This is a genomic window from Sphingobacterium sp. 1.A.4 (genome assembly GCF_002734245.1).
Taxonomy (GTDB): domain Bacteria; phylum Bacteroidota; class Bacteroidia; order Sphingobacteriales; family Sphingobacteriaceae; genus Sphingobacterium; species Sphingobacterium tenebrionis.
On the sequence record NZ_PEAZ01000052.1, the window covers coordinates 115,343 to 173,013 of the forward strand.

Below are 57,671 nucleotides of genomic sequence, written 5' to 3' on the forward strand. Positions count from 1 at the left end.
ATATTTGGGGAATATTCCGTAATAAATCAGGTTCAAAATCGTTGTAATAGATGGATTTCTGAGCATGTATTTGTTTATGGAATGCTAAAAAAACTTATATCTACAAACACTTAAAAAAAGTTCAATCAAAATTGACATTATGAGTAAGAAAAAAGACAATTCAAGATGGTTGCATGTTGCCATTTCTTGGGGAGCGAGTATTGTAATTATTGGTGTAATGTTCAAGATCCTTCATATCGGTGGATCATTGGCGAATTACATCATCGGTATCGGCCTAACGGTTGAGGCCTTATTATTCTTTTTAATGGGTTTCAACCCACCGCCAGCAGAACCAGATTGGGCTAAGGTTTATCCAGAATTGGATGACAACTTCCAAGGTGAATTGCCAAACAGATCCGTTCAGGTTGTAAACCAACAATCAGGAGCATCTGCTACTGCAGCATTGGACAAAATGTTCTCGGACGCACAGATCGAACCAGCAACAATCGAAAACCTGGGCAGGGGATTGCGTGATTTTGGCGAAAAAGTTTCCGCCATCAACCGTATTTCTGATGTGTCTTTGGCAACTGATGAATTTGCACAGAAATTACGCTTAGCTACTTCCAAATTTGATGGTCTAAGTGTTGCTTTTGAAAAAGCATCGGCTAATTTGGTGGCCTTGTCCAATACCAATTCTGATACCAGCAATTATCAAGAACAGGTAACTCAATTAACCAGTAACCTGCGTCAATTGAACAGTATGTATGAAAAAGAACTGCGCGAATCGTCTTCGCACTTGCAGTCCATGAATAGTTTCTATGAGAATTTAAGCTTTACGATGAAAAACTTCAACGAGTCTATTGATGATTCCAAAGCATTCAAAGATGAAGTGAACAAGTTGGCGAAAAACCTGAATGCATTAAATGCTATCTATGGCAATATGTTGACAGCCATGAACCAACCTAGAGTATAATTCATCCACGTAAAACTTAAAACCTACAAAATGGCATTAGGAAGAGAGACGCCAAGGCAGCGGATGATCAATATCTTGTATTTGGTCTTGCTAGCCCTGCTTGCATTAAATGTACCGGATTCCATATTGGATGCATTCAAGAACATCAACAACAGTTTAGAAACATCCAAATCGAATGTTAACAATTCGGTTCAGCAATTATTTACCGCTTTTGAAAGCACCAAATTAAAAGATGAGCCTGGACGTGCAAAGCCAATCTATGATAAGGCAAAAAGCGCATCCGCCATCATCAACGACCTTAATCAGTACATCAACAGTATTAAAGAAGAATTCGTCAATCAAGGCGGAGGATATGACGAGAATACGGGAGATCTGAAAATGCGCGAGAATGAAGATATCGCTGTAAATATGATGATCAACCAAAAGAAGGGTACAGAACTAAAGGATAAAATAAACCAAACAAGAGCAAAACTATTGGCCTTATTAACACCAGAAGAACAGAAATCTGTTTCGTTCTCCTTAGAGGCAAATGACCCAGAAAAACCGGTGAACGGGAAACGTAAATGGGAGGAAATCAATTTTGGAAGCGGAACGCCTTTGACAGCTGCGATGACCATCTTGACAAAGATTCAAACAGATGCCCAAAATGCAGAATCTGACATGGTAAAACTGATCTTGGGCAAAATGGACCAAGCGGTAGTGAACTTGGATAAGTTTGCAGCGGTTGCTGTTGCTCCAACCTCCTACTTGGTACAAGGTCAACCTTATACAGCAGAAGTATTCTTGACGGCATCCGATTCCAAATCACAGCCGAGCATCAGTGTCAATGGTGCTAATCTGGACGTGCAGGATGGAAAAGGTATCTACCGAGTAAACACCAGCCAAGAAGGGATCTTTACCTGGTCGGGTATCATTAAAGTGAAGCAAACCGATGGTTCGATTAAGGAATACCGTACGCCAGCACAGACCTACCAAGTTTCGAGACCTTCGGCAGTAGTATCTCCGGATAAGATGAACGTATTGTATATTGGCGTTAACAACCCTATTTCGGTTTCGGCACCAGGAACACCAACCAATAAAATCAAGGTGAGCATGAGTGGTGGAAGCCTTTCAGGAAGCGGCGGGAAGTATAATGTCCGTGTAAGTTCTCCTGGAACAGCGAAGATCACGGTATCGGCAGAAGTAGCTCCGGGTAAGAATCAGATATTAAGTTCTACGGATTTCCGTGTGAAACGTATCCCTGATCCTATCGCTCAGTTTGCCGGTAAAACGGGTGGATCCATGCCAACCGTATCGATCAAGGCTCAGAATGCCATTTTTGCTAAATTGGATAACTTTGATTTTGACGCATCCTTCAAGGTGACCAAATTCTCCTTGATCATTGCGAAACCAAGGGCGGATGCGATTGTGTTGTCCACCTCCGGAAACCAATTGAGTTCTTCCATGCGCTCGGCCATCAATGGTATTGGACCTGGAACAAGGGTTATCTTCGATAATATTATCGCAGTAGGACCTGATGGAACACCAAGACAATTGAATGCAGTTGCACTGACTGCTAATTAATAGCAGATAAAACATAAAAAAACGCCAACCATAATTGAATGGTTGGCGTTTTTTTTATATGTATTTTTTAATAGGTTCCTTCCTGTAATTGTTGCTGTTGCTCTTGGAGCTGTTGTTGCAATTGCTGTTCTCTCTGCTCTCTTCTTAAACGCTGTTGCTGCTCTTCCTGCTGCAATTGTTCTTTCAGCCGTTTCTCTTCCTCCTCCAGTTTAAGATCCTGCTCATGCCCTTCTAAATTCTCTGACTTTACCCCTTTTGGATTCTTCCAAAGTTTCTTTTTATAGGCTTCCAATTTATCCTCGATGGCTTGTGAACCATCCATCATGGTACTATCTGCACTAGCCAATTCAGCCTGTTGCAACATACCTGGTGAGGATTCGCGGATGATCTTACTTGCAAATTTACGCTGAACAAACAAGTCATCCATCGTCATATCATACAGCCCCTTATCCGGATCGGAAACATCGACCTTTACCAGGGCATAACGTAACTGTGGGAAATACAACCAGAATGCTGGAGTGGAACCTACAGAAGTCGCCAATTCTGCAGAGGTGGTAATATCCATCAGTGGCGCCACGCCAATAATACGTGTTTCCAATCTTCCTCTTTGCTTATCAAAGAAAATATCCTCTTTGATACGGAATTTGGTCACGCGCTCAGGATTGAACTCATTCAGGGTCATCCTGGAGTCGATCTGATTACCTTCATCATCAAAAATCGGAACGAGAACACTGTCTGCAAATCTTGCCATACCTTCTCTGGCGGAAAGCTTTCCTTTGAAGGAATCATCCTCAGGACTATATGGTGTTAATTTACCTTGCTCAATAGATTTCATGATCACTTCCATTAAGGAATTGCCTGGAACCGCATATATAAAATTACGATCATCTTTCAGATCAATATCACGCCATACCCGTTTGTAAAAACGGATATTCTTTACGTTCACTTCCGGAAAAGCAAAAGGAACCGCATCCTCCAGGTTATTCACTTGGAAGAAACCATCCGTAGTCGGAATGGTATCCATTAGCGGTTCTCCCTGAACCACCGTTTGGGTCTGAATAGTCTGCAATGCCGTACTATCAGGTATGGTATCAATCGTTTGGGCGATCAATGGGCTAACTCCCATTGTAACTACCACTAACATAAGCCATTTTTTCATCTTACAAATCATTTTAATCATCAACAGGCCTTATTAATATTTTCTGGTCTTACTTTGCGAAGTAGGCATTTCAAATGCCGACATCACACAACGGAATCCAATATAGGAATGTGGTTCGTAATCCACGGAATAGTTACGGGTTTCGCTGTTCAGCTGCTCACCGTTATCTTTCCATGATCCGCCGCGTACCACTTTACGTTTAAGAGCATCTGCATCATCCTCATCTGCATCATATAATAATACCGGGTTCAGGTCGTTCACAAACGCTACAGCCGACGGACTGAAGGCATCCAATGTCCATTCTGAAACATTACCTGCCATATTATAAATGCCAAAAGCATTCGGTTGGTAGGATTTTACCGGCAATGTAAAGGTTGCTCCATCCCTGGAATAAGTACCCTCGCCTTGCTTATAGTTGACGGCCAATTTCTCTTTTCCATTATCGCCATCAATGGTCATTCTTTTACCCACGATAGTATCTCTAGGATCGATCTTACCTTCAGCAGCATATTGCCATTGTGCTTCGGTAGGCAAACTGAATGTCAATTGATAACCGCTCAAATACGAATTCTTCATCACATTGGCCATCATTTCCTTTCCTCTCCAATCGGTAAAGGCGCGGGCTTGGCGCCAGGTAACCCCGATTACCGGATAGTAATCAAATGATTGGTGCGTGAAGTAATTTGCATCCAAAGAGGTAAGCTGCGCATTCGGGAAATCTTTTGACCAGATATCTTCTGCTGGCATAATGGAAACGGTTTCCGTAACATATTCCTTTTTAAGATTCCCTTTTGTTTTCAGGTAGGAAAATCGGTATTGCACGATTTCTGGATTCAGGGCTCTGTTCGAACCTTTCAATTCCAACATAGGCGCCAATTTCTCCGCAATTACGGGATCCTTACTTTTCCAAAGTGGAGAAATACGTTTCACCTTTTTCCAATCGATACGTTTGCTTGTACCATCTTCACTTGCGATATCCAAAAAGTATTGATCATCCTGTAGATAATCGGTAACAGCGATGGAATCGGCTACCCAATTCACGAACTCACGGTATTGTTTGTTGGTCACCTCCGTTTCGTCAATAAAGAATGCACTAAGACTCACATTCTTACCAACATTTCCGCTATCTAATGACCCTTTGAACAGAATTGTACCGGACGGAACATACACCATACCCGGAGGCGCTGGTAGTTTCCCTCCCTTAAAGGCAGATACCTTAGGTGCATTGTATAGGTTTCCAGATGAGGAACATCCGACGACACCTACCAATATAGCCAAGCAAAATGTGCTATAAAGCTGACTTAGGAACAGTCTTTTCATATTATCTATTTATTGTTGTTGTTTTGTTATTTATATATCTGATCAGCAAATTATCCTATTATTTTCTGTGGAATAGCGCGTATTTCAATCCTAGGGAAATGTATGAATATTGATCGTTCCTTTTATTAACAACCGCATCTAAGTTATCCTTTGTCGTGATGGTATGTTGATAATTGATATTCACCGCCCACTGTGGTCCATATAAGGTTCTTCCAATAGGAATATCGATTCCGACATTTACCGGAACAACAAAATGAAATCCGGTAAGATCATCGGAGATATGACCTCCTTGAGAAATAACTCCAGCTTCATATTCTGGAGTGATGCTGGCTTCAATTTTATTTTTCATGAATCCTGCTCCGGCCCCTAGGTATACATTGGCTAAAATTTTATTAAAAGTACTGGCTTGAAGGTTATAATAGCTGTAATTGTCGGACAGATTCATGAATTGACCAGCTCTTACTTTTGCATTTGCATTAAATGCCCAATAATCATTTTTGAATTCACTTAAATATCCATGACCTTTTAGTACTCCTCTTTCAGCATGTACACCGACCGACACAAAAGGGGTAATCAACCCATCAACATCAATATGGCCTGCGAATTGTGCTTCTACGTTTGCTAGATCTGTTAGGTTGATGGTAGGACCTCCGCCAATTCCCACGCTGATTGGGCGCGTAAATTGTGCTTGAGCGGATTTAAAGCTACATGCAGCTAGGACAAGTAACGAAAAAATGGTTTTTTTCATATTTCGGAATTATTTATTATTAAAAAACTTACTTTATTAAAGGAGATGCAATTTACACCCATTTATTGTAAGTTCTATAAATTAGCGATACAATTTTATACAGTAAAAAAATTATCGCCAATTCTTGCAACAAGAATCTTACCAAAAAAGATTATTTTAACAGTTGTTAAATAATAGTTAAAAACTATTTGGTTTTTTTTGTAAAAAAATCAACAATTAATAGTTGGCTACAACGGGAATGGCCTGCGTATTTGGGTGTAAAAAAATGATTAGAACTTATTTTTTGAAGTTAAATTTATTTTTCAAGACTGTTCGATATAGCAATCTCAGACACAGGTGGAAAAGGTCGATTTGGCTCCAGGTTCAATCCTGAATATGAAGGTTTCATTTACACGGTAGTGGCAAATTCTTGCGAACATAAAATAACCTCAGGTTCTCATTTAAGGGCAATGAAGACCTAACCATAATATTAAACCGTGAAAACTATGAGCTTTCAATATGGACAGTCCCGAAACCAAAGCCCTGAACCAGTGGCATATGGCCTCTTCAATTAGGGGGATGTCCACCTATGTGGAATTCTTCCCCCATTTGGAGGAGATGATTAAAAATTTAAGCTTTTTCTAAAAAGATCCGAAAACCGGAAATAAGGTGTTCGAGAAATTATCCCCAAGGATCGTCGAAAATGAATTCGCTTATAATACCATAAGTTATAACTACATGCCTAGACAAGCACATCCGGATAAGGAAGAGTTTACCAGTTATTACCAGAATTTCAATACCGGTAAACATCTGACCTGTCAACAGCTAATTTTACCATTTGGAGATCGTTTTTTGACTATATTGCTGATGGAAAAAAAAAAGAGGAAAAGGGATATTAGATGAAGAAAACCGACTCAATTCAATTCTTTCGGATGTTCTGAAATGGTAATTTATTGCATCAAAAATAGAAAAGGCTCGATCGATGTAAGAATTCCATTAAGTAAAACAGCTAACCAAAAGTACTTGACACTGCCGGAACAATTCAAACTGACTGAAACCATGGTAACAAAACTTGCCAAAACAAAAACTGGCATTACTGTGGAAAGTTTCAGTTATTCCGATGTAAATGGTAAAAATGTAGCACCAAAGGATTTAAAAGGGAAAGTTGTGTTAATAGATCTTTTGGCGACATGGTGTGGTCCATGTCTTGCACAAGAACCCCATTGGAAAAAAATTTATGAAGAATACAAAGATAAAGGCGTTGCATTTGTTGGCATATCAATCGACAAAAATAATAGCAAATGAAAAACCCATGGGAAGGAAAAAAAAACACAAAGGTAATCCAACTGCATTCAGGAGTTGAAAATGTATTATCAGTTGCTTATAAAGTAGATGGCATCCCCTGTTACATCCTTATCGACAAAGCTGGAAACTTGATCGCTGCAGATAGCCCACGTCCATCAGATCCTAAACTTAAGGAAACTATTGGAAATCTGGATAAAGAAATAAGTTTGTTGTTTGTTACATAATAGTTGTGGAGGTGTCTTAGGGTGACTCCTTTTTTATTATCTTTATACAAAACAACATCCTATGAACCTAAGAGAAGAAATTGTCAGGAATTATATACAGGCATACAATAATTTTGACGTAGAAGGAATGGTACAGCATTTTTCAGAAGATGTCGTATTTGAAAATATCCAGAATGGGGTAACCACCGACTCTCTGGAAGGGATTGAGGCTTTTAAAGAGCAGGCAGAATCCGCTAAATCTTTCTTCGAAGACCGCGAACAGGTCATATCCGAATTGCATGAATCCTCTAACCTGATTGAAGTCCGCATCCTATATACCGCAAGCCTAGCTATGGATATTTCCGATACCATGAAACAAGGCGATAAGATTGAATTGGCCGGAAAGTCCTATTTCTATTTCAATGATCAGAATCAAGTGGTAAAATTACAGGACCTTAGTTGATTGTAAGATCTTGTAATTATAAAAAGTATCTTTTGATTAGAAAGCATCCACCACTGCATTCACAAATTCGATTTCATCATCCGTAAGGTTGATGTTCATGCTCTTCGCGTTTTCAACAGCTTGCTGTGCATTCCTTGCTCCTGCTAAGGCGATGGTTATTCCGGGACGTTCTACTGTCCATCGTAGTACCAATTGACTCAATGTTACCCCCTTATCATCTGCCAAAGGTTTGATTCTTTCCAAAAGGATATTGGTCCTATCGATGAAATCTGGTTGGAAGTGCGGCAGATTAGCCCGATGATCTCCTGACTTAAAGCTATATCCCGGATGTATCTTTCCCGTCAAAAGACCACGCTCTAAAGGGCTATAAGCCAAAACAGCTTTATTCTGTTTGATGCAGTAAGGAATGGTTTCTTCTTCCACCCCACGGTTAACCATACTAAAAGGAATCTGGTTGGAAACAAGGTTGAGGGTTCTGCCTGCCTCTTCCATCAATTTCGCATCATAATTACATACCCCGGCATATCGTACCTTTCCTTGTTCGATCAATCTTCCTACTGCCTCAAAAGTCTCATCCAAGGGCGTGATAGAATCCGGCCAGTGGATCTGATAAAGATCGATATAGTCCGTTCCTAAGCGTTTTAAACTCTGTTCACACTCATAGATCACACTATCCTTTCCAGCGAACTTATAGATTTCGATCGCTTCCTCCTGATTGTTCTTGCTATGGAAGGCAAAAGCCCCTTCTGCAAAATCCCAACGCATCCCAAATTTGGTCAACAATTGGACCTCATCTCTCCTAAAGTCCTTAATGGCCTCTCCAACAATCTCTTCACTAGTACCCTGACCATAAATTGGAGCAGTATCAATAGAGGTAACCCCCAGGTCATAGGCGGCACGGATGGCTTCTATAGCATCATTTCTGTCCGTACTTCCCCACATCCATCCTCCTGCCGCCCAAGCACCAAAGGTAATCACCGAGACACTTAAATCACTGTTCTCTAATAACCTGTATTCCATCATGTTAAATTTTAAAGTCTATAACTAATCAACGTTTAAATAAGAGAATCCTGTATCCTGATCCCGTAAAAAATCACTTTTTAGCACAATAAATCTCATCCAACAATTCATAGAGCTCTGGATGGTCTGCCTTCAGCATTTTAGGTTTTTGAAAGAAATATTCAGAAACAACTGCTAAGAATTCACCGTTATTAGTAGCTTCATAATCACGGATATCAGATTTATTCCTTCGGATTTCTGAGATCGTTTGTTCCATTTCTTCCATCCAAGGCTGTATCAGTTCTTTAGGAATCAAATATTCAGGCACGCCATCCACTTCACCATCCGCTTTATCAATTAAATGTACAAATTCATGGATGGCCGTATTGCTATCCGAATTCTTGGAGAATCCAGAAAGTAACGCTGGTAAGGAAAGAATCATCTTTCTGTGCATTACACCATCACCGACCATGCCGAGGATGTTTCGCTTAGCTTCCTGTGTATTGTACTTTTCATTAAAAGTTCCTGGATAGATCAATACTTCATCAAGGTATTCATAAGACCAGGTTTCAAAATGGAACAAAGGGATAGTAGCACTTGCCGCCACCAATACCCGATGTTCATCGGTAATAACCGAACCTTTCTCTGCTGATATCTTCGTGGTATGCAAAAAATAAACCACCCGTTTCAAGAATACATCCTGTTGGGCAGGTTTTAAATTCTTAAAAAACCTCACCCTATCCAACAATACCTCACGGATAGATCCTTCTTCAGGAATTATGGGAGTTACAACCCGTTTGTTGCCCACATTTTTCCATACAAAATAAATCAATACATCACCAATCACAAAGATTAAGATCAGCATCAAAACCTCCTGTCCGTCCATCCTATTTAAACTTAAGTCCAACCAATTCCTGAATTACCATACGAATATACTTGATTTCCATTGTCAATAAAACACAAAGAGCCGCCAAAAGGCAGCTCTTTGCTAAATATATTTTTGAAAGGGGATGATCTTACATCATTCCACCCATACCGCCACCCATTGGAGGTCCACCAGCACCTACTGGGTTCTCTTCAGGTTCATCAGCCAATACACATTCTGTTGTCAATAACATCGAAGCAACAGAAGCTGCGTTTTCTAAAGCAACACGAGAAACTTTAGTAGGATCGATTACACCTGCTGCGATCAAGTTCTCAAACTTGTCAGTACGCGCATTGTATCCGAAATCTGCAGTTCCTTCTTTTACCTTTTGAACGATCACCGCACCTTCGATACCAGCATTCGCACAGATTTGGCGTAATGGCTCTTCGATAGCACGTTTGATGATGTCAATACCGATGTTCTCATCCTCGTTGTCACCTCTAAGATCTGTCAAAGCCTCTGTAGCACGGATGAAAGCAACACCACCACCTGCAACGATACCTTCTTCAACTGCTGCACGAGTAGCATGTAGGGCATCATCAACGCGGTCCTTCTTCTCTTTCATTTCTACCTCTGTAGTTGCACCTACATAAAGTACCGCAACACCACCAGATAATTTAGCTAAACGCTCTTGAAGTTTCTCACGATCGTAATCAGAAGTAGTAGTTTCAATGTTGGCACGGATCTGGGCTACACGACCTTTGATATCTTCTGCATTACCTGAACCATTGATAATCGTAGTATTGTCCTTATCAACAACTACTTTTTCTGCTTGTCCCAAGTAAGATAATTCTGCATTCTCTAATTTGAAACCTCTTTCTTCAGAGATCACAGTACCACCAGTAAGGATAGCGATATCCTCTAACATCGCTTTACGACGGTCACCAAATCCTGGAGCTTTAACAGCTGCCACTTTCAGTGATCCACGGATTTTGTTAACTACCAACGTAGCTAAAGCTTCTCCGTCCAGATCCTCAGCGATGATCAACAATGGTTTACCAGTTTGAACTTGTTTTTCCAATACTGGCAACAATTCTTTCATGTTGCTTATTTTCTTGTCGTAGATTAAGATATAAGGGTTATCCAACTCTGCTTCCATTTTATCAGAGTTCGTAACGAAATATGGAGAAAGGTAACCACGGTCGAATTGCATACCTTCTACCGTTCTTACTTCAGTTTCAGTACCTTTTGCTTCTTCAACAGTAATTACTCCGTCGTTTCCTACTTTTTCCATAGCTTCAGCGATCAATGAACCGATTACTTCGTCATTGTTTGCAGAGATAGAAGCTACTTGTTTGATTTTATTGTTGTCGGCACCAACTACTTGAGATTGCGATCTCAAGTTAGCCACGACTGCAGAAACAGCCTTATCGATACCACGTTTCAAATCCATTGGGTTAGCACCTGCTGCTACGGATTTGATACCTGGCGCTACGATAGCCTGTGCCAATACTGTTGCTGTAGTGGTACCATCACCTGCTTGATCTGCGGTTTTTGAAGCTACTTCTTTGACCATTTGAGCACCCATGTTTTCCAATGGATCTTTCAAATCGATTTCCTTCGCAACAGAAACACCATCTTTTGTAATAGCTGGTGAACCAAATTTCTTCTCAATAATTACATTACGACCTTTTGGACCTAATGTTACTTTTACGGCATTCGCCAATGTATCAACACCCTTTTTCAGGGAATCACGCGCTTCTACGTTATATTTTACTTGTTTTGCCATTTCTATTTGACTATTATTTTTAAAGATTTAAGTAGATTGATTTAAAGAACTGCGTAAATATCTGCTTCACGCATAATTAAATATTCTTTCCCTTCGTAAGTAATTTCAGTACCTGCATATTTACCGTACAATACTTTATCACCTACCTGTACCGTCAAAGGCTCTTCTGGTTTACCTGAACCTACTGCTACGATTGTTCCTTGGGATGGTTTTTCTTTCGCAGTATCAGGTATATAGATTCCAGACGCTGTCTTTTCTTCCGCTGGAGAAGGTTCTACTACCACTCTGTCTCCAATAGGTTTAATACTTAATGCCATAATTGTATATCAGTTTTTTATGTTTAAATGTATAATCATTGTTAGGGCATCACGAACTATGCCAATCCAAATTACTAATCTTTTTGTGTCAAAATAACATTTTTAAACCATTTTGTTGACAGTTTAAGTAAAATAATGATGTCAGGATGTCACTAATTGGTAAGGATTAAAAGCATAAAAAAAATCCCTGTCTAAGCCAGACAGGGATCATATTTCTTATACGAAGGGTAACCTTATTTTGTAGAGTCAGCAGCTGCTGGCGTCTGTGTTGTAGGAACAGTAGCCGGTGGAGTTGCTGATGGGTTCAAGTTCAACGATGGAGTTTGAACTGGTGCTTCGATCTGATCGCCAAGACCATTACCTGAACCAGCTGATGGGCCCAAAATATTGATCGCCACACAGAAAACCATTAAAGCAATGATCAACACCCAAGTACCTTTTTCCAATATATCACCTGTACGTTGTACACCGATCAGGTTTGCTCCCCCAGAGAATCCTGATGATAAACCGCCACCTTTAGGGTTTTGGATTAACACAAATAATGCTAACAATAAACTCGCTAGAATAATTAGGATAATAAATAAAATGTCCATTTTTATATTTCTTTTATAACTTTTGTTCTAATTCTTTAATTCGGGCCGCAAAGTACGATTTTTTTTCTGGATTCTCTGAAATTAATTTTCTAAATACCGAAATCGATTTTTCATACATTCCCTGCGATTCATAGATATTCGCCAGTGTCTCTGTAACGACTGAAAGTTGATCCTCTGAACTTCTACGAGCCTTATTTTCGGTATTGATGCTTTCTGCTCTGGGAGGTTGAATCTGAGGTTCTTCACGGATAAATTTCTCGATCACCTCATCGGTAGGCTCATTCGAACGGAATTCGATCGTCTCCTTTTTATAAGGCTCACTCAATTTATCCTCGGGATTCTGCAAGTGAAAAATGTTCTCACGTATCTGCTGATCTAGGATCGCCTCGTCCAATTTCTTAGGATCAAACTGTCCATTTTGGGACTTGGGTAATACCGGAGATACAAATGGCTGATAGGTTTCTGCATGCTCCAATCGTGTTTTGTACAACCACCAACGGAAGCTATAAGGCATCAGCTCATCATTATATAAACTGACATCCTCCTCCCTATGCGTGCCTTCCAGTTTCTCTACAGCAACTTCAACATCTTCCTCATCCTCATCCAATGGAACATCTTCCTCTTCATCTACTTCTGGAAATGCAGATTCTATATTATATGCTGCGGGAGGATCAAAAAAATTTTCTTCAACTTCTGCCTCTACCTCCTCATCCAAAACTTCTTCTTCCAAAAATCCCTCACCCAGAACTTCTTCTTCCAATACCACTTCTTCCTGCTCATCCTCGGATGTATACTCTTCGAAAGCGATATAATCATCCGATACCGCTTCCAATTCTGGAATCTGTGCAACAGGTTTCTGCAGATAATCCCTTAGCCAAAAGGAATTATACGCATACATTAATGTTTTCTGTTTATCTACAGGTAAATTCTCCAGATTTTTCTTACGCTCATGCGCAAAAATTATAGGCTGGGAAAATGGATATTTCGAAAGTAACTGTTGAAAATCAACCTCACTCACTTCCAAGGGATTCTCCAGGGCCTTTCTAAATACTTGTCGTAGATCCATAGGTTGATATATTTGACTACCAGTTATTAAATGCTTTATTAAAGATATCCTCGGTAAGTGCTTTTACAATCTCCGCGTTCAATTGCGTTTCCTGATTTGAAACTTCTCCACGGAACTCTTTGAACTGCGTAAATGATTCCTCGAAATCACTCTTTCCAGTATCATCTTTACGGTTCGTAAATTTCACTTTAACCGTGATGGAAAGTCTGTTCATGGCTGCACGATCCGACCCCGCTTCAACTGCCGCTGGCGTGATCGAGTAATTGGTAATCGTACCATCAAACTGGGTATCTCCATCTTGGTTCACCTGGCTCAATCGGGATTGCGAGCGGATCCGCTCCTTCAATCCTTCCGTCATGGTCTGACTTAGGGTTGCTGAAACCATTGGTGAAATATTCTCAAAGAATGTTACGGTATAGGTCTTTACATTTTCAGGAATCGAACTACCCTTCAAACTATACGAAACCCCACATGCATTGATGATCAGTAGCATGCCGATTGACATTAAAAACGTAATAACTGTTCCTTTTATTTTGAACATGACGAATATCTTAATCTAGGTTTAAATCCTTAATCTTTCTGTACAAGGTACGTTCCGAAATACCCAGTTCCTGTGCCGCGGCCTTCCTTTTACCCTTATGCTTCTTCAATGCCTTTTTTATCAAATCAGATTCCTTATCCATCAAGGATAATGATTCCTCTTCTACCTCTTCCACATCCTGGGTATCATACAGGTAATCGTTGGACGAAGGATTCTGCTGATTCGGGTTATGGATGGTAATGGTTGGATTCTGTACCGGATTATATTCCTCAGAAACCAAAGCCGCTGTATTCGGTCTTACTTCTTGGTATAATTGATTGATATAAGGTGAATGTTGTTCGATCGTACCTGGGTTGAATCCTTTTTGAATAAGCTCCACCACCAGTTTCTTCAGATCAACCATATCCTTTTTCATATCAAAGAGCACTTTGTACAACAGGTCTCTTTCCGAAAAATTATCCTTATTGCTGTCTTTGATTGCCATTGGCAAAGAACTGCTGGCTTCTACCGGCAAATATTGGCTCAATATTTTGGCATCCACCACCCGCTCTTTTTCCAGAACGGCAATCTGTTCCGCAATATTCTTCAATTGCCTCACATTCCCTGGCCAAGAATAATTCTTTAACAATTCCTGGGCATCCTCTGTCAATTGTATACCCGGTGTCCGATATTTATCCGCGAAATCTACTACAAACTTGCGGAACAATAAATAGATATCCTCCTTGCGCTCGCGCAATGGTGGAATATATAATGGAACAGTGTTTAAGCGATAATATAGATCTTCACGGAACTTCCCTTTTTTAACGGCCTCAAAAACATCCACATTGGTGGCTGCAATAACGCGTACATTGGTTTTCTGAACCTTCGATGATCCTACGCGGATATATTCTCCAGACTCCAGAACACGCAATAAACGGGCCTGGGTTCCCAATGGCAATTCCCCTACCTCATCCAAGAAGATGGTACCACCATCAACAACTTCAAAATACCCCTTACGGGCTTCGTGCGCTCCGGTAAAGGATCCTTTCTCATGTCCGAACAATTCCGAATCGATCGTACCTTCTGGGATTGCTCCACAGTTTACTGCGATGAATTGTCCATGTTTCCTGGAACTTAATTGATGGATGATATGGGAGAACACCTCCTTACCCGATCCACTCTCTCCTTGAATCAACACCGATATATCAGTTGGTGCGACTTGTCGCGCAATATCTATTGCACGATTTAACAATGGAGAGTTTCCAATTATGCCAAATCTATTCTTAATATCCTGATTATCCATGCTTTAAAATTGTGATTATGGAGAAGAATTAGTCTACAATCCTACCGATTAATGTAGCTGAAGTACAACTCTCTCCCAATACGTTTACATAGTCACCCACCTTGTAGCGTGCATCTACTGGGAAAACAACCATCGTATTTTGGTCATTACGACCACAAAAATCCTTATCCGAACGTTTTGAAAATCCTTCGATCAAGACCTTATGCACTTTACCGACAAATTTCTCCAAACGGTACAGGCTGTGACTTCTCTGCAGGTCGACAACCTCCGTCAAACGACGTTTCTTCACCTCCTCAGGAATATCATCCTCATAGCGTTTGGCTGCTAATGTACCCGGGCGTTCCGAATAGGCGAACATATAGGCGAAATCATATTTCACATAATCCATCATGGATAGTGTTTCCTGATGTTCTTCCTCAGTTTCAGTACAGAAACCGGTGATCACATCGGTAGAGATCCCACATTCGGGGATGATCCTGCGGATGGCATCCACACGCTCCATATACCATTCTCGATCATAGGTACGGTTCATCAGATCCAATACCCGCGAGTTACCCGATTGTACAGGTAGGTGAATATATTTACAGATATTTTCATATTTAACCATCGTATACAACACCTCATCGGTAATATCCTTCGGATGGGAAGTCGAGAACCTGATTCTTAATTCAGGGCTTACTTCAGCAACCAATGCCAATAATTGTGCAAAATTGATGGTTTCTTTAGGCTCCTCGCCTTCTGCAACAGCAGGGGTATATTTATACGAGTCCACATTCTGACCCAATAGGGTAATCTCTTTATATCCAGCACGGAAAAGATCTTCTGCTTCTTTTACAATAGAAACTGCATCTCTGCTACGCTCTCTCCCGCGTGTAAAAGGAACGACACAGAAAGAACACATATTATCACATCCACGCATGATGGAAATGAAAGCAGAAATCCCATTTGTATTTAAACGGACTGGATTGATATCGGCATAGGTTTCTTCACGAGAAAGCAGTACATTCACCGCTCTTCCACCATCATCGACCTTATCGATCAAGTTTGGAAGATCACGATAGGCATCTGGACCCACAACTACATCTACCAATTTCTCCTCTTCCAGGAATTTGGCTTTTAATCGTTCGGCCATACAGCCCAAAACACCTACGATCATACCAGGGTTCTTTGCCTTGGCAGATTCAAATTCCTTTAGTCTATTACGAACGCGTTGTTCTGCATTCTCCCGAATAGAACAGGTATTGATAAATACCACATCGGCATCCCTGTAATCCTTTGTCGCTTCAAATCCCTTCTCGATCAGGATCGACGCCACAATCTCACTATCGGAAAAATTCATCTGACATCCGTAACTCTCAATATAAAGTTTTCGGCCAGTTGATTGTCCCGTAGGAACCATATCCAAAGCCTCGCCTTGGCGAGCCTCATCGTGCGTCTTCGTTGTATGTGATAACTCTAACATAGTCAATTTTCAAAGACTACAAAGTTAGTAATAAAAAGCTAATTTGATGACAGTTTGTCAGCAATGACTAAAATTTAACAAAGATTTATGCAAAAAAAATAGGGCAACAAAATATGCTGCCCTATGAAATATATCGGATTAAATTTATTGCGCTGCTTCTTTTTTAGCTTCTTCTTGCATTTTCTTAGATGCAACAATAACAATCTCTACACGACGGTTTTCCGCTCTACCTGCTTCGGTATCATTTGAAGCAATTGGCTCAGAGAAGTTTTTACCTTCAGTTCTGATACGAGAACCTGCTAAACCTTGAGATACTGCATATGATTTTACAGATGCTGCACGTCCATTAGAAACTTTTTGGTTTGCTGCCAATGTACCTACGTTATCTGTATGACCTAATACTAAAATTTCTGTATCCGGCTCTTTGTTCAAAGTTTCCACCAATTTCGCGATGTTATCTTTCGCAGTTGATTTTAAAGCGGTACTGTTGAAGTCAAATAAAATACCAGAATCGAATTTCACTAAGATACCTTCACCAACTTGTTCTACTTCAGCACCAGCAACGGTATTTTCGATTTCTTTAGCTTGCTTGTCCATTTTCTTACCGATCAATGTACCAGCTGCACCACCGATTACCGCACCAGCGATCGCACCTACTGCTGTGTTACCAGCTTTACCTCCAATTAAGGCACCAATTGCACCACCCGCAGTTGTACCGATTACGGCACCTTTAGTAGTATTGCTTGTATTTTGGATGGTTGAACAACTTGCGAACAACATTGCTGAAGTTGCTACTGTTAATCCATAAACTGCTAATCTTTTATTCATTTTCATAACCAAATAATTTATCCTTTATTCACTAATATTTTTTTCAAATCAATAGAATGGTTTTTGCAAACCCAATGCCAAAGTCATTTCTTGCAAACAATCAATTGATTAAACACTTAATTTACAGGGTTTTATTTTTCTTGAGGAGGAATTTCCAACTTGGGCAAACGTTGTGATTTCGGACGACCTTGGGCATCCCAAGTCTTAAATGAATTCTGAATATAGTTCAAAAGATCATATTTGCCCCATCGTTCAACCGAAGAGATCGAAGGTCTGTAAAGGTCCATAAAAGACTGCAATTCATCACCTTCCAAATTAGTAATCTTATTGACGATAGCCTTGTTGAAAACGCGATCCACCTTGGATGCCTCCAATTCCTGGTTCATATACCGTTCAAAACGTTTGGCATTCTTAGCGTCTTTGCCAAAAAGATTATATAAGGCCGTAGCCGGACTGTTCAAATAGGTGCTTACTCTATTGTGCCCCCCATTATAAACACCCTTTTTCTCGTATTCCTTTAAAAAGCTATTTAATTCAGCCTCTTTTGTACTCCGAGTGACCACCACTGTTTCAATAGTGGTACCAGACTGCATGTCGATGAGAATATCATCTAAGCTATGGATCACCGTTTTCACTGGTCCATAACCCACTTTGGATACCCGAATGGTATCACCAATGATCACATCAATGGTAAAAACCCCATAGGCACTTGATCGAACAGACTGCTTACTCCGTAGGTTAACCACGTTAGCATCCGATACACGGATATTACTTCCCTTTTCCATCAGAAGCCCAGAAATCACTTTACCTTGCTCCTGAGCCTGAACCATTAAGATTCCAAGCAACAAAAAAGAGAACAATATCCCAAAATATTTAACTTTACTATACATCAGTTTAAAGGTAGCAATTGTTTAGACTGCCAAATGTTAAATAGTTTAAAATCGATCTTATTTATAGGGATAAAAAACAAAATTAGCGCCTTCAGGAACGATGACGAACAGACACATAAAAGCATTCGCAGGTTTGAACTGCTTGATGAAATAATCCTTCCGTTCCGATTGGATCAAGCCTCTTTCCACAAATTCCTCCAGCGAACTGGCATGTATGGTCCAAGCTGTATTCAATTCCTCCCGGTCCAAAATAACCTCTCCCAATCCAACCTGGTGCTGATGGGCAACAAATATCGGATATAGCGTATAGCCTTCTGCCATCATTTCCACAGACACCTCTTGGATGGACTCCTTGTAAAAATCAAGGTCCCGTTTCAAGCTAAGCAAAGGGCTTTCGCTTTTCTTATTTTCTTCTCCTTCGGGCTGCTTGTTCAATAAATCCTGTAAATCCATAATTTCCTCAATTTCAATAAAATCACATTTTCTACGTGCTGCGTATGTGGGAACATATCCACCGGTTTAATCCGTGCAACCTCATATTTCTCCTGCAGCATTTCCAAATCCCTAGCTTGCGTAGCCGCATTACAACTCACATACACGACCTTCTCACTCTCCATCTCCAATATACGAGCCACGACATCTGCATGCATCCCAGCTCTTGGAGGATCCGTGATTACTACATCCGGTTTCCCATGCTCCGCAATGAAATCTGCAGTAAGCACATCCTTCATGTCTCCAGCATAAAACTTTGTATTATGGATCTCGTTGATCGCAGAATTAACTTTTGCATCCTCGATCGCCGTAGGCACATATTCCACACCTACTACTTCCTTAGCCGACCTGGCCACAAAGTTGGCAATGGTTCCAGCTCCAGTATATAAATCGTAAACCAGCTCATCCCCTTTCAGCCCTGCAAATTCACGCGTGATCTTATACAGCTCATAAGCCTGTTTCGAGTTAGTCTGGTAGAAAGATTTAGGACCAACCTTAAACTTCAAACCTTCCATTTCCTCATAGATAAAATCCCTGCCTGCGTAGATCTCAATCTCCTGATCGAAGATCGTATCGTTACGTTTCTGGTTGATGATATATAATAAGGAGGCTAAATCTGGATATCGCTCATGGATGAATGCCATCAATAGGTCAACCTGTCCTTCTTCCGGATAGGCAAAAACCACGATCACCATCACCTCACCGGTTGAGGAAGTCCGGATAATCAGATTACGTAATGCTCCGTCATGGAACTTCAGGTCATAAAAAGAAATACCGTTCGCCTTGGCGAATTCAAAAATCTCATTTCTAAGAACGTTGGAAGGGTCTTGTTGTAAGTAACAATGATCAATGGCCAAAATCTTATCAAAACGACCGGGAACATGGAATCCCAACGCATCCATCGAATCACCTGGCTGCACCTCGTCTAGATCTGTCAACCAACGTTTGTTCGAAAATGTAAATTCCAGTTTATTCCGGTAATAGGTCGTTCCTTCAGAAGCCAAAATAGGTTCCATTTCGGACACATTCACCTTACCAATCCTTGAAAGTGCATTTCCAACAGACTGCTCTTTGAATTTCAATTGAGCATCATAGCTCATATGCTGCCACTTACAGCCACCACAAACACCAAAATGCTTACAGAAAGGATCCACTCGATAAGCAGAGGGTGTCTCCACCTTAACCACTCTCCCCTCCACAAAGCTCTTCTTCTTGCGCTGTAGCTCCACCTCAACAATATCCCCCGGCACCCCCCGTTCAATAAAATAAACAAGGTTATCCTGCTTCGCAACGCCTTTGCCTTCCTCAGCTATATCAATGATTTCCAATCCGGAAACAAATTTCTTCTCTTGTGGTATTCTTCTTCCCATAGTGGCTGCAAAAATAATAAAATAGTAGTTAGTATTTAGTATTTAGTATAAAGACAATACATAGCGCCATAGGTACCCCATATGTCTTAATACTATATACTAACTACTAAATACTACAAAAGCGTGGCTTGCACCAAATACGGAAGCATTTCTTTTTGAAAGGAGATAAAATTCTTGCGGACATCGGCTTCGGAGACGGCGGTGAAGGCGAAGGAGAAAACGATGTTCTTGGAGGTTTTGATAAGGAAAGTCAATCTTTCTTCGGGGATGGTGGATCCTATGGTTTCGTTCTGGATAAAGGATCTTAAGAGGAGGAATTCCAGATCGTCGGAGAGGATCTTGAGGTATTCCTGCGCATTGGCTGATTCTCGGATGAATCCCCAGCCTACAAATTCATTACAAACCGTATAGGTCACACGGCTTACCCTAAGGATGGTATTCGCCAAAAAGGTGGAAAGGTCTCTTTCATGCACGTTTTTGTTCAGGATATCATATACATTATCCTGGATATAATCCATAAGGACCGCATGTAGAATGAGTTCCTTGCTGGCAAAATGTTTATAGAAAGTCGCCTTGGCAATATTAGCGTTCTTGGATAGTTCGTTGACACTGGTTTTATTATAGCCATACTTCCGAAACAAATCCCGGGCGGATTTTTTGATCGCTATGACTATTTTATCTTCCATGAAGGGTAATTTAATAAAAAAGGTTCAGATAATTTCCAAAAAATCGCTTTTTGGCCTATCTGAACCTTTATTTTAAGATATTTTATTATTTTTTTCTAGATTCTTACGGCAAATTATACCATATGTTTATTGCAAAAATCCAAAAACTTAAATGATTTCAGTTTCAAATTGCCCCAAAAACCTTACATCATTCTCAGAGAACAACCTAAGATCTCGGATTTCGTATTTCAGGTTGGTAATCCTTTCGATACCCATTCCGAAAGCATAACCTGAGTATTTCTTGCTGTCGATACCACAGTTTTCCAACACATTCGGGTCTACCATACCACAACCTAAAATCTCTACCCATCCAGACTGTTTACACATTTGGCATCCAGCACCTTTACAGATGGTACAGGAAATATCCATTTCTGCGGATGGTTCCGTAAATGGGAAATAGGATGGACGGAATCGAACTTTGGTATCTTCACCATAAAGTTCCTTCACGAAATGGTATAAGGTCTGTTTCAGATCAGCAAAGGAAACATCCTCATCGATGTAAAGCCCTTCGATCTGATGGAAGAAACAGTGTGCACGTGCGGAGATGGCCTCATTACGATAAACACGTCCAGGCATGATCGCGCGGAAAGGGGGTTGCCCCGCTTCCATCAGGCGGACCTGAACAGAAGAGGTATGCGTACGCAGAACCACATCATTACCATCCTGTTTCTTGATAAAGAAGGTATCCTGCATATCACGGGCAGGGTGTTCTGGAGCAAAATTCAATGCCGAGAAGTTATGCCAATCATCTTCGATCTCATTTCCTTCAGCGACGATAAAGCCTAACTTTTTAAAGATCTCAACAATCTCTTTGCGTACCAAGGATAATGGATGTCTAGAGCCCAAGGTAAAACCAGAACCCGGAAGGGTCAAATCACCTTCATTTCTATCATTCGACGAATCTGATTGGTTGACAAATGCTTCCGAAGATTCTTTGAATTTTGTTTCGGCCAAGATTTTAAAGTCATTCAACACCTTACCCAAGGTTCTTTTCTCCTCAGGACTTACGGTCTTAAACTCTTCAAACAAGGCTTTCACGATGCCTTTCGACAACAAAAACTTCAATCGGAAATTCTCTACATCTTGAGCAGAAGTAGGTTCGAATGCATTTATCTCTTGAGTATACTGCGTTATTTTATCTTGCAACATGCGCCAAAGATACAGCAAATTTTAAAAAAGTAGATGATTTGAATTCTAATAAATTAATCGATTAAAATGGTAAGCCATCATTATCGTCATTATTCTCTGTAAAATCTACGGATTGCTCCTTAGGTTCTTCCTGATGTTGAGATGATGAATTTCTTCCAGATTGGCCGGTTTGTGGTTCAAAGTCTGAACGACGGCCTAATAAATTAAAACTTTCGGCAACAATCTCCGTCGTATAACGACGTATGCCTTCTTTGTCTTCATAGGAACGGGTCCGCAATTTCCCCTCAATATAAACCAACTTCCCTTTGCTCAAATATTTGACGGCGACATCAGCCAAACCACGCCATAACACAATGTTATGCCATTCGGTCTGCTCTACGCGTCTACCATCTTTGGTAAAGGTTTCTGAAGTAGCCAAGGGAAAACTTGCAACACTTACATTTCCCTCCAGATAACGGATCTCAGGGTCTTTGCCCAGATGTCCTACTAAAATAACTTTGTTTACACCTGACATACAATAATTTAGGATTTGGTTAACATCAAAAATATCGCTCTATGAAGGAGCTAATAAGTTTATGCTTAGCTAATTTATCTAATTTATTTGACAAACAATAATTCCAATGGCTTTTTTTGGACTGCAGCCTAACATCTTTTGGCATTCGATAGAAACTAGCGTAAATATTCTGATGGCTAAGCACATGCTTGATCGTCCTTTCGATCTTTTCGGGTATAGCATGACCAAAATACTGCTGATATTCCACCATCGCCACTAATTCCGGTATTTCAAACGGACCGGCTGATTCCATCAAAGGGAATTCATAGAGATTGGCCCAAATATCTCCATCCATACGTTGGGACATCAGTACGGCATCGTCCTTTTCAACGATAAAATAATGGAAAAATCGATCCCTGCTTTTTTTACCTTTATTTTTCACAGGTAGCTCAGCAACCCTAGAAGTGTTCAGCGCAACACAATCCAAACGTAATACACATTCGGCACAATTAGGATTCTTAGGTTTACATTGTAAAGCTCCAAAATCCATGATGGCCTGATTATAGGTCGCAGGATGATCCGTATCCAGTAATTCCTGGGCTAATCCAGCGAATATTTTTTTTCCCGCACTACTGTTTATGGGCTCCCCAATCCCAAAATATCGAGCTAATACGCGGAACACATTTCCATCCAATACAGCTCTTGGTTCATCGTTCGAAAAAGATGAAATAGCTGCCGCCGTATATTCGCCAACACCGGGAAGTTTCAAAAGTTCTTCGTAAGCAACAGGAAATGAGCCGGCATGATTTTCCATCACATATTTACTGGCCTTATGCATGTTCCTAGCACGGGAATAATAGCCCAATCCCTGCCATAATCGTAAAATGGTCGCTTCCTCTGCAGCTGCAAATTTTGTTACATTCGGAAGTTCCTCAACAAATTTAAAAAAATAGGGCATTCCCTGCTCCACCCGGGTTTGTTGGAGGATGATTTCTGATAACCAAATTACATAGGGATTCCTTGTTTCCCGCCATGGTAAAGCCCTTTTGTGCTGATGGTACCATGCCAAGATATGTTCCGAAAAAGACATGTTGCAAAGATGTTAAATAATTGGATTCCCTCCTGCCAAAAAGTTATTAAATGTTAAAATATGTTCTATTTTTTTCAACAAATGATATTTTTACGCCCGACTAGAAAAAATAGGGAGAAAGAAACTATGATTAAACAAAAGACTTCCATTGTCATTTTAGATGCCAATGGAGACTCGAATCAGAAGATTCAAATACCGACCATTATCCTAAAAAACTGGAAAATTATTCTTGGCGTAAGCCTCTTTTTCATCTGTATGATCTGTGCTGTTGTTGTCTTTGTGGCAACCAAAACACAGAGCGATCGTTATGAGCAGGAGCTGACCAAAAAAATGGAAGCATTGGAAAAAGCAAAACAATCCTTAGCGGTTGAAGAGGCTTCAAACCAATTGAATTTAGTACAAGTACAAAAATCATTTGAATCCATCGATAGTACCTTAAACCAAATTAATGCCAAAATGCGCAAAAGAGGTTTAAAAGATGTAGCACCTAAGCTAAAAAATGCAGGGGGACCTATTGAAAAAGAAGAGAATTTGGATGAATTGAGTAAATATTACGAAAAGAGATTAAAGAGTATTGATAAGAAATTGGAAGGTTTACCATTAGGTATTCCTCACCATGGAAAAATCACTTCTCGTTTTGGGTATCGCCGTAATCCTTTTACTAACAGAGGATTAGAAATGCATTCGGGGATTGATATTAAAGGTAGTATTGGCGAACCTATCAAAGCAACCGCAGCTGGAAAGATTGTTCATGCTGGGTATAAAGGGCAATATGGTAAGGTAGTTATCATTGAGCACAGCAATGGCTGGGAAACAAGATATGCACATTTGTCGACTACCAAAGTAAAGGTGGGTCAAAAAATAGACGCTGGTCAGGTAATTGGTACACTTGGTAATACAGGTAGATCAACTGGACCCCATTTACATTATGAGTTGTTGAGTTATGGTAAAAAACTCAACCCTGAGAAGACGATGTTGTTTTAAGGTTTTTTACTTCCGAGCGAGGAACAAAACGTCATTGCGAGGAACGAAGCAATCTTTACACATATCGAAAGATTGCTTCGTTCCTCGCAATGACTTTTTTATATACAATCCCTACAAAGTCTTCTTATTATCCTCCTGATCCACATCCGCCAATCTCTTCGTCGGATCTATCTCCACTGATTTCACAGCTTTCGAAACAGGAACTACATAAGTCGGCTGGGTCCAGAACCAATCCGTCAACACCGTTCTTTTCACCCCATTATAAATGTCAAAACCTTCCGCAGGTTTATCCGCTCTCATTTCACGTAAAGGAATATAGAACAATTCCTTCGTACCATCCTGATACTCCACCAACAAATCTATCGGCATCGCCAGATTCGATTTATTAACAACCTCAATACCTGTACCCGTTACATTCCCCACCGCATAGTCAATCTTCCTCGTCGTATTAATGAACAAATTGAAATACCATTTCAAATTGATTCCAGAAACATCTTCGGCAACACGTTTAAAATCATTCGGCGTAGGATGTTTGAACTTCCAAAGATCATAAAACTTCAAGAAAGTCTTTTGTAGATTTTCCTTTCCGATAATATAACCCAATTGCTCCGCCAAAACAGCCCCTTTATTATAGGCTTCGTTACTGTAGGCAAAATTCGTATTGTAATAATCCGCCAATAAACTCATAGGCTCCTCCACTTTCGAATTTGCCAATCGGTAATAGGCAAGATAGGCTGCCCCGATCGGATTCAATGCTTTTGCCTGTGGCCTAACAAACAATTCGGTCAATGCCAATTCTTCAATATAGCTCGTAAAACCTTCATCCATCCATTCATCAACGGTCTCATTGATACCGAATAGATGTTGATACCAAGAATGCGCTGCCTCATGGTAGATCACTCCAACCAAGCTTTTCAAGTTTCTGCCACCTGTAATCAGGGTAACAGTTCCATACTCCATTCCGCCATCCCCACCTTGAACAATGGTATAAGTTTCCCAAGGATAAGCCCCAAAATGTTGTCCGGTAAAATCAAAGAATTCTGTTGCCAGACCTAAAGCCTGCTTCCAGTTGCTAACTATTGTCCCATCTGTCGGAAGATACACCGTATACACCTGAACACCCCCTTTACTTTTTGCGGAGTCCACTACAAACTTTGGATCTGCTGCCCAAGCAAAATCATGGATATTCTTTGCTTTATAATGCCAAGAAGCTTTGTTCTTGTTGAGTTTCAATTTAGGTTTGCTGACATATCCTTTCACCTCTGAAGGGTTTTGAAGCTTACCCGACGAACCGATCACATAATCCTTATTGATATGTATGGTCACATCAAAATCGCCAAACGGCGCTATAAATTCACGACCCACATATTCATCCAGATGCCATCCAAACTCATCAAAATGGGCCATTTTCGGATACCATTGCGTCATAGAGAAAGCTACTCCTTCCTTCGAGTTCCGGCCACTACGACGGATCTGCTCCGGAACCTGAGCCTGCCATTCCAGATCAAACTCCACCGTCGCACCATCTTTGATGCTGCTTGGCAAGCTTACTTCCAAAATGGTTCCATCCTCTTTGAACGAAACGGCCTGGCCATTATATTTTACGGATTTTATTTTCTGAAAACCAATTTGATCCGGCTTCAGTTCAGCAATTCTACTTTCTGATTTTGAGATACCGTCGATTACTTTCTTGGTCACCATACGGGCATCGGGATCCGAGATATTCTTAAGACGCTCATCCATCATGCTGCCCGGTTGGAAAGCATTGAAATAAAGATGGAAATAGACTTTGGAAAGCTCCTGACCGGAATTATTGCCATATTTCAACTTCATTTTACCATCATACTGATATGTTTTTTCATTCACATCAATATCCATGGTATAATCAACATCCTGTTGCCAATAAGTTTTTCGTTGACCGTAACTTGCCAAGGAGACAGCGGTCAATAATAGGTAAATAATTGTCTGTTTCAAGTTCATACATCAAATATATAAAAATTAACCGATGACGATTTCGATCTGTCTATTTCGGAACTCCTGCATCATGGCATCAAAGTCGTCATTCTTTACAAAGAGCTTATTCCTCCAGATGCGGATGGGTGTTCCTTTCTGGTTCTTATAAATCGCGATCAGGTTACCCCCCGAACGCAGGTGGTTCTTGATATAAGCCAGGTTTTCAAAGGAAATTTCATATACCTTCCCAGCTTTATCAATGTGCAACCGATCGGTCTGTAAAACCCAGGTAGAAGGTTGCAGACTGATCTTTACGGCCAAAAAAAGAATGACAGGAATACAGAACAGCAAGATCAAGATCTTCACAATTTCCGAAACCTGCACATAGGACAATAAAAACCCTGCAGCAAAAAGGCAACCTAAAAGTATCCAGATAAACCTTCCTCGATGCAGGGTATGTATATGAAAAATCATGTTTTAATTCTATTCATTAACGGGAACTTCCTCCCCTTTAGTATTGATCTGTATGGTTTCTTCTTCCCCCAATTTAACGACCGAAGCAGTACCATCAAAGAATGGGCTCACCATACTATACACAAATGGTATAACCGTGGTTCCCTTCTCGTTTACAAAACCATACTTTTCACCATCATTGGATGCAATGAATAAGTTAGGTGTATTCGCTAAATACAATTCCTGAAAACCATCCAAAATCATCTTATTTGATTTTAGATCAAAGATCTTGAATTTTTCACCATCCAAAACCACGAAGTAGTGTTCGTCATATTGCAGGATACTCTCATGAGTAGCTGGAATAATGATCTGTCCTGATTTATTTAGGATACCCGACTTTTCATTTTCCATAAATATCGCATGGTTACCTTCAAATGTGCTCAAAAAATCATAGGTTTTTCCCCAAAGATTTTTCCCAGTCTTGTCCATAATCCCGAATTTTCCATCTTTGGAAAACTGATATGCTCCCAATACATCATCATAAACAATGGATTCATAGGTCAAAGGCAACACCGTTTTGCCTTGTAGATTTAGAAATCCCGCTTGGTATTCACTATTCACCGCTACGATAATCCCATCCCGAACTTCGGAAAGACTGGTAAATAAGGGTTGGGTTAATATTTCGTCATTCACATTCTTCAATCCATATAAACCGGAAGTAGTATCATAATAAGCGATCATATCTTCGCCCAATTCCATGTCTTCACCTTCTTCCATACCTAGGTCACCCGCACTTTCCTGGAAGCCCACAGGGGGAGCAAAAAAATCTGTTGAAACCTGTTCTTTGGTAATTGATTTAGCAACAAACTGTACACCACTCAGGTCAACCTTTAGTGCTGCACCTGGAAGATTTCCCAGGAAATCAAAAGCTCCAAACGTATAAGCAGGAATATTTTCGGTATACCACACTTGGATGCTAGGTATTTCTTCGTCGCCCAAAGCCGCTAGATCATCAATTGTAGGACTAATAATCGCCAATTTACAAGGATAACCAGAGATGGTTTCCGTTTTTCCGGCAACAAATTCGATCTGAAATTGATCTTCAGCAGCTTCTTCACCGAATAAAGGGCCAGCACCTTCTGATTGCATAAAAGAGGAATCCGAAAGGTTGAGATGGTAGACCTTTTTAGTTGTTTTATCAACAATCTGCACAAAATCTTCCGCCATGCTTGAATTAACCCGGAATTTATCTTTGGCTGACCATACCTGAATAGCAAAACCACCTTTTTCAGTCTCTGTCAAGATAGCTTTTAATGAAGCTAATTCTTCATCATTTTCATCCATGTCTGGGCTATTCAACTCGCCCATCAACTCCTGGTTGAGGGAAATTTGATAGGCAATTTTAAAAACAGGGACTTGGGCAAAACTAAAATGGCTAAATACACTGATAAATAGCAGGGAAAGAAAAAATCTCATATTAAATATATTATAGCGCAAAAATCCTTGTTTTTTCTGAATCTACAAAAGGGAATCCTTTTATTTTTTATACATTTTAATGTTTATCCACATAAACCCTCTTTGGATATTTTTTGCAAGTGATTATGTATGATTTAATCTTGTTTCTAGTTCAGGTTTCCTATATTTGAAATCCTAAACTTTAAAATTATGCGAATCCATCTCCTAATGGCCTTATGCTGTTTCAGTTTATTTGCAAATGCGCAGAAAAAGAAACCGAATATTGTGATCATCATTTCCGACGACCATTCGTACCAAACGATCGGTGCTTACGGATCCAAGATTGCGCATACGCCAAATCTGGATAGGATTGCCAAGGAGGGGGCTACCTTCAATAGAGCTTATGTGACCAATTCCATCTGTGGGCCAAGCCGCGCCAGCTTATTGACAGGAAAGTACAGCCATAAAAATGGCTTTAAGGACAATGAAACTTCCAATTTTGATCATGGCCAAGATCTGTTCGTCAAGCATCTACAGCGCAACGGCTATCAAACTGCTTGGATCGGAAAGATCCATCTGGGAAGAAAACTACAGGGATTTGACTATTACAGCATCTTAGTTGGCCAAGGACATTATTTCAATCCCGATTTTATCAGCAGCAAAAATGGAGCAGCCGAAACCATGGATCGAGAGGAAGGTTATGTGGCGGATATCGTGACGGAACGTGCCATAAATTGGTTGGAGCAAAAAGACCAGGAGGAGCCTTTCTGTCTGATCATCGGCCATAAAAGTACCCACCGCACCTGGATGCCTGACCCGAAAGATTTCGGCAAGAACGATAACAAGAACATCCCTTTGCCAGATAATTTCTTTGATGGATATGAGGGCAGAAAAGCGGCAGCAGTCCAGGAGATGAGCATTGCGAAGGATATGCAGATGGGCTATGACCTCAAGATGTTCGATAACCCGGAAATGATGCGAAAAGATGGTAATTTCAAAAGGATGACGGACCAGCAGTTTCAACAATATGTAGCATATTATCAACCTATACAGGCAAAACTCAAGGCGGCCAATCTCCAAGGTGAGGAGTTGGCGAAATGGAAGTACAACCGATATATGATCGATTACCTGAATACGGCCGAATCGATGGATCGGAATATCGGTCGGGTATTGGATTATTTGAAGGAAAAGAACCTGGAAGAAAACACGATTGTTTTATACCTATCGGACCAGGGATTCTATATGGGTGAGCATGGATGGTTCGACAAACGTTTTATGTACGAAGAATCTTTCCGTACGCCTATGCTGGCGATGCTCCCAGGCGTAATCCCGGCTAATTCCCAGGTTGACGGGGTGGTGCTGAATGTGGATATTGCACCTACTTTATTGGAGCTGACCGGTACGGCGATTCCAAAGGATATTCAGGGAAAATCATTCCTAAAGGTGGCTGAAGGAAAGAAGAGAACTGCCAGGAAACAGCTTTTCTACCATTATTATGAGAATGGCGAGCATGCGGTATCCCCACATTTTGGGGTGAGTGATGGCCGGTACAAATTGATCCGATATTACAAACGTGTTGATGGATGGGAATTGTTCGATATGAAATCCGACCCGCGGGAAATGAAGAACATTTACGAGGATCCAAAATCCCAGAAAATCGTTAAGAAAATGAAGGCCTTATTGATGAAGGAAATCAATGAAAATGAAGATGTTGAAGCAAAAGCGCTGATGGATCAAACGACACTAAAACTTTGTTTTAATCAACTATAAATAGTTCGGAAGCGATCTGGTCGGCAAGGAGTTTTCCAGTTGGGCTAAGGGTTATTATCTTTTCCGGAGAGACAAGAATATGTCCGGCTTGTTGGAAATCCTTTACTTGACCCATTAAATCATTCAGATATTCCGTTCCAAAGTTATTTTTCACATATGCAGGATCGACCCCCCATTTGGTTCTTAAAGAGGTCATGATGTATTCATTGAAACGATCCTTTTTACTGAGGATTTCTGTTTCCAATGGAAGGTTATTCTCTGCTAAGCTTTTAAGGTAAAGAGCATTGTTTGCCAGGTTCCAGGACCTGGATATTTTATTGAAGGAATGTGCAGAAGGACCAATTCCTAAGTAAGGTTTGCCCTTCCAATAATTCGAATTATGGATGGCATACTTGCCTGGTTTTGCAAAATTAGAGATCTCATATTGCTCATAGCATGCATTTGTCAGGGTACCTATGAGTAGGAGCATTTGCTCGGCACTCTGCTCTTCATTCAGTGGCGGTGTTTTCCCTTTGTTGATCATATGGTCCAAAGCCGTTTTCCGTTCTACGGTCATGGAATAGGAAGAAATGTGTGGAACCTGGAGATCGATCAACTGCTGCATATTATTTTTCCATTTCTGATCGGTCAATAAAGGAAATCCATAAATCAGATCGCAGGTAATGTTCTCAAACCCCGCATCCTGTACACGTTTTATGCTTGATAAAGCTTCTTCCGCATTATGGGCTCTGTTCATCCAGCGGAGATCTTCTTCATAGAAGGATTGTATGCCGATGCTGAAGCGATTTACAGCGGTTTGACGTAATGCATGTACTTTATTTTTGTCAAGATCATCGGGGTTTGCTTCCAAGGTAATTTCTGCCTGGTTATCGATCTCAAAGAATTGGGATACTTGGTCGATGAGCTCCATGATTTCATCCGCCTCCAAAATGGAAGGAGTACCCCCACCAAAATAGATCGAAGAGACCTGTTTGTCCTCCAGGTAGGCAGCTCGCAGCGCAATTTCCTTTTTCATCGCAGCCAACACCTCTTTTTTATATTGTAGAGAGGTGCTAAAATGAAAATCACAGTAGTGACAGGCTTGCTTACAAAAAGGAATGTGGAAGTAGATCATGGGTGCCCGCTCAGTTTGTTAAGAGGCAAAGATATAGATTTCTGTTTAATGCTTGTTGTATTCTTCATCGGTAACAGGTTTTAACCACACGGCACCACCAATATTTGTGTTAGTTCCGATAGCGATGTGTGTCATCGTATCAGTTGGAGTTGCACCATGCCAATGTTCAATATTTGGTGGACATTTTACAACTTCCCCTGTTTCAATAAATTCTACTGGCTTTCCTTTCTCTTGATACAAACCACGACCAGCTGTAACCAATAATATTTGTCCACCTTTGTGATAATGCCAGTTTGTTCGAGCATCTGGAGAAAATGTCACAGAACCAATATTTACGTTATGAACACTATCCGTCTCTGCTAAGTAATTCAACCAAACTGTCCCTGTGAAATTGCTATTAGTAACCAAATCTCCTTTTTCAAAGGGTGCTTTTTGTACTGTTTGTGAATTCATCTTTTGATTACATGACAGCACTAACCCACACAAACCCAGCATTATTGTTTTTATCTTCCAATTCATCATCTAAGTTCTATTTATTTAATACTTCTGTTAATACTTTTGCAGCATCCGATGCTCGCTCTACACCTTGGGCGTCTTTAATTATTTGCAAAAATTGCTGTAATTGCTCGGAACTACAGCCCAAATTAACACAAATGTTCAGATGCGATTTTAGCATGGGTTCTACTCTGCCTATACTCGCTAATACCGAAATAGTCACCAATTCACGCTCCAAATAATTCAATAAATCACGTTCGAATAGATCCGCAAATAGATGTTCTTTCAGAAAAATTTCTATAGTTGGCGCAAATGCAGCATAACCTGTTTTCACGTCATTCTCTTTCACGCCAGTAAGTTGTTGTAAAATAGCTTTTCCGCGATCGTATTTGGTCTTTTCTGTCGAAATAGGTGAAGCATCGCTCCCTACTTCATCCTTTATCCCATTTTTTTGACGTTCATCCACAACAGTTATTAACGTTTGCAAGCTGCGAATACTTCGCGGAAAACCCGCATAAGCATGTAAATGGATCAAACTTTCCTTCACCTTATTAATTGTCAATCCAGCATCCAAACCTCTGTGTAGTTCATCACGTAATTTATCCAGCTCACCAACCGCGGCTTGTGATGAAATCCGAATAAGCGCTTCATGTTCCTTGGTTAAAGCTGTATGATTCTCTTTAGATTGTGCATTAGTGGTTTGTATTGTGAGACAAAAACAAAGAACTAAAACCGATAGCAAGTTATTTACCATATCTATTTAATTTGGCGTCATTGTCTTGGTGAATGAAAGCGAAAGAAGTTCCCATTTATCATTCTCATTCACATAAACTTCGGTTACGATGAAGGGGTTTGTTACTTCATTCCCGCCTACAACTGCAAGTAAATCTATCCTATTTAATAATACGGCTGTATTGTTTACGATCTCCACGGATACATCATGTACAGTCGCTTTTTTATACCAGATACCACCGCTTTTAATCACCGCCAATTCTCTTTCTTTGCCCCAAGATCCACCCATATGTACATAAACAGATTTCTCATGAAATAAACTATCCAAAACATCTACATTTTTATCGGCCATCCATTGCCATTTATTTTTTGACAAGGTGATAATTTCCTGTTCAACAGCTTTTTCTTGAGCAAACGTGCATGAAATATTCCACGCAAGAAACAATCCGACCACAAAACATTTAACAAAAATCTTCATATCTAATTATTTTAAAGTATCACCATAAAAACTAACCAACTTATCCACCGCTTGCTTGACATAGACTTCTTTCCAATAGGTCTCTATATGTGAAGCACCTTCTAACACAAAAAACTCTTTATGCACCATACTGATAGCATTAGAATATACTTCGTCGCTCATGTATTTGGTATCTGCTTTGCTTCCCACAATCATTAGCAAAGGTCGAGTTATTAAATCCATATTCGTATTAGCATCAAAGGTCATTAAATCTATCAAACTACTTTCGGTGTATTTAAACGTAGAATTGGGATGTGCATGTGTACGGTAATAATAAGCATAACCTTCACGATACAAATCGGTAGAAATTTTTTCGATTTCCTCATCCGTAGGACTTGCAGTTCCCAAATAGGAAACTTCGCCAGTTAAAATTTCCTGCTGACGCGCTTGAGACGCCTTAACCAAACGCTCTTGAACAGTCTTTACATCCCTATCCAAAAAACCATTGCGACGAACGCGCCCCGAATTAAACATACTCAACGTAGCTATGGATTGAAAACGCTTATCACCTTGCGCAGCCTTGAGGGCATATCCACCTCCACCACATATTCCTAACAAACCAATTTTATCAGTATCGACACCTGGGAATTTGGAAATAAAATCTGCCATTCCATGAATATCTTCAATACGATTTGATGGCTTATCTACATTTCGTGGCAATCCACCTGAAGCGCCCTGATACGCTGCATCTGCCACAATCGTAATATAGCCCTGCTCCGCTAAACGTTGTGCGTACATCCCCGAAACTTGCTCTTTTACACCTCCGTTAGGATGAGCAATGACGATAGCGGCATGCTTTTTTGAATTATTATATCCTGCGGGCGTGTACACATTTGCAGCGATATTAATTCCATTCAACGAATAATTAACAGAATGAATTTGAACTGTACCATCCATATTTTTTGTAATAGCTCCTTTGTAGACTAAGCCGAAAGGATTTTCTGGTTTTTTTTGACCAAAACTTAGTAAGCTAATAGTCAATCCAACACCTGCCATAACTATTTTCAGTGAAATTATCATATTCATCTTACTTGTCTAAACCTTTACTTTTTAACCAATCTGAAAGCGCTTCTGCGACCTCCACGTTATTCAAATCTGAAAATGGAAAATGCGTATTTCCTTTTATTCCAATTTCTGGAAGATGTACCACGGTCGCATCGCCACCATACTTGTTAATCACTTCTGCCCACTTTAGAGCCATTTCTAATCCTGATCGCCAATGATCTTTATTCCAAATATCAGTTGGTGCATCAGCGATGTTATCTCCGTAATAAATGACAATAGGAATTTTAGTGAGCTTAAGAAAATCTTCCAAAGGAATAGCTTGCCCTTTTAAAGCGCCGAATAATCCAGTAGAAGAAATGGGCGTAGGCACTTCACCTTCTGGAAATAAAAAACTACTATACGGTTCGTAAGCCGCAATCGCTTTCACATTGGTATTTTGGATGGCTGTCATCCAGCCTGGTCCGCCGCCTTGTGAATGGGTAACCAAAATACCACTACCTATTCTGTCAAATAAACCTGAAATCGCATCAGAAATGACCTTCGCATCAAATGCACCTGTATTCGGAGTCATCTGTCTATAAAACTGTGCTAAGGATTGTTCATCACGCGGAAATTGAACATTCTCAAAATAGTTAGGATAGTTACCAATCCTAAATTGTGTGAACCAAAATTGTTCGTCGGCTGTAGTCGAAATAGCCGATGCTACTGTTGTCCGTCCTGCGGCAGCTCTTCGAGGCTGGTCAAGCAAGTAGACTGGATATTTTTTTCGCAAGAATATATTTTGAAATCCTTCACGTCCATCCGGTGTGGATTCCCACGTTTTTTTGGACTGCCCTGCACCATGTAAAAAAACGAGAGGCAATTTCTTGCTTTTATCTGGAACTTGATAAAAGACATAAGCATGATCTCCATGCAAAGTTTGCCCTTCGGGTTTCAGCGCATCTTGCACATTAAAAGTTCCTGGATTTGTGATCTTAATCCCACCAACAGCAAAACTTCCTTGCTCAACAATGACCAATGGCTTTATCTTCTTCTGCTGCGCAATAGTATTTTCAGTTGTCATCATTCCTAATAAAATGGTACTCAGACAAATTATCATTCCATTTCTCATATTCCTTTGTATTACGTCATTATCCTTACTAGAATAAACAACAATTCATTTCACCTTTGTGTTCATCAAATATCTGAAATCATAATTCCTCATACGTATATGTATTACAGAATATGCTACCATAATCACTTATTTATATATTTTTTAAACAGGAGGACTTCTAATTACTTATTTTTGAGTAGATAACAGCAGAAACTATGAGCAATAAATTTATCTTCAACACAGTACATGAATATAATGTTTTCAATAATCATGAAACGTTACACCCTCTTGTTTCAGTAATAGATTTTTCTAAAGCTCATAAACGGACAGGTTCCAAAATGACATTTGGACTTTATTGTATTTTCCTTAAAGACGTGCATTGTGGTGATTTAAAATATGGCTGTAATATCTATGATTATGAAGACGGAACACTTGTTTTTATTTCACCAGGACAAGTTATCGACGTTGAAAACAAAGTTGATATTTATCAGCCTAAGGGACACGGGCTTATTTTTCATCCTGATCTTATCAAAGGCACTTCGCTCAACAATATGATCGAAGATTATCACTTTTTTCGATACAATACAAATGAAGCATTGCACTTATCAAGGGATGAACGGAATATCATAATGGACTGTTTCAAAAAGATTCAATACGAATTGAACCATGCTATTGATAAACATAGTAAGAAGTTAATTGCTTCCAACATTGAACTTCTTTTAAATTATTGTGAACGCTTCTATGATAGACAATTTATTACCAGAGAGTCTGCTAATAAAGGAGTTTTGGAAAAATTTGAACAGGTGTTGAATGCTTATTTCTCCTCAGAAAAACCAACTACGCTAGGATTGCCGACAGTTTCCAACATGGCAGAATCACTCAATTTATCGGCAAACTATTTTGGAGACTTGATAAAAAAAGAAACTGGTAAAACAGCACAGGAATACATTCAATTAAAAACAATTGATATCGCGAAGTCTAAAATCTTTGAAACCGACAAAACCATTAATGAAATCGCTTATGAATTAGGATTCAAATATCCGCAGCATTTTAGTCGATTATTTAAAAATAAAGAGGGAATCACGCCATTACAATTTAGAACATTGAATTCTAATTAAGTAGTTCTAAATATATCAATTGGATTATAAATTTTCAGGAATTTATAATCCAATTGTCAAAAACCAACTAGAAATCAATGTTTTTCATTTGTTACTTTTGGTTTGTAACTTACTGATTTTTAAAGCAATTAAACATACTGGGTGCCCGCTCAGTTTGTTAAGAAGCAAATGTACGGTTATTTAGCAGACAGACTTAATTTTAATTTATTAAACTCAGTTTGTTAGATAATCAAAAAAACACATAAATTGATTGACAAACCTATTTGTTATAAAATTATACACATCAAACTCTTTAGACAATCAAAATTTATCCAAATTGATTGACAAACCCATTTGTTATAAATTTATACACATCAAACTCTTTGGATATTTTCAAAGCATATAAATTTGAAAAGCCGGCTCCTGAAGAAGGTTTGATTCTCGTTGTAATGTCGGCTTGGTTCATGGATCGACCAGGAACTTTCTCTTCTTATTATAATAAAAAGGAATGGCATCCCTGCGGCATCATTGCTGGTTTTAGGTATTGAGTTTTCCGTTTTTACTTGATAAAAATCACCTCAATGTCCGGATTTCTTTTCCGAAGTTCATCGACTAACAGCATATTATCGCTGGGTGTGATAAACACATCCTCGTATTTTTTAAAATAGATAATAATCCCTTTGGTATTCGAGGTGGAGGGATTACTTGCTTGCCAGTTGGAGGTATTTACTTCCAATTTCCTAATCGATTGGATGTCAATCCCTTCTTTCTTGAATAAAGCCTTATAATAAAACCTATCGCCTTCAATCCAATATCGGGTTACTTTTTGCGCAAGAAAATAGGCAAGTCCGGTCAAAAGATAACCCAAACCCAAAATAATCAACCCATCCTTCCAGGTAGCATCCGTAAATATCAAAATCAAAAAGGTTGGGATAAGAATAACGGTTAACAAAGCAAAAACAGACAATATCGGCTTTATACCTTGTTGAGGTGGAAAGACCAGTATACTGTTATTATTATTCACGTTCATTCCTTTAAAGATAGCAATTCTAGTTTTCTCCACCGATTATTCCTTAAATTATATAATTCATTCAACCTCTTTATTGCTTGCCAATCAATAAATTGATTACTTTGGGTGTAATTCTTTTTAGTATTTTCATATTATGGCAACATCTCAAATTACTGAAGCAGAAGTTAAGGACCTGATCAAAAAGTTGAACTTAGCACCCATCATCTTGGAAATTTTCGATGAACAGATAGTCGATGAAATTGCAATGGACGAATTTCGCAAACGTATCAGCAAGCCATATTCCATTTTTACGTTAGATTCCAATGAGCAGGAAGCCTATCAAGTGCAGCGATTTATCCCCATTTTTGAATTCGGATCGGATAGAATTATCGCCTATGATCTCGAGAACAAAGGCTTTATAAATTATTCCTTAGAAGAAGGCATCCAGAGCCCTACATTACTGACCTTTGAAGGTGTGTTTTTGGAAGAAATGATTGCTTTGTTCGAAAACGAAGTTTCTGAATCAGACATCATTCATATCGGAAAACTTCTCGGGTTTAAACACACGGAAAGCATAGTGGAAGATTACCTGGAATCCGAGGACAATGACGGATTATCTACTTTTGAAGAAATGGACGCCTGGACAGAAAAAACCTTGGATAAATACCATTTAAAAATATAAGAAAAATGAAATAGGCAATTTATTTATTCAAAAGCTTTTGAATTAAAGCGTCCAATTTACCATCTACAATACCTCCAGCATAAATCACTTTACCTTGATGGATCAGTACTACCTGAGGAACGCCATTTACGCCATATGCTTTTGTAATCCTTCCGTCTTGATCCATTAAGGTTGAAAAAGTAGGTTTATTCCTCTCATAAAAATTGCTCAATTGGCTTTTATTATCTTCCGAATTTATACCCCATGTCCTCAGGCCCTTGTGTTCATATTTATCGACAATTCCATTTATTTTAGGAACTGCGCTTATACAATAGCTACAGTTTTTGATCCAGAATTCCATAAGAACCAGATCATCCTTAAAATCAGGTAGATTAACCATTTTACCCGTCTGGAAATCTTCCAACTCAAACGAAGGAGCAATCGCCCCTGCAGCAATTAATTGTAAGTCCTCCTTGCCCTTTATTTGAAGACCGGGATAGGAAGAAGCAAACCATGAATTCTCTTCTAACTGAGGCCCATTGATTTTTATCTGATCAAATTTCACCAAGGCATAATCTTCCGGTTCAAAATTATTGGATTGAACCACTTGATAAGGCAAATACGTAACCTTATCGATTAAGATCTGATTATAGATCCTAATATCCGCAGTCAATTGTTTCAGTCCTTCATTTAACGTAAATGACTTGCTTTTCATTTCAAGTAGCACCTTATGGTAAGACCTGCTATCAATAAGGGTATCCCCTAACCTTTTTTTGATAGATGTATCAGTTAATATATGAGGAATAACATTTCTTAAGGACAGGATAGAATTATAAAAAAAAGATGCTGCATTTAAATCTTGCTGGAGTTTTTCCTTTTTCAATGCTGCTGCCTGAAGACTTTCCATACTTGCGTTCTTCTTATCGATCCAAAATTTTCCGGAACCGTTAAAAACCACTTTGCTGACTTCATTGTCAAATTGGTACCTAAAACCTACAATAGGAATAGTCTCATCAAATTCGACAAACACAACTCCTAATAATTTATTCTCATAATCCTGGGACTTATAATTGATGTATCGAAAGGTCTCATATTGCAGGGTTTTGATGTCCTTCAATTTTGAATAGGTTTGTTGCAAAATTTCACTGACTTCTGCGTTTTCTTTAGAAAGTATAGCAGGTTGGGCATTTGACTGCAAGGATATTCCTGAAAACAGAATAGAAATAAGGATAAAAGGCAATAATTTCATGGCTAGAAAGTCGAAAGGGTAATATGTAGGTGGGGAAAACCCCTCCTATTTCTTTTTCAATAAAATGGTAAAATGTCTCAATATCTCCGATTCCCAAACGATTTCCAGTCCCGACTGGATCTCTTCTCGTCTATTGAAAATATTCTTTAGCGCTGCGGCAACATAATCGAGATGTTTATAGGAATAGGTTCTCCTCGGAATGGCCAAACGTAGTAATTCCAGTTTTGGAAAACGGTCCTGTCTGGTTTCCGGATCCCGATCCGCTAATAAGGTTCCGATCTCCACACCCCGCACACCGGATTCTTTATACAGTTCAATAGCCAAGGTCTGCGCCGGATATTCCTCCCGCGGAACACGATGCAGAAAATTCAGGGCATCCACAAATACCGCATGTCCACCGATCGGCTTTTGGATAGGAATCCCATACTCGATCAATTTATTCCCCAAATATTCCACTTGGTCTATTCGTGCCTTCAGATAAGGAAGTTCCGTAGATTCCATTAAACCCTGTGCCAATGCGGCTAAATCTCTTCCAGCTAATCCACCATAGGTGATAAACCCTTCGTAGATAATGCCCATGTTTCCACAGGCACGGTAAAGCTTTTCATCCCTTAAGCCCAATAATCCTCCAATGTTCACCAAACCATCCTTTTTCGCCGACATCGTAAATCCATCTGCATAGGAAAACATCTCCTTCACAATTTCCTTGATGGATTTATCTGCATACGCTTCTTCGCGAACCTTGATGAAATAGGCATTTTCCGCAAAACGGGCGGCATCTATAAATACAGGGATGCCGTATTGATCGGAAAGTTTCTTCACCGCTTTGATGTTCTCCATCGATACAGGTTGTCCTCCAGAGGAATTACAGGTCACCGTGATCATACAGAACGGAATCTGCTCTTTCGGATGTGATTTATAGACCTCTTCCAATTTATCCAGATCAATATTACCTTTAAAAGGATGAAGATCGTTGATATCAAAAGCTTCATCGATGGTACAATCGATTGCATGTGCCTTACGAAATTCTATATGCCCTTTGGTGGTATCAAAATGGGAATTCCCCGGCACAACATTATTTTCTTTGACCAAAATACTGAAGAGTACATTTTCTGCCGCACGGCCTTGGTGGGTAGGTAGAAAATACGGAAAGCCTAAGGTATTACGGATAACTTCCCTCAATTTCAGGTAGGATTGGGAACCGGCATAACTTTCATCGCCCATCATGATCTCTGCCCATTGACGGTCGGACATGGCACCAGTGCCACTGTCGGTCAATAGATCGATAAAAACATAATGACTTGCCAAGTTGAACAGATTATTGCCTTCCTCTTCAATCCACTTCTCGCGCTGCTCACGGGTAGATTGAAAAATCTCCTCTACCATCTTCACTTTGTAGGGCTCTGCCCAAGGTAATTCCATAAATTTTTATATTGGTTATTATTTCCTAAAGGTAGAAATCTTATTCTTCTTCATCAAATACATGGATATTATTTACCAATATATTAACATTGAAAGACTTGGATGTCTGACAATTTTTAATAAATTAGGCAAACATTATCTGGGTTATTAACACGGCTTAAATGACGAACATTAAAGAGCGAGTATTATTCATCGCAGAATCCAAAGGGATTCAAAAAGTGGAATTTTTTAAGGGTCTAGGATTATCTTACGCTAATTTCAAGGGCGTTCAGAAAAACTCGGCATTGGGAACCGATGCAGTGGCTACAATTTTATCCACTTATCCCGACATCAACCCGGAATGGCTTTTGAATGGGTCAGGAGATATGCTACGTCGGGAAGAGTCTAATGAAATGGCGATCACCCTACCTTCAAAAATAGATCTACAGGAACAGAATACCGTCTTGATCGATGCACTTGAAAAAGTGATCTCTGCGCAGCATGCTACTATTCTATCGCAGGAAGTCACCATTAGCGCCCTATCTGCGCGTATTGAGCAATTGGAGAAAAAGAAAAAAACGAAGAAGAAAAAATAAGTACACATGATAACTATTCGGCAGGGAGAAAAAACCGATTCAGCTGCCATTGCTAATTACCTCATGCTCGCCATGGAGGAAATTGCCTACCTATTTATCGGCCAAAAGGACGAGCAGCAAGCGAATCACTTCTTAAAAACATTGGTAGAACAGGAAGGAAACCAATATTCCTATCATCATAACTGGGTCATCGAATCAGATGGCGAAATTGTGGCAACCGCATTAGTATATAATGGCGCCGATCTGGATCGCTTGCGGAAACCTGTCAAAGAATTGGTTGAGCGGCAATTTAACCGCCCTTTCCAACCGGAGGATGAAACCCAACCGGGCGAGTATTATATTGATTGCATTGGGGTCAATCCGAATCAGCAGGGTAAGGGGATCGGTAGCAAGATCCTTAATTTCTTAATCCAGGAATATGTGGAAAAACAAAACCTCACCCTGGGTTTATTGGTGGACGATGATAACCCTAAAGCCAAAAAGCTATACGAACGTTTGGGATTTAAAGTGATGGGAAAGAAAACATTATTGGGAAAAAGCCTGGACCATATGCAACGTTCAAATGGTTGATAATTTTTTATTAAATTTGGTTTTACGCTTCATGTGCTTAGCACAGAAACCTAATCTTCAGCATATGCCTAAAACCAGATTTAATAAATTCCAACAGGGATTGGTAAAAACCCTTTTCCTAGTATATTTCAGTGCATTTGGAACTACCGCACTTCAAGCACAATCCCCCTCCTCAGCGGTCGATTATGTAAACCCTTATATGGGGAATATTTCCCATCTTTTGGTCCCTACCTATCCTACCGTTCATTTGCCGAACAGCCTGTTAAGGGTTTATCCGGAGCGTGGAGATTATACTGCGGATAGGTTAAGAGGTTTACCGCTCATCGTAACATCCCATCGTGGGAGTTCGGCCTTTAACTTAAGTCCAATTGCCAATAAACAGAAGGAATTAAAACCGATCATTTCCTATAGCTACGATCAGGAGCAGATCAATCCTTATTCCTATTCCGTATACTTGGATGAAGAACATATCCAGGTAGATTATGCGGTCTCCCATCAATCTGCAATATATCAATTTCAGTTTGAAGGACCTGATGAACCCCAGTTCATATTCAATTCCCGACGAGGGGAAATGAAATGGGATGGAGAAGGGGTTTCCGGTAGTCAGGATATTGGGAACCGAACCAAAGTCTATCTCTATGCTGAAGCCGATGCAAAACCTGAAAAAGTGGGTCTGTTAAAGGATGGCAGCCTTTTGCAAGGGACTGCAGCCACTGGCGATCAAACTGCTATCCTCCTCCAATTCCCCAAAACGCAGCGTAAAATTAATTTCCGTTATGGGATATCGTTCATTGATGCTGCCCAGGCAAAGGCAAACCTCAGAAGGGAAATCAAAACCTATGATTTAGAAAGGGTTAAAGATTACGGTAAAAGCACCTGGAACAAGGCATTGGGTAAATTGAAGGTGGAAGGCGGAACGGAAAATGACAAGCATATTTTTTATACTTCGCTCTATAGAACTTTTGAAAGACCGGTAAACATCTCCGAGGATGGGCGTTATTTTAGTGGTTTTGACGGTCAGGTACATCAGGATAGTGGCATACCATTCTATACGGATGATTGGATCTGGGACTCCTATCGTGCGCACCATCCCCTAAACGTACTAATCGAACCGACCAAGGAAAGTCATATCCTCCAATCCTTTGTCCGCATGTCGGAGCAGATGCCTCAGTTTTGGCTTCCTACTTTTCCAGAGATCAATGGTGATAGCCGTAGGATGAATTCCAACCATGGTGTTGCCGCCATTTTGGATGCCTATAAGAAAGGTATCCGGAGCTTTGAGGTCGAACGTGCTTACCAAGCTGCAAAGGGGGCCATTACGGAGAAGACTTTGGCTCCATGGTCCGGAAAAGCGGCCGGTGGAATGGATAGGTTCTTTTACGAAAAAGGATACATCCCGGCTTTAAGGCCCGGAGATAAGGAAATTTACCCTGAAGTCCATGGTTTTGAAAAACGACAGCCCGTTGCGGTTACCTTAGGAACTTCCTATGACCTTTGGTGCTTGGCCCAACTGGCAAAGGAATTAGGGAAAACAGCGGATTATGAAAAGTTCCTTCAACTTTCCTTTAATTATAGAAACCTGTTCAATGAAAAGACCAAGTTCTTCCATCCCAAAGATGCGGAAGGAAAATTCCTGGAACCATTTGATTATGTGTTTTCTGGAGGTCAGGGCGCACGTGAAACCTACGGGGAGAACAATGCCTGGATTTACCGTTGGGATGTACAGCACAATATTCCAGACCTGATCCAGCTGATGGGTGGAAAGCAGCAGTTCGTAAAAGAACTGGACCAGATGTTCAATCAGAGATTGGGAAAATCCAAATTTGATTTCTACCAACAATTACCGGATCATACAGGAAATGTGGGTCAGTTTTCCATGGCGAATGAGCCTTCCTTGCATATTCCCTATCTCTATAATTATGCGGATGCGGCCTGGATGACCCAGAAAAGAATTAAAACCTTGATCAAACAATGGTTCAGGAATGATCTTATGGGCGTACCGGGGGATGAGGATGGCGGCGGTCTATCCTCTTTCGTGGTGTTTTCCCAATTGGGATTTTATCCTGTAACCCCAGGGGCTGCCGTTTACAGCATAGGCTCGCCGTTTTTCGACAAAGCAACCATAAGTATGGAGAATGGCAAGACCTTTACGGTTATAGCAAAAAATGCCTCGGATAGAAATAAATATATCCAATCGGCCAAATTAAATGGGAAGCCTTGGAACAGAGCGGAAATCACCCATGCCGATATGGCCAAGGGTGGAACCCTGGAATTACTGATGGGTGATAAAGCCAATAAAAGCTGGGGTGTTTCCCAGCCTAGTTTTTAGATTTTATTTTTTCTTCCAGCATTTTGATGAAATAAGCACCGACAACAGATCGGGCCTTAAAGCCCCTTCTTTCGGGTTTGTCGGTGAATACCCAATCGGACATCGGAACCCTGTTGACCGTTTCGTTCATGAATTGATGAACAGGGTTCACATATTGCTCAAAGGTTGCCTGATCCTCCGCCATACTGGCTGTCCATAGGATCCAATCGGTCTTGGTATAGGTTTCTCGGGAATCCAACGGAAGCCCATATCTGTTCTGTTTGGTCAAATAATATTGGATTTCCTTCTCCCGTATCTTGGGATCAAAAATCTGCATATCAAAAAGATTATCCCAGACCATGTTGTACTTTTGGCTCCAGGTACCAGGTTTATCAAAAGTCAAACGATAATGATCGCCATCATTCGCCATTTTTTCCCATTCTTTCGCCATCTCTTTGGCTTTAGACAAATAGGTATTGGCCAAATCCTTTTTCCCCTGCATCTCTGCGAGATACCCAAAGGATGCTATACCCATGATGGCTTTTATGGAAAGATTTGCATTATGGGCGAAATGACCTGCAAAATCATCAGTGCACAATTGATTTTCGGGATCCAATCCCTTTTCCACCAGATAATCCGCCCAGGTTTTCAATACCGACCAATGCTTTGCCGCATAATCGGCATTCCCTTCTACTTTGGCGATGGCATAGGTCAGGATCAACATATTACCGCCCTCTTCGACTGGCATATCTCCTCCATAGGTCTGCCCATTAGCTACTGGATAGGTGCCGATATCATGTGCAGGAAATGGTTTCTTCCATTTGCCGGATTCGGAATAATAGAAAATAAAGTTCATCATCGCTTTTGCCAATTCCGGATTGTAATAAAGGTATAGCGGCGCCGAAGGATAGGTAATATCCACCGTACCGATGGAACCATTACTGTCATTTTCCTTGGATAACCAGAGCAGATCCCCATTGGGTGCCTGTACAAGCTTGTGGGCAGCAATGGATTGTCGATAGGCGAGCGCACAAAGCTCCGCATAGGACTTTCCATAACGTTGGTATTGTAGAATAAAATTCCGATCAAAATCGGTCACTTTTTTCATTACTAGATCATAATCCTTAAAGGCCAGCTCAAACTGCTGTTCGATACTGCTCTTGCCATCCTTATTCCAATAAGGTCTAAGGTTTTCCCCAAAATATTGGATGGCAAACACATCGTCGTAGCCAATGGCGAATTTGCCTTTCGCCTTGCCTTTTACTTGGATATTGGTTCGGAAAGCAAGTTTTTGAACTTCGCCAGATCCCACTTTTGCTTGTATGTTCTTCGCATCACTTGCCATGTAAAAATAGCCCCAATCGTTTCGGACATGATCGCCTTTTCGTTCCAAAATCTTCTGCGCAACAGATCCAGTTTTCAGGTAGGTAATTCCATTTTTTTGAAAAGTGCTGGAGCTGGATGCTTGGGTGGGTAAATGCAAGGCCCAATTTGGTGATGCTTCCAGGTAGAGTTCCACTGTTCTCGGCTTAGATGAACTGATTTCATAACTTAGGTAATTGACCGGTCGGCTCAATAGGGCTAAGTCATCCAAGAAAAGTGGGGCGGTGAAGGTTATTTTTAATTCCACATCTCCACATTGAAATACATAATGGGTCTGCATGGGTTGTACATCTGCACTGATCTGTTTGGCCGTCTTTGGGAACAAAGCTTGATCGGTACGTTCTTTTAATAAACCCACATCGAGAAACCCATTCGCTCCCCCATTAAAACAATAGGCGGCAATTACATTTTTGCCCGGCTTTAATGTCTTTATAACCGCATCGTTCAACTTCACTCTTTTGTTCTTACCAGTACCACCAGTTTTGACCACTTGTATGCCGTTGATGAATATTTCGGCATCATCGTCATGGGAAAATTCCAAGAGGATGGAACTGTTGGATAGATCTTCTTTCAGATCGAAGGTCCTTCTTACCCAGATTTTAGCGTTCGTCCAATTTGTTTTGCTATGGGGTTCATTTTCGAAGGTACCAAAAGCTCCTTTTCCTTGCTGCCAAGATTGGTCATCGTAGGAGATGGCTGTCCAGTCGCCGACTGGATCCTGGGTCAAGTATTTGGCCTCCCAAGGTTTATCTTCCCCATTGGGGAGCATGCTGAGGAGTTCTATTTCTTCGGTACCGAGGAATCGATAGTATTCATTATCCACTTTAAGGACACCCAATAAAGGTAATTTTTTATCGGACCAATGTCTCGGACTGGATTCATAGAGTTCGTCGGAATAAGACCAAGCACTCATATTGGGATCTAAGGTGATCAAGGGATAAGCAGGAGCTCTTAGGCTGTTCTTTATAGATTGTGCCTGAAGGAAGATCGGCAGAAGGAGCGAGAGCAGGAAAAATGAAACTGATTTCATATAAATAGATTTAGGTTGATTTTTATAAATAGGTCGTTATAGGAGTGTTGTTTAGCGAAGGATCTGCATCAAGGCCACGGCAGCACTGGCATCATAAACCTCGGTCTTTTCATGGGCCTTGCGGTGGAAATTCTTATCCATCAATCCCCTATCATCGCGGTTTTTCCAGGCGATTTCTACATTTTTGGCTAACCATTTCTTATACACATCTTTTTTATCATAGGGAAATAGCTGCTGGATGTACTGGGCAAAAATGGCGGTATAAATTCCTTGTTCGATGCCGTTTTTAACAGGTAGAATCCCTTCTTGATCCGACAGGGAATCTTTGACATAGTTCGCTGCAAGCTTTGCATCCTCCAGGTAATCCTTGTTTTTGGTTTCTTCATATAGCAACACGCCTGCTCCAATACAGGTCGCCTGATTATATAGGTTTACCGTCCAATTGGTCTTATGTCCTGGAACCTGATGATCTCCCACTTTTCCTTGCTGTTTATCGAAAAGTGCTTTCCGGGACCAGGCATACACGGACTTTGCTTTCTCCAGATAGGATTTATCTTTTGTAGCACGGTAAAGATGGACCGCAGCCACTACCGAAGGATAATTGATACAGGCTGTTTTTCCGCGTTGATCGGATTTCCATCCCCAGAACATTCCTCCTCGTTCAGGATCATAGGATCCTTTATCTGCTACTTTTGGGGTTCCAGACCATACTCTTTCAAAACCGAGAACTGCATGTGCCAGATAGGTGGGATCCTGCGTGAGTTCGTAAGCTCGCGCAAAGGATATGATCCACCACATCAGATCGTCATAGATAAACCATACAGTGGTATTGTTCCAGTTATAGCCATCGTAATGTTTGTAATTACCTTCGTATAGCTGTTTGATCAGCTTGGCATACTGTGGAGATTTTGTTTTCTCATAAGCAATCATAGCCATATCCCAATAAATGGCTTGTGTCCAAATAGCTGCTACCTGTTTACCTTCCGGGTAGACCATATAGATCTGCTTTTCCGAATCCAGGAATTGACTGTTAAAATCTCAAATGCACGATCTGCATCTTGTGCGCTGCTGGGCCATGCCAAAAAGAGTAGCGCTATACTGCTTAGGAATCTTCGGTTCATCATCTTTAGGTTTATGGCGTTTCGGCCTTATTAAAGGTAATAACTAAAACGTTTTAACTAATTCATGTAATTGATTAGTTACAATAAATGTAACTCGAACAAGAAGGGCTTATTTTAACAAAATCCTAATTGGGATAGGACGAAATGCGGAATAAATACGAATTTATAAATTTTACCCCCTATTATTTAATAAAATGTCTATTTTTGCGGCAATAATCCATGCTTGAAAAATTATGACACAACAAACTGCTTTTGAAGATCAGATCAAGAGTTACAAATCAAATCAAAATGCCTGCGTAAAGCTGATACAGATTGTCAGCGATCTATGGTACAACCAATCCATAGAATTAGTTCTTTTCAGGAACCAATTGATCGACCGCCGGGTGAGTTTTATCCTTAACCTTCATCAGGAGAGTAAGGTTTATGCAGACCAAGCGCTATCGATCGAAGAAACCTTAAAAGTAGCGGAAGCCATTGCTGATGCACAATTGGCACCTTCCAGAATAGATATCGGAAAATTGGCATTGGAAATCCGTCAACAAGGGATTTCGGATGATCAGATCCCTTCTTTTATTGGAGAGAAGTTGGCGGGAGCAGCTCATCACCAGAGCTTTGAACCTAAAGATGTGGTTCTTTATGGTTTTGGTAGGATCGGACGTTTATTGGCCAGGGAATTGATCCACAAGGCTGGAGCCGGAAGACAATTGCGATTGAGGGCTATTGTAACGCGGGACGTGATCGATGAGAAATCATTGGTTAAGCGTGCGAATTTGTTGAGCCAGGATTCGATACATGGACAGTTTGATGGGGAATTGCGTGTTGATCTGGAAAATGAATCCATTATTATGAATGGTTTCCCGGTGAAGATGATCACGGCCAAGAACCCTGAAGAGATTGATTATACGCAATATGGAATCGAAAATTCTTTGGTAATTGATAATACCGGTGCTTTCCGTGATGATAAGGAATTGGCAAGACATCTTCAGGCCAAAGGTGCGGGGATGGTTCTATTGACCGCTCCGGGAAAAGGTGTTTCGAACATCGTTTATGGGGTGAATGAAAATGATGCGGATATGCAGAAAGATAGGATCTTTTCTGCTGCATCTTGTACTACTAATGCAATTTCGCCAGTGCTGGCGGTTCTTGAAAAAAACCTTGGTATTGTTAAGGGTCATATTGAGACGATACATTCATATACCAATGATCAGAACTTGGTGGATAACATGCATAAGAAATCAAGAAGAGGTCGTGCTGCGGCTTTGAATATGGTGATTACGGAAACTGGCGCGGGAAGTGCTGTGGCGAAGGTATTACCGGTTTTGGCAGGAAAATTAACGTCTAATGCGATCCGTGTACCTGTTCCGAATGGTTCTTTGGCTATTCTTAGTTTGGAACTGAAGAAGGAAAGTTCGGTAGAAGAAATCAATGATTTGTTGAAAAAGGCAGCATTGCAAGGGGATTTGGTGGAGCAGATTAAGTATAGCGAAAATGCAGAATTGGTTTCTTCGGATATTGTGGGTTCTACAGCGGCTTCTGTAGTGGATGCGCCTGCAACGATTGTTTCTGCTGATGGAAAATCTGCGGTGATTTATGTGTGGTATGATAATGAATATGGGTATTCTCATCAGGTGATGAGATTGGCTAGGCATATTGCCGGGGTTAGGAGATATACGTATTATTAGGATTTTTTTCGCGTCATTGCGAGGAACGAAGCAATCTTTCCGCTTGTCATCTTGAGCGAAGTCGAAAGATTGCTTCGTCGTGCCTCCTCGCAATGACGTATCTATTCCAGCAACCTCTCCGTTTCCAGATATTTCATAATAATCTGAGTTGCACCTGCCCTTTGCTGCACATAGTTTTTTGCTGCCGTTCCGGCTGGCAACCTTTTCTCATCAGCCATTAACGCCCCAAAAACTCCATTCAATTCCCCTTGATTCCCAATGGAAAAACCAGCACCCAACTCCAACAAATCCACCGCCTCCTGGAATCTCGAATACTTTGGCCCAAAAATCACTGGAATCCCATAGGTCGCTGCTTCCAAGGTATTATGGATTCCCGCACCAAATCCCCCACCTATATACGCCATATCCCCATACGCATAAAGCGATGATAACATCCCGATATTATCGATCAACAAAACCTGCGCCTGCTGCTTTTCTATATCGGAATAACTTTCATATTTAGAGAATAATAGCGATTTAGGAAACAAGCCCATCAACTGAGTAATATGTTCCTTATGGATCTCATGAGGCGCTAAAATCATTTTCCAACCCTTATGATTATCCATCAAAACCTTCAACAATCCTTCATCCTGCCCCCAGGTACTTCCAGCTACCAAAACCCGATGATCACCAACAAAATCCCGCACCACCTCGATCTCCTTATGCTCCTTCGGCAATTCCACCACGCGATCAAATCGGGTATCTCCGGCCAATCCAGCATTTGTTATCCGAATCCATTTCAGCATATGCACACTATCCATATTCTGGGTAAAGAAATAGGATACATTTTTAAGAATATTCCTATAAAATCCACCATATTCCTTAAAAAACAACTGCTCTTCCCGAAAGATCGCAGAAATCATCAGCAAACGGATATTACGTCTTTTCAGCTCCCTGAAATAAAAATACCAATACTCGTATTTGGTGAAGACGACAAATTTGGGATTGATCAATTCGATGAATTTTCGGGCATTGCCGGCTGTATCTTCTGGCAGATAGAATACATGATCGGCTAATGGCGTATTCTTTCGGATCTCGAATCCTGATGGGGAAAAAAATGTTACAATTATTTTTTCATCCGGAAAACGCTTTCTGATCTGCTCCAAAACCGATCTCCCCTGCTCAAATTCACCCAAGGAAGCAAAATGAAACCAAATGTGTTTTTGCCCTGGTTCAACCGTTTGCTCGATCTTTTTCAAAAGATCCTTTCGACCATTTACCCAAAGCCGAGCCTTCGCATGGAATGGTGCCAGGATACGTAAAAGTAGCCCGTATAAAAAGATGCCTGCTTGGTAAAGGAAACGCATAATGTTAAAATATTGCTTATCTTCGTCAAAGATATTTAAACCTTTTCAATTTCACTATTGTGCAGGAGAACAAGCGCAAACGAATATTAATAACTGGAGCGGCTGGATTCTTAGGATCACACCTCTGTGATCGGTTTATTGAAGAGGATTTCCATGTCATCGCGATGGATAACCTCGTCACAGGGGACCTAAAAAATATCGAGCACCTCTTCAAATTACCCAATTTCGAATTCTACCATCATGATGTTTCAAAGTTCGTACATGTGCCGGGAGAATTACATTACATCTTACATTTTGCATCGCCGGCCAGTCCGATCGATTACCTGAAAATCCCCATTCAAACGCTGAAAGTAGGTTCCTTAGGAACCCATAACCTATTAGGTTTGGCAAAAAGCAAACAGGCACGGATACTGGTGGCATCAACTTCTGAGGTATATGGCGATCCATTGGTATCCCCGCAGGCCGAAGAATACTGGGGAAATGTAAATCCAGTAGGCCCTAGAGGAGTTTATGACGAAGCCAAAAGATTCCAGGAAGCCATGACCATGGCCTACCATAATTTTCATGGCTTGGAAACGCGAATTGCCAGGATCTTCAACACCTTTGGCCCCCGGATGCGATTGGAAGACGGAAGGGCCTTGCCCACTTTCATTTCCCAGGCCTTACAGCATAAAGATTTAACGGTATTTGGGGATGGTATGCAAACGAGATCCTTTATCTATGTATCCGATCAGGTGGAGGGCATCTATAGGTTGCTTTTTTCCGATTATTGCTTACCGATCAACATTGGTAATCCGGATGAAATGGAACTCTTGGATATGGCGAAAGAGATCATTGCCTTAACATCCAGTCAATCAAGCATTGTTTTTGAACCTTTACCGATTGACGACCCGAAACAAAGACGACCGGATATTAGCAAAGCAAAGAAGGTGCTGGATTGGCAACCTAAAGTGGATAGAAAAGAAGGTCTAATGAAAACCATTCACTATTTTCAGACATTATTCAATAGCAACATACAATAGACTTAATACATCAACATGAGCAAAATATTAGTAACAGGCGGAACAGGATATATTGGATCACATACCGTAGTGGAATTATATAAGGCAGGTTATACCCCGATTTTGGTGGATAATCTTTCCAATTCCAGCATCAAGATATTGGATCAGATCGAAAAGATCATCGGCGTAAAGCCTGAATTCTACGAATTCGACCTATGTGACACCGAAAAGGTGAATGATTTTATCAGTAAGCACCCTGATATTGCTGGAATCATACATTTCGCAGCTTCAAAAGCCGTTGGAGAATCTGTTCAGAATCCATTGAAGTACTACCATAATAATTTCTTCTCCTTGATCAATCTGTTGGAGGCATACCGAGAAAAGCCGATCAATTTCGTTTTCTCATCGAGCTGTACGGTTTACGGTGAGCCGGACGTATTGCCAGTGAATGAAGCGGCACCTGTAAAGAAAGCGACTTCACCTTACGGAAACACCAAACAGATTGCAGAAGAGATCTTGGAAGAAACGGCAATGGCGAATTCCAACTATAATGTAATCGCATTACGTTATTTCAATCCGGTAGGAGCGCATGAATCGGCATTGATCGGTGAATTGCCAAATGGCGTTCCGGCAAACCTTCTGCCTTTCATTACCCAAACGGCCATCGGAAAACGCGAAAAGATAACGGTCTTTGGAAACGATTATGATACGCCTGATGGTTCTGCTATCCGTGATTATATCCACGTAGTGGATTTGGCAAAAGCACATGTGGCCGCTATCAAATTATTGGAAAAAGGAAATCCGAACGGTAATTATGATATTTTCAATGTGGGTACAGGAAATGGATATTCCGTTTTGGAAGCCATCCATGCTTTTGAGAAAGCTTCCGGCCAAAAATTGAATTACGAATTCGGTCCTCGCCGAGAAGGGGATATTATCAAGGTTTGGGGTGATGTGAATAAGTCTACCAAAGAATTGGGATGGACAGCTCAATTAGGGATTGATGAAATGATGGCTTCTGCCTGGGAATGGGAAAAATATTTGCATGAGAATCCAATCCAGTAAGATATTAAAATAGGAAAACCTGTAACTTATTTACAGGTTTTCCTATTTTAAACCATTTACTGTTTCCTAAAATTTACTTTCATTCTTCCTTTACCTGCGCATAGATCTTCGGATTGAAGCGGAACATCGGTGTCATCCAATACAAAAGGATAATCCGTGAATAACGATTGTTAAAAGGCGCCATGATCAAGGTTACGGCCAATGCTACGATCACATATAACCAAGGGTTTTCCAAGTTACCGGTCAGCAAATACGTACCGACACATGCTGCGATCAACTCGCCAACACTCAAAGCATAACTCACGTACATCGCTACATAAAAATAACCCGGCTCTTTCTCAAATTTCAAATCACAGGCCGGACATCTATCCAACATCCTTTTTGATTTAAAACTAAATAGTGGGCCAGCAAACATATTTCCAGTTCTACATCTTGGACATTTCCCGTCAATTGCACTCTTTAATTCCTTTGGAATAGTATATTGTGTTTCCATGTTTGTATTTATTTCCATTGTGATCTCCTAAATTCTTCAGGGGTAATCCCTGCTATTTTCTTAAAAAATTTTGTGAAATACGAATTATCATTAAAATTTAATTCATAACTAACCTGTGAGATGGTCCAATCCGGTAGGATCAATAAGCGTTTTGCCTCCAGTAATATCCGATTCCGAATGACTTCCCCCGCCTGCAATCCCATGTATTCCTTACAAACCGCATTCAAATGATTGGGAGTTACAAATAATAATTCCGCATATTCCTTCGGCAAATGTAGCTCTTTGAAATGCTGATCCAAAAGGGCCAAAAAATTCTTAATCAGCACCAGATGGTAATCTAAGCTTTTTCCTTCCAAGCTTGGTGCATAAGCTTGATCCAGTTTTAGCAGAATGAACAACAATAAGGTCCTTTGTAAATCCGTAGTCATTCGATCATTCAATTCCAATAATTGGCTGAACAGGTTAATGATTTCCCGCAGTTGATATTCGTCCAATACAAATACACTTTCTGTCAAGGAAGAAAATATCCCAAGCCGTTCCACATAATCCTGTTGAACCAAAAGTGTCTTGAAGTAATCAATATCAAAATTGACAATGAAACCTTTCATTTCACCTTGGAACATCCAAGAATGTACTTGCCCTGGCCCCATCACATATACCTGCCCCCTTTCTACCGCATACTCTTTAAAATCTATTTCATGTGATCCGCCTCCTGCGAGGAAAAGTACCATATGGTAAAAATTATGGCGGTGTGGAAAAACCAGGTTTTTGTTCTGCTCCAGATATACCTCCAAACGATCAACGAGGAAGTGTTTGTTCTCCTTGTAGGAAACCGTACATTGTTCTATTACAGGTATCTTAGCCATCAGCTACAAAAATAGACAAATACTACCATTCTGGATGGTACAAAAAGGGTTATCAATGGTAATAATTACTTTTTGCTATTATAGGAAGACTAAAAACCCTTGAATTAGTACCATTTTTGCTATCATAAAAGGTATCTCTTGGAAAATAGTTAATTTTAAACATGTCACTACATAAAGATCTACCTTTAAAACAAGCTGTCCTATCCTTATCTGAAAAAGAAAAAGATAAGCTATTGGTGCGATTGATCAATAAAGATAAAATGCTCTTAAAGCAATTGCATTATGAATTATTGGAGGATGAGGCCGATCTGGCCGACCGCATCGAAGTCCTAAAGGAAAGATTGGAAAGTTTGTTCGATCAGGCGTCTTCAACTATAAAGAACTTGCCTTTATATAGTAATTATAGAGAATTGACCAGTTTGATGAGGCAAGCAAGTGGTTGGATCAATGAACATGAGAAAGTAACAAAAGATAAGTTCTCTGTCGTGGAGTGTCGATTGATTTTGCTTCAAGAAGCCTTCGAAAGATTCCCTGTTCTTTTTGGACCAACTGCATTATTACCTGGCATGAAGCTTCATAAATACGTTATGGGAAGAGTCAAAAATGTAAATGGCTTGTTCAACAAACTACATGAAGATCTACAGTTCGATCTCAACCATCAAATGGAATCTGTCATATCTTTTGCTGAAGAACATCGATTAATTACTTTTTAGTATTTTTGTAAAAACATCCTTTCCGCGTGAACATTCAAGAACTATTAACAAAATACAGTAATTCCACTCAAGTAAAAGCCTTACAACAAAGCATTCAAGGGAAGAGACCCAAGATCCATTTAAAGGGATTGGTGGGTTCGGCGGATGCCATGGTTGCTGCCGCATGTTATCAACTGGAAAAAAGATTAAATGTATTCATCCTTCCTACACATGAGGATGCCTCTTATTTCTTGAGCGACCTGGAAAGTCTTTTTGATAAACAGATCTTATTTTTTCCGGCTTCTTACCGAAAACCCTACGAATTTACACAACTGGATAGCGCGCATGTGCTTCAGCGGGCTGAGACCTTGAGTTCTTTGAACCAAAATTCGGAACTCCCTAAAATTGTGGTCACCTATCCCGAAGCCATTGCCGAAAAGGTGATCAACAAACAGGATCTGGAAAAGAACACCTTGCCCATTACACAGAACACCAAACTCAGTATCGATTTCATCAACGAATTTCTGTATGAATACGATTTTGAGCGGGTAGATTTTGTGTATGAACCTGGACAATTCGCCATCCGTGGGGGAATTGTGGATATCTTCTCCTTTTCCAACGACCTCCCCTATCGCATCGAATTCTTTGGGGATGAAATTGAGAGCATCCGAACCTTCGATATTGAAAATCAGTTATCCGTCAATAAAATCCATACCGTAACGATTGTACCTAATGTACAGGCGAAATTCTTGTCGAACAACCATATTTCCTTATTGGAATATATCGATAAGGACTCCGTAGTATGGATCAAGGACGTTCAATTCACCTTGGATATCCTGAAGGATGGTTATAAAAAAGCATCCCAATTTTGGAAAGCTTTAACGGAGAAGGATCTGAAAGCGAACCCGGAATTGTTAGATCCAAGATTTACATTCACCGATGAGAAGAATTTCAATGCAATGCTGTTCGAATATCCCATCATCGAATTTGGAAAACAATTTTTTTACAATGCGGATGAAAAACTAGAATTCGATACACATCCACAACCTTCGTTTAACAAGGACTTCAATCTGTTGATCCATAACTTCAAGGAAAACGAGAAACATGGCATCCACAATTACATTTTTTCCGATTCCACCAAACAAATTGAACGGATTTACGCGATTCTAGATGATCTGGATAAGACAGTAAGTTTTACTCCGATCTATAAAGCGCTTAGAGAAGGCTTAAGGGATGATGTTCAAAAATCTGCCTGCTATACCGATCATCAGATCTTTGATCGTTATTATAAATATAAGCGGAAAAAGGGTTATGAACGCTCGCAAGCCATCACCTTAAAAGAGCTTGGAGAATTAAAACCAGGTGATTTCATTACCCATATCGATCATGGCGTTGGTAAGTATGCGGGGTTGGAAAAAGTAGATGTGAATGGTAAAACGCAGGAAATGATTCGGTTGGTTTATGCGGATAATGACCTCCTATATGTCAACATCAACTCCCTGAACAGGATTTCCAAATATTCCGGAAAAGAGGGCACTGTTCCCAAGATGAACAAGTTAGGAACAGATGCTTGGGACAAACTAAAGAAAACGACGAAAAAGAAGGTCAAGGATATTGCCCGCGACCTGATCATGTTATATGCCAAACGCAAGGCCCAAACCGGTAATGCGTTCAGTCCGGACACCTATTTGCAGCGCGAGCTGGAAGCCTCCTTTATCTATGAGGATACCCCAGATCAGGAAAAGGCAACCAATGATCTGAAAAGAGATATGGAGTCCCCTCATCCTATGGACCGCTTGGTCTGTGGTGATGTTGGTTTCGGAAAAACAGAAGTTGCCATCCGTGCGGCGTTTAAAGCCGTAGCAGATAGCAAACAGGTGGCTGTTTTAGTCCCTACAACGATCCTTGCGCTACAGCATTTCCGAACCTTCTCCGAAAGGCTGAAAGGTTTTCCGGTGAATATCGATTACATCAACCGTTTCAAATCCAGCAAACAGATCAAGGACACCTTGAAAAGACTGGAAGAAGGAAAAGTGGATATCATTATCGGAACCCATCGCTTGGTGAGCAAGGATGTGAAATTTAAGGACCTTGGATTGATGATCATCGATGAGGAACAGAAATTCGGGGTATCGGTAAAGGAGAAACTGAAAGTCATGCGTGCAAACGTCGACTCCCTGACCTTGACCGCAACACCTATCCCACGAACCTTACACTTCTCCCTAATGGGAGCAAGGGATTTAAGCATTATTTCTACCCCACCACCGAACAGACAGCCTGTACAGACAGAACTTCATGTGTTTAATGAAAGTCTGATCCAGGAAGCGGTTAGCTTTGAACTGGACCGTGGCGGACAGGTGTTCTTCATCCATAATCGGGTGGCAGACCTTCCTCAATTAGGCATGTTGATCCGGAAATTGGTCCCAGGAGCGAGAGTTGGTATAGCGCATGGGCAATTGGAAGGTGATGAACTGGAAGATGTAATGTTGAAGTTCATCAACCATGAATACGATGTTTTGGTTGCTACCACGATTATCGAAGCGGGGCTAGATATACCAAATGCCAATACGATCATGATCAACCATGCCCATATGTTTGGATTGAGCGATCTTCACCAGATGCGTGGCCGTGTGGGACGTACCAATAAAAAGGCATTCTGTTACCTGATGAGCCCACCATTGTCCACATTGACCAATGAGGCCTACAAAAGGCTATCGGCCATTGAAGAATTCTCGGAATTAGGTTCAGGATTCAATGTGGCGATGCGCGATCTGGATATCCGCGGTTCAGGGAACCTTTTGGGAGCTGAACAATCGGGTTTCATCGCAGAGATTGGTTTTGAGATGTACAATAAGATCTTGGATGAAGCGGTTCAGGAGCTAAAAGA

Annotated in this window: 54 protein-coding genes (1 of these 54 cut by a window edge); 17 read left to right on the forward strand and 37 right to left on the reverse strand. The window is 40.5% G+C overall.

Going from position 1 to position 57,671, the window contains the following annotated elements; all coding sequences use genetic code 11:
* Nucleotides 1-139 precede the first annotated feature (139 nt).
* Both gldL and gldM read left to right on the forward strand, forming a co-directional pair.
* On the forward strand, nt 140-952 hold the full coding sequence (gldL, locus tag CRJ00_RS08635) for a T9SS inner membrane protein PorL/GldL (protein WP_099366473.1): 813 nt from the start codon (nt 140-142) through the stop codon (nt 950-952).
* A 30-nt stretch (nt 953-982) separates the two neighbouring features.
* A complete protein-coding gene (gldM, locus tag CRJ00_RS08640) occupies nt 983-2,515 on the forward strand; it encodes a type IX secretion system protein PorM/GldM (protein ID WP_099366474.1) in 1,533 nt (510 codons plus the stop codon).
* A gap of 67 nt (nt 2,516-2,582) precedes the next feature.
* On the opposite strand, the gene gldN is transcribed toward gldM, so the two are convergent.
* Genes gldN through CRJ00_RS08655 form a run of 3 tightly spaced genes read right to left on the reverse strand, consistent with a single transcriptional unit; the run spans nt 2,583 to nt 5,742 of the window.
* Nucleotides 2,583-3,674 carry a type IX secretion system protein PorN/GldN gene (gldN, locus tag CRJ00_RS08645; RefSeq protein ID WP_180268458.1) on the reverse strand — a complete coding sequence of 364 codons (1,092 nt, stop codon included), beginning with the start codon at nt 3,672-3,674 and terminating at the stop codon, nt 2,583-2,585.
* A 33-nt stretch (nt 3,675-3,707) separates the two neighbouring features.
* Complete coding sequence (locus CRJ00_RS08650) at nt 3,708-4,994, reverse strand: SUMF1/EgtB/PvdO family nonheme iron enzyme (RefSeq protein WP_099366476.1); 1,287 nt, start codon at nt 4,992-4,994, stop codon at nt 3,708-3,710.
* Between the two features lie 58 nt (nt 4,995-5,052).
* Entirely contained in the window at nt 5,053-5,742 is a 690-nt protein-coding gene (locus tag CRJ00_RS08655) for an outer membrane beta-barrel protein (RefSeq protein ID WP_099366477.1), read from the reverse strand.
* Between the two features lie 921 nt (nt 5,743-6,663).
* Here CRJ00_RS08655 and CRJ00_RS08665 point away from each other — a divergent pair.
* The 3 genes from CRJ00_RS08665 to CRJ00_RS08675 all read left to right on the forward strand — a co-directional run bounded on the left by CRJ00_RS08665 (nt 6,664) and on the right by CRJ00_RS08675 (nt 7,692).
* A complete protein-coding gene (locus CRJ00_RS08665; protein WP_099366479.1) occupies nt 6,664-7,026 on the forward strand; it encodes a TlpA family protein disulfide reductase in 363 nt (120 codons plus the stop codon).
* Entirely contained in the window at nt 7,023-7,250 is a 228-nt protein-coding gene (locus tag CRJ00_RS08670; RefSeq protein WP_099366480.1) for a TlpA family protein disulfide reductase, read from the forward strand. Before CRJ00_RS08665 ends, CRJ00_RS08670 begins: the two co-directional genes overlap by 4 nt.
* 61 nt (nt 7,251-7,311) lie before the next feature.
* Nucleotides 7,312-7,692: a nuclear transport factor 2 family protein gene (locus tag CRJ00_RS08675; RefSeq protein WP_099366481.1), complete on the forward strand. Its 381-nt coding sequence runs from the start codon at nt 7,312-7,314 to the stop codon at nt 7,690-7,692.
* A 36-nt stretch (nt 7,693-7,728) separates the two neighbouring features.
* Here the strand turns inward: CRJ00_RS08675 and CRJ00_RS08680 are convergent, their stop codons facing one another.
* The 17 genes from CRJ00_RS08680 to mutY form a co-directional block, all read right to left on the reverse strand.
* Nucleotides 7,729-8,715: an aldo/keto reductase gene (locus CRJ00_RS08680; RefSeq protein WP_306473107.1), complete on the reverse strand. Its 987-nt coding sequence runs from the start codon at nt 8,713-8,715 to the stop codon at nt 7,729-7,731.
* 70 nt (nt 8,716-8,785) lie between these two features.
* On the reverse strand, nt 8,786-9,577 hold the full coding sequence (locus CRJ00_RS08685; RefSeq protein ID WP_099366482.1) for a zinc-dependent peptidase: 792 nt from the start codon (nt 9,575-9,577) through the stop codon (nt 8,786-8,788).
* A 130-nt stretch (nt 9,578-9,707) separates the two neighbouring features.
* A complete protein-coding gene (gene groL / locus CRJ00_RS08690; RefSeq protein ID WP_099366483.1) occupies nt 9,708-11,345 on the reverse strand; it encodes a chaperonin GroEL in 1,638 nt (545 codons plus the stop codon).
* Between the two features lie 41 nt (nt 11,346-11,386).
* Nucleotides 11,387-11,662 carry a co-chaperone GroES gene (locus CRJ00_RS08695; RefSeq protein WP_099366484.1) on the reverse strand — a complete coding sequence of 92 codons (276 nt, stop codon included), beginning with the start codon at nt 11,660-11,662 and terminating at the stop codon, nt 11,387-11,389.
* 233 nt (nt 11,663-11,895) lie between these two features.
* Nucleotides 11,896-12,255 carry a preprotein translocase subunit SecG gene (gene secG / locus CRJ00_RS08700; protein ID WP_099366485.1) on the reverse strand — a complete coding sequence of 120 codons (360 nt, stop codon included), beginning with the start codon at nt 12,253-12,255 and terminating at the stop codon, nt 11,896-11,898.
* Between the two features lie 13 nt (nt 12,256-12,268).
* The gene (locus CRJ00_RS08705) at nt 12,269-13,321 is read right to left on the reverse strand and encodes a hypothetical protein (RefSeq protein ID WP_099366486.1); all 1,053 of its coding nucleotides are present in this window, start codon (nt 13,319-13,321) and stop codon (nt 12,269-12,271) included.
* Between the two features lie 16 nt (nt 13,322-13,337).
* Entirely contained in the window at nt 13,338-13,862 is a 525-nt protein-coding gene (locus CRJ00_RS08710; RefSeq protein WP_099366487.1) for an LptE family protein, read from the reverse strand.
* Between the two features lie 10 nt (nt 13,863-13,872).
* Entirely contained in the window at nt 13,873-15,144 is a 1,272-nt protein-coding gene (locus CRJ00_RS08715) for a sigma 54-interacting transcriptional regulator (RefSeq protein ID WP_099366488.1), read from the reverse strand.
* Between the two features lie 28 nt (nt 15,145-15,172).
* Nucleotides 15,173-16,606 (reverse strand): tRNA (N6-isopentenyl adenosine(37)-C2)-methylthiotransferase MiaB, encoded by a 1,434-nt coding sequence (gene miaB, locus CRJ00_RS08720; protein ID WP_099366489.1) that lies wholly within the window; start codon nt 16,604-16,606, stop codon nt 15,173-15,175.
* Nucleotides 16,607-16,750: 144 nt separating this feature from the next.
* Nucleotides 16,751-17,440, reverse strand: a complete 690-nt coding sequence (locus CRJ00_RS08725) for an OmpA family protein (RefSeq protein ID WP_180268459.1) — start codon at nt 17,438-17,440, stop codon at nt 16,751-16,753.
* Nucleotides 17,441-17,565: 125 nt separating this feature from the next.
* Complete coding sequence (locus CRJ00_RS08730; protein WP_099366491.1) at nt 17,566-18,324, reverse strand: hypothetical protein; 759 nt, start codon at nt 18,322-18,324, stop codon at nt 17,566-17,568.
* A 57-nt stretch (nt 18,325-18,381) separates the two neighbouring features.
* Nucleotides 18,382-18,777 (reverse strand): hypothetical protein, encoded by a 396-nt coding sequence (locus tag CRJ00_RS08735; protein WP_099366492.1) that lies wholly within the window; start codon nt 18,775-18,777, stop codon nt 18,382-18,384.
* Nucleotides 18,756-20,186 carry a 23S rRNA (uracil(1939)-C(5))-methyltransferase RlmD gene (gene rlmD / locus CRJ00_RS08740; RefSeq protein ID WP_099366493.1) on the reverse strand — a complete coding sequence of 477 codons (1,431 nt, stop codon included), beginning with the start codon at nt 20,184-20,186 and terminating at the stop codon, nt 18,756-18,758. Before rlmD ends, CRJ00_RS08735 begins: the two co-directional genes overlap by 22 nt.
* Before the next feature lie 113 nt (nt 20,187-20,299).
* Nucleotides 20,300-20,872 carry a TetR/AcrR family transcriptional regulator gene (locus tag CRJ00_RS08745; RefSeq protein WP_099366494.1) on the reverse strand — a complete coding sequence of 191 codons (573 nt, stop codon included), beginning with the start codon at nt 20,870-20,872 and terminating at the stop codon, nt 20,300-20,302.
* A gap of 147 nt (nt 20,873-21,019) precedes the next feature.
* On the reverse strand, nt 21,020-22,060 hold the full coding sequence (pheS, locus tag CRJ00_RS08750) for a phenylalanine--tRNA ligase subunit alpha (RefSeq protein ID WP_099366495.1): 1,041 nt from the start codon (nt 22,058-22,060) through the stop codon (nt 21,020-21,022).
* A gap of 61 nt (nt 22,061-22,121) precedes the next feature.
* Complete coding sequence (locus tag CRJ00_RS08755) at nt 22,122-22,574, reverse strand: single-stranded DNA-binding protein (RefSeq protein ID WP_099366496.1); 453 nt, start codon at nt 22,572-22,574, stop codon at nt 22,122-22,124.
* 25 nt (nt 22,575-22,599) lie between these two features.
* Nucleotides 22,600-23,643, reverse strand: coding sequence for an A/G-specific adenine glycosylase (gene mutY, locus CRJ00_RS08760; protein WP_099366497.1), 1,044 nt, complete (start codon nt 23,641-23,643; stop codon nt 22,600-22,602).
* A gap of 126 nt (nt 23,644-23,769) precedes the next feature.
* On the opposite strand from mutY, the gene CRJ00_RS08765 reads away from it, so the two are divergent.
* Nucleotides 23,770-24,627, forward strand: coding sequence for a M23 family metallopeptidase (locus tag CRJ00_RS08765; RefSeq protein ID WP_180268460.1), 858 nt, complete (start codon nt 23,770-23,772; stop codon nt 24,625-24,627).
* 111 nt (nt 24,628-24,738) lie between these two features.
* On the opposite strand, the gene CRJ00_RS08770 is transcribed toward CRJ00_RS08765, so the two are convergent.
* Genes CRJ00_RS08770 through CRJ00_RS08780 form a run of 3 tightly spaced genes read right to left on the reverse strand, consistent with a single transcriptional unit; the run spans nt 24,739 to nt 28,509 of the window.
* Nucleotides 24,739-26,601, reverse strand: coding sequence for a M1 family metallopeptidase (locus CRJ00_RS08770; RefSeq protein ID WP_257213725.1), 1,863 nt, complete (start codon nt 26,599-26,601; stop codon nt 24,739-24,741).
* A gap of 24 nt (nt 26,602-26,625) precedes the next feature.
* Entirely contained in the window at nt 26,626-27,054 is a 429-nt protein-coding gene (locus CRJ00_RS08775; protein WP_099366500.1) for a hypothetical protein, read from the reverse strand.
* A 9-nt stretch (nt 27,055-27,063) separates the two neighbouring features.
* Nucleotides 27,064-28,509 (reverse strand): WG repeat-containing protein, encoded by a 1,446-nt coding sequence (locus CRJ00_RS08780; RefSeq protein ID WP_099366501.1) that lies wholly within the window; start codon nt 28,507-28,509, stop codon nt 27,064-27,066.
* A 189-nt stretch (nt 28,510-28,698) separates the two neighbouring features.
* Between CRJ00_RS08780 and CRJ00_RS08785 the strand changes: the two genes are divergently transcribed.
* Nucleotides 28,699-30,258: a sulfatase family protein gene (locus CRJ00_RS08785; protein ID WP_180268461.1), complete on the forward strand. Its 1,560-nt coding sequence runs from the start codon at nt 28,699-28,701 to the stop codon at nt 30,256-30,258.
* Here CRJ00_RS08785 and hemW read toward each other — a convergent pair.
* The 6 genes from hemW to CRJ00_RS08815 form a co-directional block, all read right to left on the reverse strand.
* On the reverse strand, nt 30,245-31,372 hold the full coding sequence (gene hemW / locus CRJ00_RS08790; RefSeq protein WP_099366503.1) for a radical SAM family heme chaperone HemW: 1,128 nt from the start codon (nt 31,370-31,372) through the stop codon (nt 30,245-30,247). The two genes, CRJ00_RS08785 and hemW, sit on opposite strands and share 14 nt — an antisense overlap.
* Before the next feature lie 45 nt (nt 31,373-31,417).
* Nucleotides 31,418-31,825, reverse strand: a complete 408-nt coding sequence (locus CRJ00_RS08795) for a cupin domain-containing protein (RefSeq protein WP_099366531.1) — start codon at nt 31,823-31,825, stop codon at nt 31,418-31,420.
* Nucleotides 31,826-31,901: 76 nt separating this feature from the next.
* A complete protein-coding gene (locus tag CRJ00_RS08800) occupies nt 31,902-32,621 on the reverse strand; it encodes a carboxymuconolactone decarboxylase family protein (RefSeq protein WP_099366504.1) in 720 nt (239 codons plus the stop codon).
* A 6-nt stretch (nt 32,622-32,627) separates the two neighbouring features.
* Nucleotides 32,628-33,077 carry a nuclear transport factor 2 family protein gene (locus CRJ00_RS08805; protein WP_099366505.1) on the reverse strand — a complete coding sequence of 150 codons (450 nt, stop codon included), beginning with the start codon at nt 33,075-33,077 and terminating at the stop codon, nt 32,628-32,630.
* A gap of 6 nt (nt 33,078-33,083) precedes the next feature.
* Nucleotides 33,084-34,142 carry an alpha/beta hydrolase gene (locus CRJ00_RS08810; protein ID WP_099366506.1) on the reverse strand — a complete coding sequence of 353 codons (1,059 nt, stop codon included), beginning with the start codon at nt 34,140-34,142 and terminating at the stop codon, nt 33,084-33,086.
* A 1-nt stretch (nt 34,143) separates the two neighbouring features.
* Nucleotides 34,144-35,232: an alpha/beta hydrolase gene (locus CRJ00_RS08815; protein WP_180268462.1), complete on the reverse strand. Its 1,089-nt coding sequence runs from the start codon at nt 35,230-35,232 to the stop codon at nt 34,144-34,146.
* Nucleotides 35,233-35,429: 197 nt separating this feature from the next.
* Between CRJ00_RS08815 and CRJ00_RS08820 the strand changes: the two genes are divergently transcribed.
* Complete coding sequence (locus CRJ00_RS08820) at nt 35,430-36,332, forward strand: helix-turn-helix domain-containing protein (protein WP_099366507.1); 903 nt, start codon at nt 35,430-35,432, stop codon at nt 36,330-36,332.
* 538 nt (nt 36,333-36,870) lie between these two features.
* On the opposite strand, the gene CRJ00_RS08825 is transcribed toward CRJ00_RS08820, so the two are convergent.
* Entirely contained in the window at nt 36,871-37,374 is a 504-nt protein-coding gene (locus CRJ00_RS08825) for a PH domain-containing protein (RefSeq protein WP_144038134.1), read from the reverse strand.
* Nucleotides 37,375-37,474: 100 nt separating this feature from the next.
* Here CRJ00_RS08825 and CRJ00_RS08830 point away from each other — a divergent pair, with 100 nt between their 5' ends.
* Nucleotides 37,475-38,002, forward strand: a complete 528-nt coding sequence (locus CRJ00_RS08830; RefSeq protein ID WP_099366509.1) for a hypothetical protein — start codon at nt 37,475-37,477, stop codon at nt 38,000-38,002.
* A 19-nt stretch (nt 38,003-38,021) separates the two neighbouring features.
* Here the strand turns inward: CRJ00_RS08830 and CRJ00_RS08835 are convergent, their stop codons facing one another.
* Nucleotides 38,022-39,230, reverse strand: a complete 1,209-nt coding sequence (locus CRJ00_RS08835) for a TlpA family protein disulfide reductase (protein ID WP_099366510.1) — start codon at nt 39,228-39,230, stop codon at nt 38,022-38,024.
* 45 nt (nt 39,231-39,275) lie between these two features.
* Complete coding sequence (locus CRJ00_RS08840) at nt 39,276-40,652, reverse strand: tryptophanase (protein WP_099366511.1); 1,377 nt, start codon at nt 40,650-40,652, stop codon at nt 39,276-39,278.
* Nucleotides 40,653-40,813: 161 nt separating this feature from the next.
* On the opposite strand from CRJ00_RS08840, the gene CRJ00_RS08845 reads away from it, so the two are divergent.
* From CRJ00_RS08845 to CRJ00_RS08855, 3 genes are all read left to right on the forward strand, one after another.
* On the forward strand, nt 40,814-41,227 hold the full coding sequence (locus tag CRJ00_RS08845) for a hypothetical protein (RefSeq protein WP_099366512.1): 414 nt from the start codon (nt 40,814-40,816) through the stop codon (nt 41,225-41,227).
* 6 nt (nt 41,228-41,233) lie between these two features.
* On the forward strand, nt 41,234-41,797 hold the full coding sequence (locus tag CRJ00_RS08850) for a GNAT family N-acetyltransferase (protein WP_099366513.1): 564 nt from the start codon (nt 41,234-41,236) through the stop codon (nt 41,795-41,797).
* 64 nt (nt 41,798-41,861) lie between these two features.
* Nucleotides 41,862-44,126: a GH92 family glycosyl hydrolase gene (locus CRJ00_RS08855; RefSeq protein WP_099366533.1), complete on the forward strand. Its 2,265-nt coding sequence runs from the start codon at nt 41,862-41,864 to the stop codon at nt 44,124-44,126.
* On the opposite strand, the gene CRJ00_RS08860 is transcribed toward CRJ00_RS08855, so the two are convergent.
* Both CRJ00_RS08860 and CRJ00_RS08865 read right to left on the reverse strand, forming a co-directional pair.
* Nucleotides 44,116-46,518 (reverse strand): glutaminase family protein, encoded by a 2,403-nt coding sequence (locus tag CRJ00_RS08860; RefSeq protein ID WP_099366514.1) that lies wholly within the window; start codon nt 46,516-46,518, stop codon nt 44,116-44,118. The two genes, CRJ00_RS08855 and CRJ00_RS08860, sit on opposite strands and share 11 nt — an antisense overlap.
* 51 nt (nt 46,519-46,569) lie before the next feature.
* On the reverse strand, nt 46,570-47,514 hold the full coding sequence (locus CRJ00_RS08865) for a glycoside hydrolase family 76 protein (RefSeq protein ID WP_180268463.1): 945 nt from the start codon (nt 47,512-47,514) through the stop codon (nt 46,570-46,572).
* 358 nt (nt 47,515-47,872) lie between these two features.
* Here CRJ00_RS08865 and CRJ00_RS08870 point away from each other — a divergent pair, with 358 nt between their 5' ends.
* Nucleotides 47,873-49,321, forward strand: coding sequence for a glyceraldehyde-3-phosphate dehydrogenase (locus CRJ00_RS08870; protein ID WP_099366515.1), 1,449 nt, complete (start codon nt 47,873-47,875; stop codon nt 49,319-49,321).
* 101 nt (nt 49,322-49,422) lie between these two features.
* On the opposite strand, the gene CRJ00_RS08875 is transcribed toward CRJ00_RS08870, so the two are convergent.
* Nucleotides 49,423-50,667: a 3-deoxy-D-manno-octulosonic acid transferase gene (locus CRJ00_RS08875; RefSeq protein WP_099366516.1), complete on the reverse strand. Its 1,245-nt coding sequence runs from the start codon at nt 50,665-50,667 to the stop codon at nt 49,423-49,425.
* 59 nt (nt 50,668-50,726) lie between these two features.
* Between CRJ00_RS08875 and CRJ00_RS08880 the strand changes: the two genes are divergently transcribed.
* Nucleotides 50,727-51,689, forward strand: a complete 963-nt coding sequence (locus CRJ00_RS08880) for a UDP-glucuronic acid decarboxylase family protein (protein WP_099366517.1) — start codon at nt 50,727-50,729, stop codon at nt 51,687-51,689.
* A 15-nt stretch (nt 51,690-51,704) separates the two neighbouring features.
* Entirely contained in the window at nt 51,705-52,733 is a 1,029-nt protein-coding gene (gene galE / locus CRJ00_RS08885) for a UDP-glucose 4-epimerase GalE (protein WP_099366518.1), read from the forward strand.
* Nucleotides 52,734-52,812: 79 nt separating this feature from the next.
* On the opposite strand, the gene CRJ00_RS08890 is transcribed toward galE, so the two are convergent.
* The gene (locus CRJ00_RS08890; protein ID WP_099366534.1) at nt 52,813-53,226 is read right to left on the reverse strand and encodes a DUF983 domain-containing protein; all 414 of its coding nucleotides are present in this window, start codon (nt 53,224-53,226) and stop codon (nt 52,813-52,815) included.
* Nucleotides 53,227-53,234: 8 nt separating this feature from the next.
* Nucleotides 53,235-54,092 carry a helix-turn-helix domain-containing protein gene (locus CRJ00_RS08895; RefSeq protein ID WP_257213727.1) on the reverse strand — a complete coding sequence of 286 codons (858 nt, stop codon included), beginning with the start codon at nt 54,090-54,092 and terminating at the stop codon, nt 53,235-53,237.
* Nucleotides 54,093-54,253: 161 nt separating this feature from the next.
* On the opposite strand from CRJ00_RS08895, the gene CRJ00_RS08900 reads away from it, so the two are divergent.
* Together CRJ00_RS08900 and mfd are read left to right on the forward strand one after the other, a co-directional pair.
* Nucleotides 54,254-54,805, forward strand: a complete 552-nt coding sequence (locus CRJ00_RS08900; RefSeq protein ID WP_099366520.1) for a hypothetical protein — start codon at nt 54,254-54,256, stop codon at nt 54,803-54,805.
* A gap of 26 nt (nt 54,806-54,831) precedes the next feature.
* A protein-coding gene (mfd, locus tag CRJ00_RS08905) for a transcription-repair coupling factor (protein WP_099366521.1) crosses the window boundary here: on the forward strand, nt 54,832-57,671 show its 5' portion. Its footprint extends 496 nt past the window's final position; the window shows 2,840 of its 3,336 coding nt (coding positions 1-2,840); the start codon lies at nt 54,832-54,834; its stop codon lies beyond the right edge, outside the window.

Excerpts from the sequence above, each read along its gene's own strand:
- CRJ00_RS08705 (WP_099366486.1), bottom strand. The coding sequence starts at position 13,321 with ATGGATCTACGACAAGTATTTAGAAAGGCCCTGGAGAATCCCTTGGAA.
- gldL (WP_099366473.1), top strand. The coding sequence starts at position 140 with ATGAGTAAGAAAAAAGACAATTCAAGATGGTTGCATGTTGCCATTTCT.
- CRJ00_RS08795 (WP_099366531.1), bottom strand. The coding sequence starts at position 31,825 with ATGAATTCACAAACAGTACAAAAAGCACCCTTTGAAAAAGGAGATTTG.
- CRJ00_RS08785 (WP_180268461.1), top strand. The coding sequence starts at position 28,699 with ATGCGAATCCATCTCCTAATGGCCTTATGCTGTTTCAGTTTATTTGCA.
- CRJ00_RS08680 (WP_306473107.1), bottom strand. The coding sequence starts at position 8,715 with ATGATGGAATACAGGTTATTAGAGAACAGTGATTTAAGTGTCTCGGTG.
- CRJ00_RS08875 (WP_099366516.1), bottom strand. The coding sequence starts at position 50,667 with ATGCGTTTCCTTTACCAAGCAGGCATCTTTTTATACGGGCTACTTTTA.
- CRJ00_RS08815 (WP_180268462.1), bottom strand. The coding sequence starts at position 35,232 with ATGAGAAATGGAATGATAATTTGTCTGAGTACCATTTTATTAGGAATG.
- CRJ00_RS08735 (WP_099366492.1), bottom strand. The coding sequence starts at position 18,777 with ATGGATTTACAGGATTTATTGAACAAGCAGCCCGAAGGAGAAGAAAAT.
- CRJ00_RS08685 (WP_099366482.1), bottom strand. The coding sequence starts at position 9,577 with ATGGACGGACAGGAGGTTTTGATGCTGATCTTAATCTTTGTGATTGGT.
- CRJ00_RS08650 (WP_099366476.1), bottom strand. The coding sequence starts at position 4,994 with ATGAAAAGACTGTTCCTAAGTCAGCTTTATAGCACATTTTGCTTGGCT.
- CRJ00_RS08895 (WP_257213727.1), bottom strand. The coding sequence starts at position 54,092 with ATGGCTAAGATACCTGTAATAGAACAATGTACGGTTTCCTACAAGGAG.
- CRJ00_RS08860 (WP_099366514.1), bottom strand. The coding sequence starts at position 46,518 with ATGAAATCAGTTTCATTTTTCCTGCTCTCGCTCCTTCTGCCGATCTTC.
- CRJ00_RS08850 (WP_099366513.1), top strand. The coding sequence starts at position 41,234 with ATGATAACTATTCGGCAGGGAGAAAAAACCGATTCAGCTGCCATTGCT.
- gldN (WP_180268458.1), bottom strand. The coding sequence starts at position 3,674 with ATGAAAAAATGGCTTATGTTAGTGGTAGTTACAATGGGAGTTAGCCCA.
- CRJ00_RS08710 (WP_099366487.1), bottom strand. The coding sequence starts at position 13,862 with ATGTTCAAAATAAAAGGAACAGTTATTACGTTTTTAATGTCAATCGGC.
- CRJ00_RS08745 (WP_099366494.1), bottom strand. The coding sequence starts at position 20,872 with ATGGAAGATAAAATAGTCATAGCGATCAAAAAATCCGCCCGGGATTTG.
- pheS (WP_099366495.1), bottom strand. The coding sequence starts at position 22,060 with ATGTTGCAAGATAAAATAACGCAGTATACTCAAGAGATAAATGCATTC.
- CRJ00_RS08675 (WP_099366481.1), top strand. The coding sequence starts at position 7,312 with ATGAACCTAAGAGAAGAAATTGTCAGGAATTATATACAGGCATACAAT.
- CRJ00_RS08805 (WP_099366505.1), bottom strand. The coding sequence starts at position 33,077 with ATGAAGATTTTTGTTAAATGTTTTGTGGTCGGATTGTTTCTTGCGTGG.
- CRJ00_RS08730 (WP_099366491.1), bottom strand. The coding sequence starts at position 18,324 with ATGTATAGTAAAGTTAAATATTTTGGGATATTGTTCTCTTTTTTGTTG.
- CRJ00_RS08840 (WP_099366511.1), bottom strand. The coding sequence starts at position 40,652 with ATGGAATTACCTTGGGCAGAGCCCTACAAAGTGAAGATGGTAGAGGAG.
- CRJ00_RS08715 (WP_099366488.1), bottom strand. The coding sequence starts at position 15,144 with ATGGATAATCAGGATATTAAGAATAGATTTGGCATAATTGGAAACTCT.
- CRJ00_RS08725 (WP_180268459.1), bottom strand. The coding sequence starts at position 17,440 with ATGAAAATGAATAAAAGATTAGCAGTTTATGGATTAACAGTAGCAACT.
- CRJ00_RS08665 (WP_099366479.1), top strand. The coding sequence starts at position 6,664 with ATGGTAATTTATTGCATCAAAAATAGAAAAGGCTCGATCGATGTAAGA.
- CRJ00_RS08900 (WP_099366520.1), top strand. The coding sequence starts at position 54,254 with ATGTCACTACATAAAGATCTACCTTTAAAACAAGCTGTCCTATCCTTA.
- groL (WP_099366483.1), bottom strand. The coding sequence starts at position 11,345 with ATGGCAAAACAAGTAAAATATAACGTAGAAGCGCGTGATTCCCTGAAA.
- hemW (WP_099366503.1), bottom strand. The coding sequence starts at position 31,372 with ATGATCTACTTCCACATTCCTTTTTGTAAGCAAGCCTGTCACTACTGT.
- secG (WP_099366485.1), bottom strand. The coding sequence starts at position 12,255 with ATGGACATTTTATTTATTATCCTAATTATTCTAGCGAGTTTATTGTTA.
- gldM (WP_099366474.1), top strand. The coding sequence starts at position 983 with ATGGCATTAGGAAGAGAGACGCCAAGGCAGCGGATGATCAATATCTTG.
- miaB (WP_099366489.1), bottom strand. The coding sequence starts at position 16,606 with ATGTTAGAGTTATCACATACAACGAAGACGCACGATGAGGCTCGCCAA.
- CRJ00_RS08810 (WP_099366506.1), bottom strand. The coding sequence starts at position 34,142 with ATGAATATGATAATTTCACTGAAAATAGTTATGGCAGGTGTTGGATTG.
- CRJ00_RS08870 (WP_099366515.1), top strand. The coding sequence starts at position 47,873 with ATGACACAACAAACTGCTTTTGAAGATCAGATCAAGAGTTACAAATCA.
- CRJ00_RS08835 (WP_099366510.1), bottom strand. The coding sequence starts at position 39,230 with ATGAAATTATTGCCTTTTATCCTTATTTCTATTCTGTTTTCAGGAATA.
- CRJ00_RS08845 (WP_099366512.1), top strand. The coding sequence starts at position 40,814 with ATGACGAACATTAAAGAGCGAGTATTATTCATCGCAGAATCCAAAGGG.
- CRJ00_RS08775 (WP_099366500.1), bottom strand. The coding sequence starts at position 27,054 with ATGATTTTTCATATACATACCCTGCATCGAGGAAGGTTTATCTGGATA.
- CRJ00_RS08780 (WP_099366501.1), bottom strand. The coding sequence starts at position 28,509 with ATGAGATTTTTTCTTTCCCTGCTATTTATCAGTGTATTTAGCCATTTT.
- mutY (WP_099366497.1), bottom strand. The coding sequence starts at position 23,643 with ATGTCTTTTTCGGAACATATCTTGGCATGGTACCATCAGCACAAAAGG.
- CRJ00_RS08865 (WP_180268463.1), bottom strand. The coding sequence starts at position 47,514 with ATGGTCTACCCGGAAGGTAAACAGGTAGCAGCTATTTGGACACAAGCC.
- CRJ00_RS08855 (WP_099366533.1), top strand. The coding sequence starts at position 41,862 with ATGCCTAAAACCAGATTTAATAAATTCCAACAGGGATTGGTAAAAACC.
- CRJ00_RS08800 (WP_099366504.1), bottom strand. The coding sequence starts at position 32,621 with ATGGTAAATAACTTGCTATCGGTTTTAGTTCTTTGTTTTTGTCTCACA.
- galE (WP_099366518.1), top strand. The coding sequence starts at position 51,705 with ATGAGCAAAATATTAGTAACAGGCGGAACAGGATATATTGGATCACAT.
- CRJ00_RS08670 (WP_099366480.1), top strand. The coding sequence starts at position 7,023 with ATGAAAAACCCATGGGAAGGAAAAAAAAACACAAAGGTAATCCAACTG.
- CRJ00_RS08830 (WP_099366509.1), top strand. The coding sequence starts at position 37,475 with ATGGCAACATCTCAAATTACTGAAGCAGAAGTTAAGGACCTGATCAAA.
- rlmD (WP_099366493.1), bottom strand. The coding sequence starts at position 20,186 with ATGGGAAGAAGAATACCACAAGAGAAGAAATTTGTTTCCGGATTGGAA.
- CRJ00_RS08695 (WP_099366484.1), bottom strand. The coding sequence starts at position 11,662 with ATGGCATTAAGTATTAAACCTATTGGAGACAGAGTGGTAGTAGAACCT.
- CRJ00_RS08655 (WP_099366477.1), bottom strand. The coding sequence starts at position 5,742 with ATGAAAAAAACCATTTTTTCGTTACTTGTCCTAGCTGCATGTAGCTTT.
- CRJ00_RS08890 (WP_099366534.1), bottom strand. The coding sequence starts at position 53,226 with ATGGAAACACAATATACTATTCCAAAGGAATTAAAGAGTGCAATTGAC.
- CRJ00_RS08755 (WP_099366496.1), bottom strand. The coding sequence starts at position 22,574 with ATGTCAGGTGTAAACAAAGTTATTTTAGTAGGACATCTGGGCAAAGAC.
- CRJ00_RS08820 (WP_099366507.1), top strand. The coding sequence starts at position 35,430 with ATGAGCAATAAATTTATCTTCAACACAGTACATGAATATAATGTTTTC.
- CRJ00_RS08765 (WP_180268460.1), top strand. The coding sequence starts at position 23,770 with ATGATTAAACAAAAGACTTCCATTGTCATTTTAGATGCCAATGGAGAC.